36 protein-coding genes, 1 tRNA gene and 1 pseudogene (1 of these 38 only partly in view) are annotated in these 57,671 nt (G+C 32.7%); 26 read left to right on the forward strand and 12 right to left on the reverse strand.

Annotated elements, in window-relative coordinates; genetic code table 11:
• The first annotated feature begins 4 nt into the window (after window positions 1-4).
• From ACWA1B_RS00610 to ACWA1B_RS00660, 11 genes are all read left to right on the forward strand, one after another.
• A tRNA-Ala gene (locus ACWA1B_RS00610) sits at window positions 5-78 on the forward strand.
• Between the two features lie 67 nt (window positions 79-145).
• Window positions 146-394 (forward strand): GIY-YIG nuclease family protein, encoded by a 249-nt coding sequence (locus tag ACWA1B_RS00615; RefSeq protein ID WP_456903838.1) that lies wholly within the window; start codon window positions 146-148, stop codon window positions 392-394.
• A gap of 621 nt (window positions 395-1,015) precedes the next feature.
• Window positions 1,016-1,378, forward strand: a complete 363-nt coding sequence (locus ACWA1B_RS00620; RefSeq protein ID WP_456903839.1) for an OmpH family outer membrane protein — start codon at window positions 1,016-1,018, stop codon at window positions 1,376-1,378.
• The gene (locus tag ACWA1B_RS00625) at window positions 1,362-1,964 is read left to right on the forward strand and encodes a hypothetical protein (RefSeq protein WP_456903841.1); all 603 of its coding nucleotides are present in this window, start codon (window positions 1,362-1,364) and stop codon (window positions 1,962-1,964) included. Before ACWA1B_RS00620 ends, ACWA1B_RS00625 begins: the two co-directional genes overlap by 17 nt.
• Window positions 1,961-7,555 carry a hypothetical protein gene (locus ACWA1B_RS00630; protein WP_456903843.1) on the forward strand — a complete coding sequence of 1,865 codons (5,595 nt, stop codon included), beginning with the start codon at window positions 1,961-1,963 and terminating at the stop codon, window positions 7,553-7,555. Before ACWA1B_RS00625 ends, ACWA1B_RS00630 begins: the two co-directional genes overlap by 4 nt.
• An 11-nt stretch (window positions 7,556-7,566) precedes the next feature.
• On the forward strand, window positions 7,567-12,570 hold the full coding sequence (locus tag ACWA1B_RS00635; protein WP_456903844.1) for a PKD domain-containing protein: 5,004 nt from the start codon (window positions 7,567-7,569) through the stop codon (window positions 12,568-12,570).
• 75 nt (window positions 12,571-12,645) lie between these two features.
• Complete coding sequence (locus tag ACWA1B_RS00640; protein WP_456903846.1) at window positions 12,646-15,204, forward strand: hypothetical protein; 2,559 nt, start codon at window positions 12,646-12,648, stop codon at window positions 15,202-15,204.
• Window positions 15,205-15,272: 68 nt separating this feature from the next.
• Window positions 15,273-19,433 carry a hypothetical protein gene (locus tag ACWA1B_RS00645; protein WP_456903848.1) on the forward strand — a complete coding sequence of 1,387 codons (4,161 nt, stop codon included), beginning with the start codon at window positions 15,273-15,275 and terminating at the stop codon, window positions 19,431-19,433.
• A 4-nt stretch (window positions 19,434-19,437) separates the two neighbouring features.
• Window positions 19,438-20,154 (forward strand): hypothetical protein, encoded by a 717-nt coding sequence (locus ACWA1B_RS00650; RefSeq protein WP_456903850.1) that lies wholly within the window; start codon window positions 19,438-19,440, stop codon window positions 20,152-20,154.
• Window positions 20,155-20,171: 17 nt separating this feature from the next.
• Window positions 20,172-31,136: a thrombospondin type 3 repeat-containing protein gene (locus tag ACWA1B_RS00655; protein WP_456903851.1), complete on the forward strand. Its 10,965-nt coding sequence runs from the start codon at window positions 20,172-20,174 to the stop codon at window positions 31,134-31,136.
• Window positions 31,137-31,323: 187 nt separating this feature from the next.
• A complete protein-coding gene (locus ACWA1B_RS00660; RefSeq protein ID WP_456903853.1) occupies window positions 31,324-31,560 on the forward strand; it encodes a hypothetical protein in 237 nt (78 codons plus the stop codon).
• A gap of 189 nt (window positions 31,561-31,749) precedes the next feature.
• Here the strand turns inward: ACWA1B_RS00660 and ACWA1B_RS00665 are convergent, their stop codons facing one another.
• From ACWA1B_RS00665 to ACWA1B_RS00675, 3 genes and pseudogenes are all read right to left on the reverse strand, one after another.
• The gene (locus ACWA1B_RS00665) at window positions 31,750-32,796 is read right to left on the reverse strand and encodes a tyrosine-type recombinase/integrase (RefSeq protein ID WP_456903855.1); all 1,047 of its coding nucleotides are present in this window, start codon (window positions 32,794-32,796) and stop codon (window positions 31,750-31,752) included.
• Between the two features lie 151 nt (window positions 32,797-32,947).
• Window positions 32,948-34,060 carry a hypothetical protein gene (locus ACWA1B_RS00670; protein WP_456903857.1) on the reverse strand — a complete coding sequence of 371 codons (1,113 nt, stop codon included), beginning with the start codon at window positions 34,058-34,060 and terminating at the stop codon, window positions 32,948-32,950.
• Window positions 34,061-34,062: 2 nt separating this feature from the next.
• Window positions 34,063-35,148: pseudogene (locus ACWA1B_RS00675) on the reverse strand (hypothetical protein); the annotation flags it as partial.
• Between the two features lie 270 nt (window positions 35,149-35,418).
• Here ACWA1B_RS00675 and ACWA1B_RS00680 point away from each other — a divergent pair.
• The 13 genes from ACWA1B_RS00680 to ACWA1B_RS00740 all read left to right on the forward strand — a co-directional run bounded on the left by ACWA1B_RS00680 (window position 35,419) and on the right by ACWA1B_RS00740 (window position 46,814).
• Window positions 35,419-36,201, forward strand: coding sequence for a toxin-antitoxin system YwqK family antitoxin (locus ACWA1B_RS00680; protein WP_456903858.1), 783 nt, complete (start codon window positions 35,419-35,421; stop codon window positions 36,199-36,201).
• A 4-nt stretch (window positions 36,202-36,205) separates the two neighbouring features.
• Complete coding sequence (locus tag ACWA1B_RS00685; protein ID WP_456903860.1) at window positions 36,206-37,417, forward strand: hypothetical protein; 1,212 nt, start codon at window positions 36,206-36,208, stop codon at window positions 37,415-37,417.
• Window positions 37,392-37,736 carry a hypothetical protein gene (locus ACWA1B_RS00690; protein WP_456903862.1) on the forward strand — a complete coding sequence of 115 codons (345 nt, stop codon included), beginning with the start codon at window positions 37,392-37,394 and terminating at the stop codon, window positions 37,734-37,736. The genes ACWA1B_RS00685 and ACWA1B_RS00690 overlap by 26 nt, the downstream gene beginning before the upstream one ends.
• Entirely contained in the window at window positions 37,717-38,217 is a 501-nt protein-coding gene (locus ACWA1B_RS00695; protein WP_456903863.1) for a PulJ/GspJ family protein, read from the forward strand. The genes ACWA1B_RS00690 and ACWA1B_RS00695 overlap by 20 nt, the downstream gene beginning before the upstream one ends.
• Window positions 38,217-39,344 (forward strand): type II secretion system F family protein, encoded by a 1,128-nt coding sequence (locus tag ACWA1B_RS00700; RefSeq protein ID WP_456903865.1) that lies wholly within the window; start codon window positions 38,217-38,219, stop codon window positions 39,342-39,344. The genes ACWA1B_RS00695 and ACWA1B_RS00700 overlap by 1 nt, the downstream gene beginning before the upstream one ends.
• A gap of 71 nt (window positions 39,345-39,415) precedes the next feature.
• On the forward strand, window positions 39,416-39,850 hold the full coding sequence (locus tag ACWA1B_RS00705) for a type IV pilin protein (protein ID WP_456903867.1): 435 nt from the start codon (window positions 39,416-39,418) through the stop codon (window positions 39,848-39,850).
• Window positions 39,851-40,056: 206 nt separating this feature from the next.
• Window positions 40,057-40,332: a hypothetical protein gene (locus tag ACWA1B_RS00710; protein ID WP_456903869.1), complete on the forward strand. Its 276-nt coding sequence runs from the start codon at window positions 40,057-40,059 to the stop codon at window positions 40,330-40,332.
• Between the two features lie 3 nt (window positions 40,333-40,335).
• Window positions 40,336-41,739 carry a GspE/PulE family protein gene (locus ACWA1B_RS00715; protein WP_456903870.1) on the forward strand — a complete coding sequence of 468 codons (1,404 nt, stop codon included), beginning with the start codon at window positions 40,336-40,338 and terminating at the stop codon, window positions 41,737-41,739.
• A 4-nt stretch (window positions 41,740-41,743) separates the two neighbouring features.
• Window positions 41,744-43,648, forward strand: a complete 1,905-nt coding sequence (locus ACWA1B_RS00720) for a type II secretion system protein GspD (RefSeq protein WP_456903871.1) — start codon at window positions 41,744-41,746, stop codon at window positions 43,646-43,648.
• Window positions 43,648-44,835, forward strand: a complete 1,188-nt coding sequence (locus ACWA1B_RS00725; protein WP_456903872.1) for a PilN domain-containing protein — start codon at window positions 43,648-43,650, stop codon at window positions 44,833-44,835. Before ACWA1B_RS00720 ends, ACWA1B_RS00725 begins: the two co-directional genes overlap by 1 nt.
• Window positions 44,828-45,352, forward strand: coding sequence for a hypothetical protein (locus tag ACWA1B_RS00730; RefSeq protein WP_456903874.1), 525 nt, complete (start codon window positions 44,828-44,830; stop codon window positions 45,350-45,352). The genes ACWA1B_RS00725 and ACWA1B_RS00730 overlap by 8 nt, the downstream gene beginning before the upstream one ends.
• Entirely contained in the window at window positions 45,336-46,295 is a 960-nt protein-coding gene (locus ACWA1B_RS00735) for a hypothetical protein (RefSeq protein ID WP_456903876.1), read from the forward strand. The genes ACWA1B_RS00730 and ACWA1B_RS00735 overlap by 17 nt, the downstream gene beginning before the upstream one ends.
• 6 nt (window positions 46,296-46,301) lie before the next feature.
• Window positions 46,302-46,814 carry a hypothetical protein gene (locus ACWA1B_RS00740; RefSeq protein ID WP_456903878.1) on the forward strand — a complete coding sequence of 171 codons (513 nt, stop codon included), beginning with the start codon at window positions 46,302-46,304 and terminating at the stop codon, window positions 46,812-46,814.
• 12 nt (window positions 46,815-46,826) lie between these two features.
• On the opposite strand, the gene ACWA1B_RS00745 is transcribed toward ACWA1B_RS00740, so the two are convergent.
• From ACWA1B_RS00745 to ACWA1B_RS00760, 4 genes are all read right to left on the reverse strand, one after another.
• Window positions 46,827-47,003, reverse strand: coding sequence for a hypothetical protein (locus ACWA1B_RS00745; RefSeq protein WP_456903879.1), 177 nt, complete (start codon window positions 47,001-47,003; stop codon window positions 46,827-46,829).
• 463 nt (window positions 47,004-47,466) lie between these two features.
• On the reverse strand, window positions 47,467-48,423 hold the full coding sequence (locus ACWA1B_RS00750; protein WP_456903881.1) for a lipid A deacylase LpxR family protein: 957 nt from the start codon (window positions 48,421-48,423) through the stop codon (window positions 47,467-47,469).
• Entirely contained in the window at window positions 48,413-49,186 is a 774-nt protein-coding gene (gene mtgA / locus ACWA1B_RS00755) for a monofunctional biosynthetic peptidoglycan transglycosylase (RefSeq protein WP_456903883.1), read from the reverse strand. Before mtgA ends, ACWA1B_RS00750 begins: the two co-directional genes overlap by 11 nt.
• Window positions 49,186-50,298 (reverse strand): NAD(P)/FAD-dependent oxidoreductase, encoded by a 1,113-nt coding sequence (locus tag ACWA1B_RS00760; RefSeq protein WP_456903885.1) that lies wholly within the window; start codon window positions 50,296-50,298, stop codon window positions 49,186-49,188. Before ACWA1B_RS00760 ends, mtgA begins: the two co-directional genes overlap by 1 nt.
• A gap of 260 nt (window positions 50,299-50,558) precedes the next feature.
• On the opposite strand from ACWA1B_RS00760, the gene ACWA1B_RS00765 reads away from it, so the two are divergent.
• Entirely contained in the window at window positions 50,559-52,460 is a 1,902-nt protein-coding gene (locus ACWA1B_RS00765; RefSeq protein ID WP_456903887.1) for a S9 family peptidase, read from the forward strand.
• Between the two features lie 319 nt (window positions 52,461-52,779).
• Window positions 52,780-55,215 carry an ATP-binding response regulator gene (locus ACWA1B_RS00770; RefSeq protein ID WP_456903889.1) on the forward strand — a complete coding sequence of 812 codons (2,436 nt, stop codon included), beginning with the start codon at window positions 52,780-52,782 and terminating at the stop codon, window positions 55,213-55,215.
• Here the strand turns inward: ACWA1B_RS00770 and ACWA1B_RS00775 are convergent.
• The 5 genes from ACWA1B_RS00775 to ACWA1B_RS00795 all read right to left on the reverse strand — a co-directional run.
• On the reverse strand, window positions 55,212-56,564 hold the full coding sequence (locus tag ACWA1B_RS00775; protein ID WP_456903890.1) for a sigma-54-dependent transcriptional regulator: 1,353 nt from the start codon (window positions 56,562-56,564) through the stop codon (window positions 55,212-55,214). The genes ACWA1B_RS00770 and ACWA1B_RS00775 overlap by 4 nt on opposite strands.
• A gap of 148 nt (window positions 56,565-56,712) precedes the next feature.
• Window positions 56,713-57,012 carry a PepSY-like domain-containing protein gene (locus tag ACWA1B_RS00780; protein ID WP_456903892.1) on the reverse strand — a complete coding sequence of 100 codons (300 nt, stop codon included), beginning with the start codon at window positions 57,010-57,012 and terminating at the stop codon, window positions 56,713-56,715.
• Window positions 57,013-57,032: 20 nt separating this feature from the next.
• Window positions 57,033-57,329: a hypothetical protein gene (locus tag ACWA1B_RS00785; RefSeq protein WP_456903894.1), complete on the reverse strand. Its 297-nt coding sequence runs from the start codon at window positions 57,327-57,329 to the stop codon at window positions 57,033-57,035.
• Between the two features lie 20 nt (window positions 57,330-57,349).
• Window positions 57,350-57,631 carry a hypothetical protein gene (locus ACWA1B_RS00790; RefSeq protein ID WP_456903895.1) on the reverse strand — a complete coding sequence of 94 codons (282 nt, stop codon included), beginning with the start codon at window positions 57,629-57,631 and terminating at the stop codon, window positions 57,350-57,352.
• A 28-nt stretch (window positions 57,632-57,659) separates the two neighbouring features.
• Window positions 57,660-57,671 carry the 3' end of a hypothetical protein gene (locus ACWA1B_RS00795; protein ID WP_456903897.1) on the reverse strand. 285 nt of this gene lie beyond the right edge of the window, so 12 of the gene's 297 nt are visible here — the last part of the coding sequence; its start codon lies off the right edge, out of view; it ends in the stop codon at window positions 57,660-57,662.

A 57,671-nucleotide genomic window follows, 5' to 3' on the forward strand; every position in this document is an offset into this window, starting at 1 on the left:
ACAAGGGGGATTAGCTCATTTGGCTAGAGCGCTACGCTGGCAGCGTAGAGGTGATCGGTTCGAATCCGATATTCTCCACTAATAATTTAAAAAATACCCAAACAGATAATTGATTCTGTTTGGGTATTTTCATTTATATCAAATTATGTTTTACACTTATATTTTATATTCTTCTTTGCTCAACAAATATTATATTGGGTCTTGCCAAAATATTGAGCAACGTTTACAAGATCATTTAAATAGCAGAAGCAAATTCACAAAAAAGGCTAAAGATTGGGAAATAAAATATTTTGAAACCTTTCCTACTCGAAGTGAAGCTTGTCAAAGAGAATTACAAATTAAAAAAATGAAAAGCAGAAAATATATCGAAAACCTAATAACAACAAAAGACTAGAGTATCCCGATACATCGGGAAAGTGACCGGTTCGAATCCGGTATTCTCCACAATATGAAAAGTCATATACTGCGCAAATAGTATGTGGCTTTTTTTGTTTTCAAATCAACTTAAAAAAATTTCACTTTTTTGAGTTTATTAGTCAATACCCCTTCTTTTCTCTTCCTACAAATTTAATTTTTCTCTTTTTACATTAAAACGAGAAAAGTTTGCATTCCTCCCAAAAACAAAACAAGATTATTTTTGTAAGACGAAATCTCAAAAATCCCAACTAACTACATACTAGACAAATACAAAAATAATTGTAAGTAAATAATTACAATATAAAATGATTTTTTCTTAAAATTTTAAATTAAATACAACAAATCTCACAATAATTTAAAATTATTTTAAGAATTAACAGAAAAAAAATGGGAATTTTCTTTGTTAAAAAAAATAAAATCCTACTTTTACGTCCGAATTTTAACAAGGCTTTCCATGATAAAAAATAAGAGCAGTTTGTTGCTCATTATCAATTGTTTACTAGTTTTCTCATTAATTTTTTATGTAATTCTGACAAAATTTACATCAAAAACAAAAACTGTTTATGTAGATAACACAGAATTATTTAATGATTTTTTAATGACTAAAGAATTAAAAAACAAAGGAGAGAAAGAATTCATATCTAGAAAAACTGCCCTTGATAATTTATATGTTCAAATTCAATCAAAATCTATAAGCGCATCACAAAAAGAAGTTTTGATTAAACAGTTTATTCAAGAAAAGGAAGAATTGGAACAATTCAATCAAATCTTCGCTGCAAATGAATCAACAAAGATTTGGTCACGAATCCACAGTTATGCAGAAGACTTTTCAAAAGAAAACGACTATGAACTAATTTTAGGCACCGACAGCAAAACAAATGTTTTATATGCCGATGAAAAAATTACCGTAACAAAAGCATTTCTTGCTTACATAAACAAAAGATATGAAGGACTTAGGTAAGTTGTTTTGTATTTTTTGTGCTTTAGTTTTAATATCCTGCAAAAAAGAAGCTAAAGAAGATTCTAGAAATTCAGAAATTAGAGATCGCTATTTCAACCTTGAAAAAATAGGATGGAAATCTCGTGCCTATACTCAAAAAGCAGATGACATTGCATTTACTGCAATTGAAGTTCCAATTCAATACTACTTATTAAAAGATTTAGGAAACGAAAATCTAATTCCAATAGATTCTCTTTATGAAGAAAACAAAAGAGAACGCGTTATTGAATTTACTTTTCAGCAAGATGAAGAAAAGGATTTACTCGACAAAAATTTCACAGGCATCGATTATACAGATGCAGTAAAATATATGTCTTTTGGCCTTCAAAAAGATTTTTATGTTGTCACTTCAAAAAAAGACACAATCGCATGTTCAGGAGTAAATTACGAACGAACATATAAAATAGCTCCTTATCAAAAAGTATTATTGTTTTTTTCGGGAATCGATCCTAATGAAAAAATACAATTAGTCTACACTGATTATCTATTTAGAAAAGGAACGCTAAAATTCCAATTTAAAGACACCTATACCCAAATAGCCTTATGATTCAACCAAAAATTAGTAAGCTTAAAAAAACTGTCGCAATATATTTAGCGATGATGATTCTTTTGGAAACACTTCAACCAATGCAAGCTTATGCATTAACAGGAGGTCCATCACAGCCAGAGTTTGAGTCCTTTACCCCTATTGGAACTTCAGACATGGTCGATCTTTCCAGTGGTGATTTTAACTATAATATTCCGATTATGGATGTTGGAGGCTATCCCATAAACTTAGCTTACAATTCTGGTGTAACTATGGATCAGGAAGCTTCATGGGTAGGATTAGGATGGGATCTAAACGTTGGTCAAATTACGAGACAAATGCGTGGTTTGCCTGATGATTTCAATGGAGATGAAATGACTTATGAAAACAACATGAAGCCTGTTGTTACTGTAGGATCGGCCTTTAATATTTTTCTAGGTGCTTTTGGTGTTAATGAGGTAAAAGCAAATGTTGGAATGAACGTTAAATACAATAATTATGATGGTTTTGGAGCTACTGCAAGCGGTGGTTTGAGCGCTCAAATTGCTAATAATATAAGAGTTGGAATGAATTTGGAATCATCCGCCTCAGAAGGTGTTTCTGTTTCACCAAGTGTATCTTATGAAAATAAAAACGCTGACAATACACTAAAAGATAATATTCCAACCGGTAATCTTGGTGTAAGCTATAATAGCAGAAAAGGTCTTGAAAGTGTAACTTATTCTGCATCTATAAATCTTAAAAAAACTAAAGATAAAAATGGCAACGATAAAACTCGTACTATTGGTGGATTTGGCGCAAGTGGATCTACATCCTTTATTGATGCATCTTATACTCCAACAAAAAGAGTTGGTATGGTCTCTTCTAATTTCATCTTTAATTTAAATATTGAAGGAGAATTTTGGGGCATCGAGCCTGGAATGAAATTTTCTGGTTATAGAACAAGTCAGGGAATAAAGAATTCTGAAAAATATAAAACTGAAAGAGCTTACGGTTTTGAAAACACATACAATGCTTCTACTGCAGACGTTTTAGATTTTAATAGAGAAAAGGAAAGAACATTTAACAAAAACACGACTTCTCTTCCTATCACGAATAACACTTATGACTTATATAACATTCAGGGACAAGGAGTTGCAGGAATGTTTAGGCCGTACAAATCTCAGGTAGGTTATGTTTTCGATAAAGAAACAAACGATGATAGTGTTGGTGCAAACTTAGGTTTAGAACTTGGTGCTGGAGGTCTAACCCATTGGGGGATTGATGCTACTGTAACTATAGGTAAAAGCAATACGTCACTCTGGAGTACATCAAATCCGGCTTTGGGAAGATTTAAGGAGAAGAAAACAAACAACAGACCTGACTATGAAAAAGTATTTTTTAAGAATATTGGAGGTAACCACGTTGACAAAGAATTAGACTTATTCAATACTAAATTAGGAGATTACGACGCAATTAAACTTGGATTAAACGGAGGCAAATTTTCAAGAAGCACTGATGTGAAATATGCTAAAAACAGTGGTGCAATTGGCTATACAGGAGTTATTAAAAGAGAATCATCTAGATTATCTAGAAATCAATCTATCCAAAAACTAACTAAAATTGAAGCAAAAAGATTTGGTTCTAAACTTCAACCAAGTGAATATTCAAGAGACCACCATACAACTGAAATCAGAATTACTAAAGAAGGTGGTGAAAGATATAATTATGGTAGAGCTGCCTACAATACTCTAAAAAGAGAAGTAACTTTTGATGTTAGTGATAAAAACAGGCCAGCTGAAAAATTAGATTATAAAAATGGATTAATTCGTTATGATTCGGGTGATAATTCTGTTAAAAATAGTAAAGACGGAGATCAATACTTTAATAGAGTTACAACACCTCCTTATGCACACTCTTATTTACTCACATCTGTTTTATCTGCAGATTATCAGGATTTAAAAAACGACGGCCCTACAGATGATGATTTAGGGACTTACACAAAATTCGAGTACGATAATAAAACTACAGACCATTTATATAAATGGAGAATCCCTTTTAAAGAAAATGTAGCCAATTATGATGAAGGCTTACGTTCGAGTAAAAAAGATGACAAAGCGAATTATCAATATGGCGAAAAAGAGCTTTTATACATCAAAAAAATTGTAACAAAGACTCACGTAGCCATTTTTCATCTTTCAGAAAGAAATGATGCTTACGGTGTTAAGGATGAAAATGGTGGTATTGGCACCGACTCTAAAATGTATAAGCTAGACAAGATTTCTCTTTACTCGAAGCCAGAATACCTGGCAGAAGGAGACAAAGCTACTCCAATAAAAGAAGCAAATTTTGAATATAATTATAGTCTGTGCCCAGGTATTGACAATAATATCAATGGCGAAGGAAAACTAACGCTTAGCAAAATTTATTTTACCTATAAAAACTCTAATATGGGTAAATATACTCCGTATGTTTTCAATTATGGTTTTAATCCAGATTATGACATGAAGGCTTATGATGTTTGGGGAAATTACAAAAAAGTGAAAGAAGGTGTAAATGAAGCTACATTAGCTCAATTATCGAATGCTGAATTTCCATTTGTGGACCAAAGAGACAGAACTCAGTCTGATGAATATGCCAGTGCTTGGCTTCTTAAATCTATTCGTTTACCATCTGGAGGACAGATGGAATTAAACTACGAAGCAGATGATTACGGTTATGTACAAAACAAGGAGGCAATGCAAATGTTCAAGGTTGTTGGAAGTGGTACAAAAGAGGGACTTACTGCCAGCAATATTTCTAATGGAATTGAGAAAAAGACTCTTGGAAAGTATATCTATGTTGCATTAGACCAAAAAATTGACAACAATTTACCTATTAATGACCCAAAAATTCCTCAATTGTTTTTTGACAAATATTTAAAAAACGTTGGAGATGCTTCTAATCCTTTATATTTCAGATTCTTACTAAACATGGTGGATCCAAATCCGCTGCCGGGTGTAGATAGTACAGATAAATATGATTATGTAACTGGATATCTTAATATCGAGGGAATTAAGAACAAGGTTGTTGACTGTGGTTTTCTCCAAGTAAACGACAAACAGTATGTTGCAATACCTGTTGATTATGTTGGAAAAGGTGATGGCTTTAATGCCAATTCACATGAAGTAAATCCGATCTCAAAAGCAGGCTGGAACTTTGGAAGACAAAACCTAAACAGATTGGTTTATAGTATGTATAACGAAGAGGATACTAATGACCTGAAAAGTATCGTGATGGAAATGATTGGTATGTTACCAGCTCTTTTGGATATCTTCAAAAGTCCTAACGCGAAATTAGAACAAAGCGAAATTGCAAGCAGGTTCGTTACTAACAAATCATGGATCAGGCTTATGCAACCTAGTGGAAAGAAAATCGGAGGCGGTACAAGGGTTAAAGATATCGCGATCAATGACCAATGGGACGTTATGACTGAAAATACCGACAACAAACTATACCAGCAATCTTATGGACAAAAATATACATACGAAACAGAAAACGGCAAATCGTCTGGTGTTGCAACTTATGAACCTTTAGGATGTAAGGAAAACCCTTTTGTAAAACCGTTCTACGATCAAAGCAAAAGAGATTTACCACTTGGCCCCGACAACACCAACTATGTTGAAGAGCCTTTTGGAGAATCATTTTTCCCTGCTCCAAAAGTAACTTATAGCCGTGTAACGGTTTCTAATTTATCTAGAGAGAAATATAATGCCTCAAATGTTGTGACGAACTCGGTGAAAAAACATGCTACAGGATCTGTAGTAACAGAGTTTTATACGACAAAAGATTTTCCAACACTTACGGACCGTACTACTCTAGCTTTAAATTATGATAAATCATCGGCATTAGCCAGTCTTCTTAATTTGAAAGTAAAAGATCATATTACTTTATCACAAGGTTTTTCTGTTCATACGAATGATATGGATGGCAAAATGAAAAATCAACGTGTGTATGGTGAAGGTCAAAAAGATTTTATTTCGGGTGTTGATTATAAATACAATACAATAACAGACACTCAAAGCAGAAATGAGGGCAGATTAAACAATACTGTTCAAACTATCGATTCAAAAGGAAATATTGCTTCTAAGCTAGTTGGTGTTGATTATGATGTAATAAATGACTTTAGAGAAAATAAATCTACGACGCAAATAGCAGGTGTTCATTACAATACGGCAGGAATACCAATATTCTTAGCTATTATTGTAGTTCCGGTTCCATTACCTAGTTACTCTCAATATGAAAGTCAGCTTCGATCTGCTGTAACCACAAAGGTTGTCCATACGACAGCTATACTCTCAGAAACTATTGCTTATGATCTTGGTTCTAAAGTATCGACAAAAAATCTTGCTTATGATGCCGAAACAGGTAACGTTTTATTAACTGAAACTGTCAACGAATACAACGATAAATACTTCAATTTTAATTTCCCTGCTTACTGGAGTTATGCTGGAATGAGTCAAGCTGCAAAAAATATTGGCTTAGAATGGGATATTACAAAAACAGGAAATAATCAATATCAATTTAACGGATCACATCTTGAATCTGATTACTTAATTGATGGTGATGAATTATGGGTAAATGGAGTTGCTCCCGACGGAAAAACGAAAACCATGATGAAAGCGTGGGCAGTACATGTCACTGATAACGATTTCAAACTTATTGACGAAAAAGGTTTACTTATTAAGCCTGAAGTTATCAATACTGGAAAAATAAAAGTAATACGTTCTGGATATAGAAATCTTCAGACGGCCTCTATGGCAAGTGTTACTTCTATGACCAATCCATTATATAATTATGATGCGAATAATAAAATAACGACGATAAAAAACAATATCGGCAATAATCCTTTTATGTCAACTACTGCCAGCAACCGTATTGTTAATGCATCTGCAATTCAATATAACAATATCTGGCCTTCACAGTGTGAGTGTAATTTGCCAAAAATGACGTTTGAAAACGGAAATCTTGTTTTTGAATATGAAAAAGAAAACAATGCTTCTGAAGAAGATGACATTATCAAAAGATCTTTCAACCCTTACTTATACAATATTTTGGGGAATTGGAGAGCAAATAAATCGTATGCTTATTTAACCGGAAGAAATTATACTCTTGATCCAACGCCACGTAAAACAGGATTCTTTAATGACTTTTTCCCATTTTACGTGTATGATCCGACAAAAAATATTTGGGGAATGACTGCTGCAAATTATGACCGTTGGACGTTTGCGTCTCAAGTTACGCAGTACAATCCTGCCGGACAGGAAGTAGAAAATAAGGATGCTTTAAATCGCTATTCTTCGGCTTTGTTTGGATACAATAATCGTTTTCCGGTTGCCGTAGCTTCAAATACCAAATACACAGAAATGGCTTCTGATGGTTTTGAAGATTATGATTTATCAAACTGTGGCACAACATCACATTTTGATTTCCAAGCACAATTAAAAACAAACGAAGTTTCCGTATCTGACAAACAATCACATACCGGAAGAAAAAGTTTGAAAATCGCTCCGACTAAAAAAGCTACTATAAAAAAACAGGTTGTTTCGTGTACTACAGCTGCAGCTGCACCAACAGTAACCGCTAAAAAATAATTAAGATTCAGATGAAATTAAAATATACATTAGTTTTTACTATTATTAGTTTTTTTATTGCTACGGCAGGCTTTGCTCAGACTTATACTGATCAGGAGATTGGATTTGATGCTGCAAGATTCACTGCTGCATTGAAAGAGCATGGAATAAATAACGAGAATATTTCTTCAGAGCTTGCGAGACTACGAGATATGAAATTAATTCAGTACAAGCAGATTAAAAAAGAAGAACAAGCTAGTGAATTGCAAAAGCTAAAAACACAGCAATTTTCAAAATCCAGCTTAAGTAAACTTGCAGCTAACGAAATTACCGAGATTCCAGCTTCAGAGAAAGCCGTATTAAAAGCATTATATGATAATAATGGAGGTGAAAACTGGGTAAATAAATCAGGATGGGACTTTAACACTCCTGTTACTTCATGGGATTTTACTACAAATACAGGTGGTTGGTATGGTATTACGGTAAGTGGCGGGCATGTTGTAGGAATAAGAATGGTTGGGCAAAATTTAACAGGTATATTACCCGATTTAAGTCCATTAACATATTTATATGAGTTGAATCTGGCAAGCAATAATTTAACTCCACAAAATATCCCACATTGGCTTACAAATCTTCCAAACTTGGAACGATTAACTCTTGGTAACTCTAATTTTAATGGTGACTTTCCAAATTTTTTGAGCTCGATGACCAAATTAACACATTTGGAATTATATCAAAATGATTTTAACGAATCTGTAATGCCTTCGTGGTTCACTCAATTACCAAATTTATTTTCACTTGAGGTTTTTGATTGTAAATTTAAAGGCCCTATTCCTGATTTATCAAGTTTAAACAAATTAAGATATCTAAGTATCGGTTTTGCTGACTTTAGTAATGAAACAATTCCTCTTTGGCTAAATAATATGCCTCAATTATTTGATTTAGACATTTCAGTAAGTAATTTAAAGGGTGAGCTTCCTGATCTATCGAACTTAACTAACTTGTATTATTTTGACTTTTCATACAATCAATTAACGGGGCCTATTCCTAATTATTTTAACAATTTTCCCAATCTGAATTATATAAGTTTACATAACAACAAGCTAACAGGGCCACTACCTGAAGTTTCAAATTTAAAAAACCTGAGACAATTATCATTTAGTGATAATCAAATAACTGGAAGTATTCCTGAATTATCAGGTGCAATTAATTTACAATCTATAAATTTCTCAAATAATAAGTTAACTGGGGTTATTCCTGATTTATCAAATTTAAACTTAACTTTTTTGCGTTTAAATTTTAATCAATTAAGCGGTCCGATACCTAATTTAAAGCCAACTCCTAATTTAGGTTATTTAGAGATGGGAAGTAACCAGCTTACCGGCACTTTACCTGACTTGTCACTATTTACCGGATTGTATGGCATTGATTTTAGTTTTAATAAGCTGACTGGTTCAATACCAAGCTATTCTTCTATAACTAATTTAAATACTTTACGCTTAGATAATAATCAATTTAGTGGCCACATTCCGAGTTTAACCTCTAATACAGCATTAACTTTTGTATCTATTAATCATAACAAGTTTCGTTTTGTAGATTTCATTGATCAATTTAATTTTCTTAATGCACGAAGTTTTGGCCATTTTCCCCAAGCAACAATTGATGAACCTCAATCATTTGATAGAAAATCGGGTGAAACCGTTACATTAAAAATGTGTTTAGATGATGTATTTGATCAAGGGGATACTTTTCAATGGTACCACAACGGACAGGAAATCTACGCTGCAACTAGCAGAATATATACAATTACAGATTTAAGACCTCGTGATTCAGGAACATATACATGCGTATCAAATCACAATATTCCTGGTATGAGATTAGCTTTATCACGATACCCTATTACCTTAAATGTGACCTGTGCTGATATACCTAATAATATTAAAATGGATAAAGAAGAAGCTGAAATTGGTGAAAATATTAATTTTTCTTTTGATCCAGCAATTACCGGCTTAATTTATTATTGGAATTTTTATGATTCTAACCATAATTTTGTATCAAATGGTGAAACAATTTCAACTACTACAAAATCATTTAATGCACCTGGAATTTACACACTGGAATTAACCGTAGATCAAGGTGAATGCCGAACTGAATTTATAAAAACTTTCACGATTAAACCTAAGCCATGTGTACCAGCTGTTGGAACTATAAACACATCAACCCAAAACATTTTAGTTAATTCAAATATTTTATTTTCATTTGAACCTTTTTCAACAAGCTCAACCTACAAATGGACATTTTATAATTTAGATAATAGCATTTCTTACACTTCAACATTTCATAGTGCGTACAATATATATAATACACCCGGTACATATAATGTAAACTTATTGATAACCGATCAAAACGGCTGTACAACTAATTTGAACAAGCAGGTTATAGTAAATGAAAGACCACCATGCGTAAATGTTATTGGAACTATATTACCGTCTTCAAATAACTTATTAACTAATAAAAACACAACATTTTCTTTCGAAACAACTTCTCAAATTGCAGGGTATAGATGGTTGTTTTATAAGTCGGACGGTTCTGTAGATTTCTTTAGTCCAATGAGTACTGTTGAAAAAACATATGCAGAACCAGGAAATTACAATATTAGTTTAGTTGTTACGGATACTAACCAATGTACAACTAGCTTTAACAAAACTGTTTCGGTTATATCATCTTGTATACCGATTAATGGAGCAATAAAATCATTATCTTCTGATATAATTGTTGGTCAAAATGTAGAATATTTCTTCGAAACTACTGCAACAAATTTGACATATGAATGGACTTTATACACAGGTTCAAACAGCAGCACAACTTTCACAACTAGTACAGCAAATATGAATTATGATGTGCCTGGAAATTACAACATTAAACTTGTAGTTACAGACTCTAACGGATGCAAAAATACTTTCAACACAACTGTCGTAGTAAATTGCGTTAAAATTCCAGGAGAAATAAAAACAGCTAATCCAGTTGTTACTCAATATGAAAGCACTACATTTTCATTTGAAACTACAGCAACTAATCTTAGATACGATTGGACATTCCATAGCTTAAATAACACACCACTTTTAGTAACATCTGAGAGCAATCCAACGGTAACATATCCTTATAACAATTCTTACAAAGTTACTTTAAGAGTTTATGATGAAAATGATTGTGCTACAGAAATAACAAAATACATATCGGTACAAAAAGCATGTCCTCCTATTATTGCATCAATAACTAGTCCTGCAACAGTTGCTACAAATGAAGTTGTTCGTTTTGGATTTACTACCAATTACTCTAGTATTGGCTATCAATGGACATTTTATAATTTAGACGGTTCTGTACGTTCCACTTCAATGGATCGCGAACCTAGCAAAACGTTTACTTCTCCAGGAGTTTATCGTATTAATCTAGAATTGACAGATTTTTCAAATTATGGTTGCAAAACTTCTATTGATAAAACCGTAACCGTAACGGGAGAATGTTCTATTCCTGGAACAATGGAATCAAATCCAGGTGAGGCAGGTATCATTTACAATCAATGGACTTCTTTTAGATTTGATACTAGTGCTTCGGATTTAAAATATGAATGGACTATTACTAAACCTAACAGCACAACCCCTGAAGTTTATTCAGATAGATACGCCTATAATTACTTTGACCAACCTGGTATCCACAAAATAGCACTTAAAGTTTCAGATAATGAAGGATGTAGCAAAACCATTGAAAAAACATACACTATACAATATGACTGCCGATGGTCAAGTTACTACGGTTACATTTACAATACGGAAAATCGTACATATGCTTTACCAAATACAGCGCTTACTTATCAATTTTATGCTTATAGTGGCAGTCCAAATTTTGATGAAATGGAGTTGCTGTGGGAGTTTGTAAATTCTGATGGTGAAGTCTTAAGTACTGCAAACACTAAAGACTTTAATGTAACACCAACAACAATTGGAAATTATACAATAAAATTTAAAACAAAAGATAAATATGGCTGTACTTCCGAATTCGGAAAAGAACTTTATGTGCAAGAGCCTTGTGAATACAGCGGTGAAAACCTTGATGGATTTATTGGCTATGAAAATGAAAATATTGCCGATTTATTAACCATCCAAATCAATCAAACCAAAGAGTTGTTATTTACTCCTTCTTATGAACCTTATAGACTTTACAGTTACAGATGGAAGGTTTATAATGCTAATGATGAACTAGTAGAATCAGGAAATAATGACAAATTATCATTGACGTTATCAAATCCAGGTTTATATAAAATTAAACTTGAAATTGAAAATGAAAGTGGATGTATTTTACACTTTTCAAAATCAATCAAATGCTTAATTGAAAATTCTTGTACTAATAACAATGCTAAATCTCAAATTGTAAGAAGCTTATATTTTGGTTTATTGAAAAATCTTATTTCAAGATCGCTTTCAAATGAAACCGATGAACATATTAATGCAAGTAATTCTACAAAAGAATATAGTTCTTTAAAGCCTTATATCACTAATCGCGTAGGAGATAAAATCTATAATTATACTACTATACGAAATGAACAAGGCAAATTAACCAGTGTTATGTTTTCATTCTCGCCAGATAGAGATTATGATGTTCAAATATTTATAAAAAAAGGATTGTGGAATTACGATTTAACTGTTGATGGAACTTTAAAAGAATTCGCCAACCGTTTTGAATCTGAGCTTTATCTTGATTTAAGCCAATACACCTCTTCAAGTGACTACCTAATTTCTTGCTATGTACAAGATGCAGAACATGTTGCCACACAAACTGTACAAAAAACGACCAAATTAAGTACGACTACCTCTTCAACATCAAATGACTGTTATAAGGCGACTGAAGTTCGATTTATTGATTTCTGTCCTACAGAAGCCTGTGTACCAACTGATGGAGTCATTCAAACAGGAAATGCTCTCTTATTGCCTCCAGTACCACCTGGTCAAAGCGCTAAAAAAATTGGCTCACGACTATAAATCATTGAAGATAAAAAAACATGGAATTTGTTTTTTAGCAAACAAATTCCATTATAAATAATAGATAACTAGATTATGGTAAACGATCTTAAAATAAAAAAATATTGGGTAATTACATTGCTAATGCTATTTTGTTCGTTGAACTCCTTTGCTCAAGAGTGCGAATATTCATGGTCCCGCAATGGTCAAATTTATGTTGCCAATAATACATACGGAGATAGTGCAGGCGCATTTTTAAATACTCCTACTAATGTTACTTTTGGGCGCTATAATTCTCCTGTTCCTGGTTTAAACTATCAATGGAATTTATATGAGGCAAACGGTACTTTAGTACAAACAGGAAGCAATATTGATTTCCCGATTACGCTTACAAAATTAGAAACATACAAAATTAAATTAGTTGTTTCAGATACAGAAGGATGTACCACATACGAACAAAATGTTACCGCCAGAAATTTGAGTGCTTGTGTTGTACCAGCAACAGATCGTTACGAGGGATACTTAGATATACAAATGCCATGGTATGGAATTGGCGTAAATGTTGAAGCTGAATTAAGACTTAATAACCCATTTGATTATAGTGACTCTAAATTCACATTTAATTGGAAATTATACAATCCTGATGGAACTCTTAACAAAACGAGTACTGAACCAGCCCTTCTAGTTACTTTAACAGAAGTTCAAGAATATAAAATAGAGTTAGAAATTAAGGATCTTGCTGGATGTAGCACTACTTTCACAAAACTGATAACACCTCTTGATACCTGTACTTATACTAGTGGTGAAAGAGAAGGATATATTGCTACTGACAACAATCCTGACAATACCGATCTTAAAGTTAATATAGATGAATCAAATAATTTTACTTTCTATTCATATGGTAATCCTGCAGAAAGCTTTACGTATCAATGGGAAGTATTCAATTCTAAAGGAATATCAATTGCAACATCTGATTTACCTGTTTTTCCTTTAACACTTACTAAAGGTGGATTTTATAGCCTCCATGTAAAAGTTACAGATCCAGTAAACGGTTGTGAAACTGAAAATATTAAAGAAATACAATGTCTTATCACTAATTCATGTACAAATGACAATTTAAAATCTCAAAAAGTACTTGAATTGTATCAAGATTTATTAGTTGATCTTTTAGCACGATCTATTCAAGGAGAAACAGATGCGCAAATTAATGCAAGCGAACCTACAGCTGAATTTATTGCATTAAAACCTTATATAACTAATGGTCCAAAAGACAAAATATACAATTATGCATCAATCGTATATAACTTCAGCGAAGGATCGTATGTTCCTGGAGTTATTGGGGCTCACTTTTCATTCTCTGCAGACAGGGATTATGACGTAATTGTTAAAATCGGATGGGAGATCGGGCGCGACTATGACCCAAAATATATCACAATCTCACAACTAAAAACTTCTATTAGAGAGGCACTTACTACCGATTTAAGCCAATACATAAGTTCAGAAGAATTTATAATGTCTTGTCTAGCAAGTCCAACGAGAAGCGCGTCAAAAACAATGGAGCGAATGTCAACAAATGATTCCGAGCTAAATATCGATTGTGATTATGGTTCACATATCAGACATATCGATTTTTGTCCAGGAACAGGCGCAACTTGCGATCCTTCAATTGTTGGATATATAGCGACTAACGATCACAATTTAACAACAACCGAAGAAACCATCCTTACATTCCATACTGATGTTCCTAATTTGACTTACACTTGGTCAATTTTAACAGAAAAAGGGGAAGTAATCAACATGAGTCAACCAGATATTACAATTCCTTATAAATATACCTTTCCTTACGAAGGCAGCTACATTATTAAAGTAACAGCAAAAGATCAAACAGGATGCAGTTCTACTTTTAGTCTTTATGGAGTTGTTCAAGATACGCATTGTGAAAATATACCTTATAGTTTCCTCTTTGAGACCACTACTGCAAATTTAAATTACATATGGACAGCAGCTGATGACAATGGCAATGTAATTAATACTGCAACAAACCAAACAGGAAAATTTACATTTACACCTGTTTTGCCCGGTTATTATGACATAACACTATCAACTAGCGGAGACGAAAATTGTCAAACCGCATTCTCTAAAAGAATTTTTATTAGTAGTTGTGGTGGTGGCAACGAAGTTTCATGTACTCGAGATAACGCATTGACACCTAAAGTACTTCGCTTGTTTATTGAACTTGTAACAAAACTTGTTAGTACACCAAATGGTACGGATGTAAATGTTTATGCACAAACTGAAATTGCAGCATTTGCACCTTATACATTAGGTTCAGATGCCAAAATTTATAAGTTTATGAATGCTCCCACTTACATATACTTCTCTTTTACTGATGGAGGTCAAATTGATGTCACTTTGCCAAAATCAGCTACAGGTACCATTACTGGTATTGACTTAAGCAGATTTTACAATCCACAAGGAATAACGAAAGTTACAACTAGTTTTAGTGATGGAACTTCCAATACCGCAACTGGAGAAGTTCATAATATTAACTTTTGCCCTGCAGCCGAATGTATCCCAATTACAGGAGTCATCAATATTGTAAAAAGAGGTTCAACACAAGCAAGTAAAAAATTAAACTCTAGTTCAAAAATATAACTCACTTTAGATAAAAACACACTAGTTGTTTTAGCAAACAAGTAGTTATAAAAAAAGATAATTAGATTATGGCAAACAATCTTAAAATAAAAAAATACTGGATAACCATTTTTTGCATGGTGTTCTTTTCTCTTTCCTCTTTTGCACAAGAGCTAAGCGATGCAACTATTGGTTTTGATGTAGCAAGAGCAAAAATTTCTTTGAAAGAGCATGGTGTTAAAGATCGGGATATTGAGCGTGAGATTTCTTTGATGCGTCAAGCTCAAGTGAACAGTTATCTTCAAATGAAAAAAATTGAAGATGAAATAGCTGAAAAATACAAACTGCAAACAAAATCGACAAACATTGCCGCTCGTTCAGTGGCAACCGCAGACGTATCTCAAACAGAAAAAGATGCACTTCTTGCCATTTATAATAATAGTGGTGGAACAAATTGGATAAACAAAACTGGTTGGGATTTTTCAACACCAGTAATTTCTTGGAATAACATTAATAAGACAGGTTGGTACGGTGTCGAAGTTACTAATGGACATATTACAAAATTAGATCTATCATATAATAATCTAGTTAATACAATCCCATCTGAAATTGCACTATTAAGTAATTTACAAATTCTTTATTTAAATAATAATAAGTTAAGTGGAAACATACCTTCGCAAATAGAATTTCTAGTAAATCTGCAAGATATAAGATTAGGCTTTAATCAATTAAATGGGACTTTTCCTTTAGAAATATTAAAATTAAATAATTTAAAGTATTTAAGTTTAACCCGAAACGCATTTACTGGAAATATTCCTTCTGATATAAAATTACTCAATAATCTTATAGCTATTGATTTGAGTTTTAATCAATTTACTGGAAATATCCCAACACAAATAGGAGAATTAGCAAATTTGGAATCTCTACAGTTATATCGCAATGAAATCAGTGGTGAGATACCAAGTACCATTGGCTTATTAACAAACCTTAAATACATCGATTTAGGAACAAACAAATTGACAGGAACCTTACCGGAAGAATTAAGTAATTTAACAAATCTACTTCAGGTAACCTTGGGAAGCAATAAATTAAGTGGTAGTATTTACCCAATTAGAACCCTAACAAATCTCACATATCTTCAATTAGAATATAATGAGTTTACTGGAGTCATTCCAACTGAAATAAGCATGTTCAATAATCTTCAACATTTATTAATGGCTGGTAATAAATTGAACGGAAGCATACCTAATGAAATAATCCAGTTAACTAATCTTGTGTATCTTCGATTATCTCAAAATAATTTAAGTGGAAATATCCCAACGCAAATAGGACAATTAAAAAAACTCACAAATTTGGATTTAAGTGGGAATCAATTAGAGGGCTCTATTCCAAAAACAATAGGTGAATTAACTTTACTGCAAGACTTGAGATTTGGTGCAAATAAGTTAACAGGACCAATTCCTTCAGAAATAAATTTATTGACCAATCTTACAGTATTTCATGTACAATACAATAAATTAACAGGGAGTATACCCAGTATAAGTCAATTAAAAAAACTTGCAGGCATTTATTTTACTTCTAATGAATTAACTGGAAATATTCCTGACATCAGTAGTCTACCACTTTTTTCATATACAGATATAAGTTATAACAAATTTCGTTTTATTGATATCGCAGACCAATATACCAATTATAAAAAATTATCACAATTTTATTCTACACCCCAATCAAAAACGGATACTGCAAAAACTATATCTGGGATATCTGGGAAAAGCATCACATTAACCATGTGCGAAGACAATCGCTACATCCCAAACGTTGATACTTTTCAGTGGTATAAGGATGGGGTTATAATAAATGGTGCTCAAACTAGAGAATACACTATAGAAAACCTTTCGAACGCAGATAAAGGGGTGTATTATTGCATCTCTAAGCATCCTGAAATGAGTAGTAATACCACTTCTTCATTATATCGTTTAATCTTAGAAAGAGAACCAATTACATTAAACATCACGAATTGTACCGCCGTTGAAGGAACAATAACATCAACATCAGATAAATTCCATACCGGCGGAGAAAGTAACTTTTCATTTGAAACAACTACAACTGGCTTGAGTTATGAATGGTCTGTAACTACAACCGAAGGAGATCCCTTAGATTCAGCCACATCAAATACATTAGGAACATACTCGTATTCTTTTGAAAACGCAGGAGATTATGAAATAAAATTAATTGTTACGGATTCAAAAGGATGCCCTACGACATTTACAAAATCTATTAAAGTAACTGAAAAATATTGCGATAAAGAACCAGTCGATTTTGTATTCGAAACAACAGCTACAAACCTAACGTATACTTGGACCGCAACGGATGCAGCTGGAACAATTGTAAATAAAGTAACAGGCTCATCGGGTATATATACATTTACGCCGCAAGTTGCTGGAGAATATATCATCGAATTAGTAGCAAGCAGTGCAACAAGCTGTAAAACGTTATTTGCAAAAAACATTACTATTGATCAATGTACCCCTTATATTTCTTGTACGAAAGACAACCCTCTTTCTCCTGAAATACATCGTCTGTTTATCGATATGATTACGAAACTAGCAAGCACTCCTGCTGGCAGTGACGTAAACACTTATGCACACAAAGAAATTGCCGCTGTAGCGCCATACACAACCGACTTAAGAGCGAAAATTTACAATTTCACAAATACAAATACAGCTATAAGCTTTTCATTTACAGAGAATGGAACTGATGATGTATACCTTCCAAAATCTGCATCAGGGTCTATTACCGCTATTGATTTGAGCAAATATGTTGATGCCTTGACTTCAACTATTACAGCAACAACTTATAGTGATGGTTCTACAAATAATTCAGATGGACATGTACGCAATATTGACTTTTGTCCAAAAGAATTATCATGTGTTTCTCACGTTGCTCTTGTAATTGACGAATCTGGTTCTATCGATCAAAGTGAAGCCAATAAAATCAAAAAACAGTTAAAATTATTCGTATTAGCTCAAGCTAAAACAAATGATGACATTGGATCTAACATTTATGTTTCTATAACAGGTATGTCTGATAGTGATACCAACAAAAGAACTGATTTTATTGAGCCAACGAAAATGACGGCGTCTAATGTCAATATGTTCTATAACTGGATCGATAGATTAGGAAAAAGATATGGCGAAACTGGAATCAGCCAAGCTTCTGACTACTGGAAAAGTGGTTTAGACGGAGCCTTGTCTTACACCATGAAACCAAATATTGTGCTTATGGTTACAGATGGAGCACAAACAGATAATGTAGCTGGCTTAAAAGAAACTTTTGCAAAATTTGACAATAATAATGCAACAGTTACAGAACCTAAATTGCCACACTTATATGTTGTAGGTCTTGAAAATGGATCTTATGTAGATCGTGATTCTTATACTAGCAAATCGGTGCCAAGAAATGAAGATCCAAATTACAATCCGTCAATGGGATCACAAAACAACCTTACGGCAAGAACAACTCCTTGGCTTACAAAATCATTACAGTATTTATTAGGGCTTACGCCGACAGAGTTTCCAAAATCTGACATTAATCAATTTACAGTTGGTACTTACTATGGACATTCTAATTTTGATTTGTTAGCATCAGACGAAACTTATTTTGCAGACAAACTTGTCGATGCAAAAGTAGTCTGTGGTACTGCGGCGATCAAAGATTTCTGCGATGACTGTTTCTCTTTCAAACCAGAACCTGGAAAAGAATACATTTTGAGTGCATGGGTGAAAGAAGAATCATCTGAACAAGTAAAAACATATACAAATCCATCGATCAAAATTTCATTTTACAACAATAAAGAAGCGCTAGATATTCCTGGACAAAGAATTGATTTTATATATGCAAAACCTAGTGGTGATATTATTGACGGCTGGCAGCGAGTTGTTCAAAAATTCAAAATACCTAGCAACACGATTACACTGGGTCTTGAATTAGAAAACATGAGTCCAAGCATTCCGGTTTACTTTGACGATATCAGAATTCACCCGCTTCAAGGAAGTATAAAATCATTTATCTATGATCCACAAACATTTAAATTGATGTCTGAACTGGATGAAAACAATTACAGTACTTTCTATGAATATGATAATGAGGGCGGACTTGTTCGTGTTAAAAAAGAAACTGCAAAAGGTGTCAAAACAATTCAAGAAACACGTTCGGGCAATGTAATAAATACAACAACTGTTAATCCTTAAGAATATGTTTTATAAAAAAATAATATATGTATGGGTTTTATTCAATTGTTGTTTAGCGCATGCGCAGACCGTTAACGAAGTTTTTCAAAAATTAGCAAAACAATACAGTTTAGCAAAACCATTGCAATATCAATCAACATACTCACTGTATAAAGATTTTGATTCAAAAAAAATTGAAGAAACATACAAAGGTGTCTATTACAAAAATGATCGCAATGAAATTTATACCAAAATTGGAGATACTGAGATACTGAATTCAAAAGCAATATATCTTAAGATTAGTAATAGTGAAAAAGCAATGGAAATAACCAATCCGATACCCAATTATGCTGGAGATTTTGAGATGAAGCCCCTTCTGGATCTTTGCAAAATTGAAAAATTCGTTGATTATAAATCCTATTGGGAAATAACATTAGTTGCTAAACCCTACTCGAGTCTTTCGTATTCAAAAATTGTAGTGCAGATAACCAAAAATTACTTTTTGCAAAAACAGATTTTTTATTACAACACAGTAATCAATTTTTCAAAAGACTATCGAAAACCGGATCCGCATTATCCTCGATTAGAAATTATCCATAAAAATTTTAATCGAAATGCCGTCAACGCGTCCATTTTTAGTACTAGCACATACTTTACAACAACAGCCAAGAAACAGATTGTTCCGGCTGAAAAATTAAAAAAGTATGAAATTATTGACCAAAGAGTTATTTCTAATAAATAAAAATAAAATATAGATATATGTATATCAACAAGCATCTAATAGCATTTGTATTTATACTGTTTTCATCATTTGCATTTAGCCAGCAAGAAGAAACGCTTGGTGACAGAAAAAAAGGCAATCAATTAAATGGACAGCCAATATTGCATGTTACCGATTCTAAATTTGCAAATCTGAATCAGCAAAACGTGTTTACTTCGGTTAAGCCTTCAGTATCCATTCATTTTGGATTTGATGATAATCTTACTGATTTAAATGCTTATGGCGCAGTTTACTATTGTGAAGTTGAATTGATTGTGAAACCAATTGATAAATCTGGAAACACGATTATGACTTACAGAGACAATGCAAACGCAATAAAATCATACCCAGATCCTTTCAAGATTATATTGAGGATTAAACATGATTATGTAACCAAAGAAAAAAAATTCAATGATTACGCTGTTTACCAATTGCCTGGCGTTCATAAAGCAGATGTCACAGTTAATTCTATAAAATACTTAGATGCTAATGAAAATGTCATTAACGTAACTAACTCACCTGCGTTTGTCGAATTAAAATTCAACACAGAACGTTATTACAATCTGCAATTGAGCGCTACTCAATATACAACTGTATTTCCTATAACTCATAAACTAATCAAATATAATGGACTAACTGAAACCACGGTTTCTCAAGTTAGTAACGGTGCCGACGAACTAATTATTAGCTGGACAAAAGATCAAGTTGCTCCGGCTGTTGAATATGAATTGGAATGGACATGGATTGACAACTATAATAAAACTGGTGGGAAACTGGGCCCAGAAGAAATTGCGTTAACAGAGCAAGATTTCAAATTAAACAGTACCAGAATTCAAACTAAAGATGTTTCATATAGAATACCACTTGTTTATTCTAAAGGGTATTTGATTTACCGTGTACGACCTGTCGGACGATTTCTTGATAATACTTCAAAAAACTTTTACGGGCTTTGGTCAAGCGGTCTAACGGATACTTTTTCAAAAGTAAATGATTGGCCTCATGTGATTGAAATTGATCAGTCTCACGAATCAGGAAAGAAAAACTGGCAATATCAAGCGTCATTTGCTGAAGATGGAAAGAAAAAAGAGGTTGTAAGTTACTTTGATGGTAGTTTGCGTAACCGTCAAACCGTCACCAAAACAAATACTCCAGGAAAAGAACTTTCTGGATCAGAATCTGTCGATACGCAAGGAAAAGCTGTAGTTGGTGAAGTAATTTATGACAATCAGGGAAGAGCTGCAATTGAAGTTCTACCGGCACCAGTTAACTCATCAGGAATTCATTTTTACAATGATTTAAATAAAAACGCTAATAATTCTATTTATTCTCACAATGATTTTGACTGGGATAATCCAACAGTAACAGACTGTACTCCTATCCCTGCTCCTGTAATGTCAAATTCTAATGGTGCCGGCAAATATTATTCTGAAAACAATCTTGTTTACAGCAATTACAAAGATTTAGTTCCAAATGCTGGAGGTTATCCTTTTTCTCAAATTGAATATACTCCAGATAATACTGGAAGAATCAAAAGAAAAGGAGGCGTTGGTAAAGAGCATCAAATTGGTACTGGACATGAGATGCAGTATTTTTACGGACAACCAAAACAAGAAGAATTAAATCGATTATTTGGTTACAAAGTAGGAGATTTTTCGCGCTACAAAAAAAATATTGTTATTGATCCCAACAAGCAAGCAAGTGTCAGCTATTTAGATCCACAAGGACGAACAATTGCAACAGCTCTTGTTGGAGATAACAACGGAAATTTGATTTCTTTAGATGATGAGTCAAATGACGATCTCCATTTAGTTACAAAAACAAATCTGCTATCAAATAATGACAAATATGCTTCTGGCAATAATGGAGTTGTAGAAGATGGAATTCGTCTAAACACTCCAGTATCTGTTGTAAAAGAAGGGGAAGTCAAAATTGAATACACTTTAAACAAAACCATCGGATCTTATACCGATTCTTGTTTAATTGGAAAACAATACCCTTTTGTTTATGACTGGTCTATTGGTTTAAAAAATGACTGTGCAGATGAATTACTTACTGGCTCTGACCCATTAACCTCAAAAATTGGAGAATTCAGTCTTACTAACTATACTCCTATTGCATTAAATATTCAAAAAAGAGAATACAAAGCACTGCAAGCTGGTAATTTTTTAAAGGTTGGAACTTATCCTTTAAGCAAAGATCTTAGAGTTGATTATGATGCATTAAATAAATATGCTGATGATTATATTGCTCAACTAAAATTGGACAAAAAATGCTTGCCAGACTACGCAGGTTTACAGCCAGATATAACTGAAGAAGATTGTAATGTTACTTGCAAAAGCTGTGAAGAGTCTTTAGTTTGTGAAAATCTGACAGCCGCAGAGTGCGAAGCTTTTAAACTAAAACTTTCAGCAGATCCAGCTTCTCTCGGAAACACAAACGAAAGAGAATCCTATATTACTGAAGCAGAAAAGCAATATGTCATAAAAAACCTAAATGCATTTTTTACTGTTTCAACTTTTATCAATAATGGATCACAATATACTGCGGCAAATATTGACCAAAAAGATATATTGCCAAAAGTAACAGCCTATAAATACGAGTTTCGAAGCTTATTGTCAGGATGTCGTGAATTGTGTACTCAACCTATCAATGTCTGCAACCTTAACCTTGAATTATTATTGGGCGACATGAGTCCGCATGGACAATACGGTTCTGTAGTAGGACTAGAATCTGAGGACGAAGAAATAGAGAACCCAGCATCAAGCAAAATAACAGATCAATTAAGTATTTTCAACGAAAACAACCAATTACTATACGGAGGATATACAACAGCTTTAGAAACAGATCCTGACACAAATGAACAGGTTGAAGTTAAAGTTTCAAACTATAACTGGAGAAAACCTTATGGCGGATCTTATAAAGAAGAAGACGGAAGCGTATCTAAAATTAGAGTCGTACTTACCGGCGAAAACTTGTATAAACCAAGTTTGGCCGAAGATGCTGTTGTTACAGAAGCTGATCACGATCCAGATAGCGATGATCCAAATGTCTTTTTAGTTGAACCAAAATATTTACGTTATGTCGCAGATTTCATTCCTTTATGGAAATCGAGCTGGGCAAATGCATTATTGCCTTACCATCCGGAATATCAATATTATGTTTATAATTCGGCAATTTGCGAAAAGTTTAATGCCGTTGGCGATAATTCAGACGGATTTGATGAAAAATTAAGAAACATTGATTACGCTGATTCTGAAACAGGAGCAATTAAAGACAACACTATTTTTACACCAGACGGATTAATTTTTCAACTAATAAATAATATTTACACAGTAAACAATAATGCTGATCCATACTATGTATCGAAAAACAATTTAGAATCAGATATTGATTATGATTTACGAAGAAGTATTGTAATTGAAGCTTTATTAGAAAATTATGATGGTATCATGATGTCTAATGGGAAGCGTTTAACTATGTTAAAAACTGCCTATTACTTTGCTGTATATTCAAACGGAATTACACCTGAGTCTGTGTACGAAGATTTTGCAAACTTATCTCAAGCTGACTTATTAGCTAAAATAAATGCGCTTCAAGACCCATTAATTAAACAACAAATATGGTCGAACTTTAAAACATATTATATAGCACTTAAACAAAAAACCAGAACTGTATTTTCTCATATTTATGCCGCAAAAAGAAACAATTATAATGATTGCATAGGAAATGTAGAGAATTCAGACACTTTTGTTACTTTATTTAAAAACTATAATTATCTAAAAGTTAGTAGAAGAACAAATTTTGAAAGATTAACAGAGCTAATAGACCAAATCCCTGAGAACCCTGCTCTTCCAAGTGGAAGCGAAGGAATCGAATGGGCATGCTCAGAAGAAACATCTTCACTATTTGCAGTCAAAGAAAAACGATTCATACCTGCGGATTATGGATATGATTCTGCCCTTCCAGATGCTCAAGCTATTTCTGATTTAAGTGCAACTACAGAAAAAGCCATGTATATGGAAACTGGAAAATGTCCAATGGCTTTTGAGATGGAATATTTCTTAAAAGGACTTGTAGATCCAAAAATTCAAAGCGAAGGTTTGCTTGTTAATGGCTTGAAAACTACAAGCATGCCATTTTTGACTAAAAATTTATTTAATGCTCAAGTTAACCCGACATTCAATTTACAAACAGCATCAGAAACTCCAAAGATAAAATCTTATGAAGATGCTTCTGGAGCTTTAAATATTACTTTTACTCACTTAGGAAATGAAATTGCAACTCCTATCGAATTAAGATTCGTTACCAATTCATCATACTATCAAGATGCATGCGGTAATAATGTAAATATGCCAAAATGGGAAGATATCTTAGACTTCAAAAGTTTTTACTATATCCCTGAATCTTATGATATGGCAACTAAAACATACAAATTCCAAATTATTGGACTTGTAAAAAGAAATGGAGTATCTTCAACTTGTAACTCTCCTGAAGAAATTATCATAGAAGGTACTACCAAAGCAAATGTGGGAGAATGTTCTTATTTAACAGATGCTCCATGTGATAAAAAAGACAAATTTGATGATTCATTTAGAAAATTAGTATTTAATCTCCAGTCTGCAGGAACAATTAGAAGTGCAAGTTTAGACATTACTTCTAACCCAGTTTTTACAGATGGATACTTGTACACTTATTTTGGTATTAAACCAAACGATGTGGTAAAATGGAAAAATACTGCTGAGGGAGTTTCAATTTCTGTAAATGATGAAAACCGTGTGATTTTAAATCTTGGAGGATATAACTTAGGTTCAGAACGCATCACCAACATTTCAATCGGAAACGTATTTGGTAGTTACAATCAAGTAAGAATAGCTACAAAAAGACCGATATTCTTATTTTCTTCAAGACAAATTACAGCTAAAATAACATCTGGAAATACAAACAGACCATTATATCTTGTTTGTTGTTCTCCTTGTGGCGAGTGGGATTACAATGGTGATGGACTAGGCGACGCCTGCGGAGGCGGTGGAAACTGTGGTACAATTGATACTGATGGCGATGGAATTTATGACGGTTGTGATAACTGTCCTAATACACCAAATCCAAATCAGGAACCTTGTAACAGCTACACTCCCATTACATCTTGTACAGTTGCAGGAACTGACGAACTTACTTATGAAAATAATATTAAAAATATTTTAAATGACTTTTTAATTACTCGAAATCATGAAGTTAATGCGAGTGGTGATTTCTATAAAGCCGGAAGTGTTTCAAGTTACAGCCCTATCAACAATTTTGTACGAGATTCTAAATTAGTTTCTCATTTCCAAAAACAAAGAACTAGATATACTGAAAACAATTTCCGTCCAGTAATAATAGACAAATATTCTATTGTTGCAGAAAATACTCTTGTGAGCATTAATTTTGATGAAAACTCAGGTTCAGTTTACAATCGAAATTTCATTAATTTCTATGATATTAATATTAAAAATGCGAAACGCATTAATTATATTGATGTTACGAGCGATTTAACTTTCAAAATTAACTTTGTTGACAGTCAAGGCCGAACTGTAACACAAAATGGAGGAAAAATTTCTCATTATACTTTTACAAAAATAACAAGTTCAGAAGCTAAGGCTCCTGCAGTGGCATTTTGTCCTTTTATGTCGGAAACATATCCGCCAAAAACAGCAGGCAAAAAAGCACTAAACAATCCTGACGACTTATATGTTCCTGTTTCATCTGATGGAAAAATACAAGAAAACAATATTGTATCCTTAACATCTAAAACAGCAAAAAAGAGCGCTGTATTATCAATTCAAGAAGCTGGTTCAACTTTTAGCTGTTCAGATTTATGTATTCCAAGTGCTGTCGCTCCGGTCGTTTGTGGTTCGCAATGGTTAAATTTCAGAAATATGATCAGTGTTCAGGTTCCGGATTATGTTGTTCCTGAAAACATGGATACAAATGCAACTTATTTCTGTGAAGCAAACTTTGGATACATTAGCACCGAGTATCTTTTGTATTTGGCAAAACTAGAAATAACTAGTGTCAAAAACCCACTTTTTATAACCATAAGTGAATTTGGTTCAACCAAATTAAGATATGGAAATACGGTAACAATGTCAGTTATCAACGATTATTACAATTACATTCAATCACAAATTACAAGACCAACTGAAGAATTATTGTTGTGGATTCAATTTGCTAATAAGTATGTTACAGATAGCAAAATTTGTCCACCAGCAATTATTCCACCAACATTTAGCTTGGAAATCCCAGTGGTTCCCGGAACTAAAACGCCATGTGAATTGTATGCAAATACTGTAAAAGCGGCAAACCAACAAGCAATTGAAAATACTTTCTACGCAGATAAAAAAGAAGAATTTAGAGAAAAATATCTTAAGGCAGCGCTAGAAGGAATAACTGAAACACTTACTCAATCTTCGTTAGATAAAGAATATCAATACACATTGTATTACTATGATCAGGCAGGTAACTTAATTCAAACAGTTCCTCCGCAGGGAGTAAACAGGCTTGCGCCAAATTCTGATGCTCCAATAAAAGATGTCAGAGAAAATAATCCTGAAAAAGTTGACACGGGTCTTGTAAATGGCGTTGCAGTTGCTCCTGATCATAAGATGCAGACGCAATATCGCTATAATTCATTAAATCAGCTGGTTTGGCAAAAAACTCCAGACGGAGGTGAAACAAAATTTGCTTATGATGCTTTAGGAAGAATTGTTGCTTCACAAAATGCAAATCAAGCCAAAACAAAACCGCTTTACAGCTATACACGTTATGATGGTCTTGGCCGAATTACTGAAGCAGGACAATTTGAGGCAAAAGCTGGTGTTTCATTAAATATTAATGAAAACGGAAGATTAGTTTTTACAAACAATGGCGAACTTGTACCAGTAGATGCTGTTGCTGATCAGTTTCCTTACAGCCAAGGATCAACTTTTGATCAAGTAACAAAAACATTATATGACATTCCTGTTCAAAATACAGCAGATTGGTTTACATCATATGGTTCTGATAATAATCATAAAAGAGTTACAGCCGTATTGTATTATAATCATTTAACATCTGAAGTCAATGAAATTAAAGCATATGACAAATACAACAATGCAATATTATATGACTATGATGTACACGGAAATGTAAAAGAATTAATTTATCACACAAACAACAATCAACAATTAACTGATTTAAAGCAAGATCGTAAAAAAGTAATCTACGATTATGATTTAATCAGTGGTAACGTAAACAAAGTAACGTATCAGCCAAATAGTGTGGCAGATCAATTTATACATCGTTATGAATATGATGCAGACAATAGAATAAAACAAGTTTATACTAGTAAAGACAATGTTATTTGGGAAAAAGAAGCTAACTATCTTTACTATGAACACGGACCTTTGGCTCGTATTGAAGTTGGAGACAAAAATGTACAAGGGTTAGATTATATCTATACACTTCAAGGATGGTTGAAAGCTGTTAATTCAGAAAAAATTGGATCTGACACTGACGCTGGAAAAGATGGATTAATTGTCGCTAAGGATGCATTTGGTTTTGCATTGAATTATTATACAGGAGACTATAAATCAAGATTCAATGTTAATGATGCAAGTACTGTTGACAATCCGCTATTTAGTTTTAGCAAAGGATCATCAAGTCTTAGCGGAAATTCAAACCTATATAATGGAAACATCAAGGAAATGGTCACTTCATTGTTAGACAACAGTCAGCAGGCAAATCCAATTCCTACTCAATTTAATTACTATAAGTACGATCAGCTTAACCGAATCAAGAGTATGAACTCTAAAGCAATTTCGTATACTGGAGGTATTGCAAATGCTCCTGTAGACGGATATAAGAGTGACTACAGCTATGACAGAAACGGAAACTTGATGTCCCTTAACAGTTGGGCACCATTAGCAAATGGAGCATTGAATTCAACAAAAATGGACCAGTTGACTTATAATTATTTGACTGGAACAAACAAACTGACTCACGTTGATGATGCAGTTCCAAATGGTGCTTTTACAAATGATACAAACAATCCAAATGACACATCATTAGATATTGACGATCAAGATCCAAATAACTATGCTTACGACGAAATTGGCCAGTTGATAAAAGATGCTAAAGAAAATTTAGATTTAATCAAATGGAGAGTTGACGGCAAGGTTGAATCTGTTACTAAATATCAGGGCAAACCAGAGCAGGTTGTAATTAGTTTTGAATATGACGGTTTAGGAAATCGCGTTGCCAAAACTGTAGCGACAGCTTCGACAGCAACAACAACTTATTACCATCGTGATGCTCAAGGAAATGTTTTGAGTACATACGAAATGGTAAAAGAAGGCGCGACTACAAAATACTATCTTGTAGAACAAGATATCTATGGAAGCAGCCGTCTAGGAGTTGAAAGAGGCAAAAAAGAAATAACCAATGATGTTGCTTCGGCACTGAAAAATTCAAAAACTATTTTAGCAAGTGATAAAAATGCAATTGTTGCAAAAGTTGCAGATGCGATATCAAAAACTTGGGGATTAGGATTTACTTCAGATTCTGGTGCTGCATCATGGCCAATAAACACCAAAAATGCTATCAACTTATTTGACAACAAGTCAGCAAAAACAGAATCAGTAACTGTAAGTACGCATTTCAAAATTGACCCAACGACGTCAGAAAATAGTACTTTGGCGGTATTGCATGGTTCATCTGTAGAAGGAAACTTCCCTGATGACAATTCAGTAGCTTTTAGAAGTTCGATTGTATTAGGGGTCAAAAAAGAAGGAAATGGATATACACCAACATTCTCTTTAATTAAATACCGCAGAAATTACAATAAGTACACTAAAGTAATCAAATTTAAAAAACGTACTCGTTACTCTTTCCGTAATATTGCGTCCATTACAGATTACTTCGTAAGACCAACTGACAGACCGGGTCTGCCAATAATTTCAATTCCTGAAAAAGAATGGGATTATAAAGCAAATATCGTGTTAAACCAGTCAACGTCAAATTACGATATAACAATTACCTTAAATGGAAACGTTTATAAAGCAATTGCGGCTCAACCAAATTTAACATTAAACGGAATTGAGGATAAAGGTTTTGAAAGTGGTGAACAAAGACTAAAAATTACTGTTCCACAAAATACACTTGGAAAAACCGTTATTGAATACCGAGATGGAGAAAAAGTTACCTACAATGCACTTAAATCTGAGGTTTGTGACTTTACTTATAGCATAAATAATGGTGAAGAGCCAGAGGATATAAAGGTTAATAAATTTGCACTTGATGAAGGAGTTGGCCTAACTTCAGAATCAGATACTAAGATCAAAATGACATTATCTGGAATTAATTTCGCACAAACGTATTGTGGTAATCCAGATGAAGATTCAGATGGTGATGGTATCATAAATACAAAAGACAACTGTCCGTTTACATTCAACCCGCTTCAAGAGGATATTGATGGTGATGGTGTTGGAGACATTTGCGATAACTGTAAAACTACAGCAAACAAAGACCAACTTGATACAGATGGTGATGGCCGTGGTGATGTATGTGATAATTGTATAAAAACACCTAACTTTGAGCAAATTGACACTGACGGAGACGGCATAGGTGATGTTTGTGACAACTGTAGAACAATTGCCAATGCAGATCAAAAAGATACAAACGCAAACGGAATTGGAGATGTATGCGAAGGTATTGATCAAGGTGAAGGAAACGAAGCTGTGGCAGAAAGTCCATTGACTTCATACCGTTTTGTAGGAGACAAAAACTATGAATTGTCGAACCATTTAGGAAATGTACTTTCTGTAATTACAGACCGTCCGTTATTTGTTCAAAATGGCTCAACATACAGTTTCAATCCAGACGTTCTTAGCTATTCAGATTACTATCCTTTCGGAATGCTGGTGCCAAACAGACATCAGGATACAAAAGAGTATCGTTACGGGTTCCAGGGGCAGGAAAAAGATGATGAGCAGAAGGGTGAAGGGAATTCTCTAAACTATACTTTCAGGATGCATGATCCGAGGGTGGGTCGATTCTTTGCTAGAGATCCACTTGAGCCAAAGTATCCTTTTTACTCACCTTATCAATTTAGTGGAAATCGCGTGATTGATATGATTGAATTGGAAGGTCTAGAGCCTACAAATACAAAAGTTAATCCTGATTCACAACCAAAGGGAGATAATTGGGAACGTACAGATTCAGAAGGGAACTATACAGGAGTAGCTTATCCAATTACTGAATTGGAAGGAGTCACTGTCACTGCAGCTAAAAATGTAAACGTTGCAACAAAAACATTACAAGCGGTTGCAGGTGGAGTTAACGATGTTCTTGGAGCAATGACAGGTGCGAGTAGTATTTCTAAGGAAGCTAGTCAAGCATATAACGCTGAATATGCACCTTCTACTAAAGATAAAGATGTTGCTATAATGGTTGGTATTGTATTAGCTCCAATAGTAATCGCAGAATTTGGAGGGGCATATTTAGTAGAGGAAGGAGCTTTTGCTTTTCATGAGACATGGCGATCTAGTGCTGTTGGAGGTGTAAGTAGTTTAATGTCTCAATATGTTTCGAAAGGTTTTAGATTTGATAAAATAGATTATTTCGATGTTGCAATGAGTGCTGTCTTTAAAGGAAGTGGAAAAGGATCTTCTTTAATTAAATCTTTTGTTGATGTGAGTCCGGAGAAAGGATTTGCTATTAACTCACCTGTTGATGCTTTTTTAAATTATCAATCATCAAAATTTGCATCGACATTAACAAATTCAACAATTGGTTCATTTAAACCCTTTTTAGCAAAAACCGCGATGGGAGCCATCATCGAAATTAATGTATCATCATACTTTAAAATTATTACATCAGTTGTAAAACAAGAAATTAAAAATGAAATTAAAACCCATACTGAAGGAGAAAATGAAGTGATAAAGAAATAAAATAGATATGAAATATGTTTAAATATTGTAAACTCGACAAAAGAAATCAATCACCAATTGTTACTTAATTCTTCTAATAATAATGAAATGGAATTACTCTAGAAATACTATTCTACTAATGATAATATTTACTTTTATTTTATGTTGGATCATAATTAATAAGAATGTTGAAGACTCAAAATCAACTATGAAAGGAATTGGAAAGATTTATGGTATCGACATAGGAGAATATTATGAATATAAATATTTTTATAATGGCAAAATATATCATGGATTAGAACCAATTGAATTCAATTTGTTTATAGGTAAAAATAAAATAGGCAAATGTTTTGAAGTATTAATTAATCCTGAAAATCCTGCTAAAAGTAAATTGAATTTAGAAAAAGAAATGGATTGTTCTTTAGAAGACCAAAGCTTTTACTAAAGAAAAAGATATTAAATTATTAGTTACTGTTAAGTAATTAAGTGAGTTGCTTGTTTTTCGTTAAAAAAGTATTGTTGTGAATAAAAAGATTATCGTTGCGGTGTGAATGTTCATTGCTCACACCTGCAGCGGTAAGCTTCGTGATATAACAAGAAAGTTTTTACTGGATTGATTTTAGTATTAGTTTTTCTAGTAACTCTCCAATTTACTATGTACCTTTTCAATCTCTTTGTCCATATAAGCCTGAGCATAGTGTACATATCGGTTAAAAGAGGAACTACCATTGCTATGTCCACTTATTTTACGAACCAAATGCTCTGGCATTCCTAAAATAAGTAAAGTAGTAATAGCAGTTCTACGCATCATGTGTGAACTCATTTTATCGCAGAAGCGGTTCTTAGATGTATCTGTTTTCTTGGTTATTTTTTGACTTTTGCCTTGCTTTTCTCGCGAAACTTCAATGGGCATTGTAAATCCGGCTTGTTGACCAATTTGTTTTAGGGTTTTATTGAAATTGAAAAGACTAATACTTCCAAAAATTGGTGTTCTATCATTTACAGCCTTATAATGTTGAAAGATCGTAACGGCATAAGCAGAAAGTTTTATAAAACTGAAGGTTTTTGTTTTTTGAGATTTGAGTTTTAAATACCAATCTCCTTCCACTTGTTCAAAATTCTTGTTTGTCAGCAAGAAGATATCAGAATAACGTAATCCTGTCGAGCAACCAAAAACGAAAATATCTTTAATCCGTTTATAACTTGGAATAAGTGTTTGTTCGAATTCTTTATCATGAATTAAAAATTTTAATTGTTCTGGTGACAAAACAAATATTTCTATTTCTTCTTTCCGGACATAAAATAATCTTTGAAAATCTCCTGTTATAATATCTTTATCGTCTTTAAGGTAATTAAAAAAAACGCGAATTACTTTGATATTGGCCCCAACATAGTTATCATGACATCCTTTTTTATATAGGAATTCTGTGAACTTTAGATAAAATTTTTTCCAATAACTTTTTTCTGATGCTAACTCACGTTTATCTAATTTGGAGGCATCACATATCCGTAATTCAAATTTAGTTTCGCTTGAAAATTGTATAAGATTATTTAAAACATAATAATAGTTCTGAATTGATCCTGGTTTTATCTTCTCTCCATTTTTTTTAAGCCGTTTTCCCGTTTCAGTTTCTTTAATAAATTGTTTGAATAACGGTATAATCGGAGTTGTTTTTTTCATGGATTTTCATTTTGTAAATGCAATATAATAAAAGAGTGCAAAGTCAGAGACATTTGCACAACTTTTTTAATGTATGTGATTTTTGAAGATGGGTTATGAATATTTCAGATTAGTATTATCATCACCTATAAAAACTTAGATAATTTAGGACTTAATAAAACACATATTGATTATTTACTAATAACAAATTATCTCCTGTCTTGTCGTCAATATAATTCTCAAAAAAAATAGACGAGTTCAGTTTTAGTTCTTTATATTCGAAAGTGTTTAAATTGTAGAATTTAATAGTTTGGTCTGTGCTGAAAATTATAGTTTTGTCTAAAACATTTATATATACATCATGATCTTTATCAAAATTGAAAGATTTTTTTTCGATTAATTTATTCAAATCTGTGTTTAAAATTGATATTTTGCAAGCAATTTGTTTTTCTGAAGCCGTTTTTTCTATTACATATAAAGTATTATCAATTACAAAAATTTTAAAACTATCAGATTCTAAATCAAATTGCGTTAACTCTTTCCCATCACTTTTATTTAGTTTTATTATTTTATTATCAAAATATACAATATAAAAATTATTGAAATTAATGATACGCAATTGAGAATAAATATTTTTTTGAGGTATTTTCTTTGTCCATGTGACAAAGTTCTCATTATAGCATTCAAGTAATAATTCATCCTCATAGCTTCTTGAAAGTAAAATGGAAGTACGTTCTAAGGGTAGTGAGATATTTGAAGAGAAGGGGTTGATTGAAGTCTCTTCCATTTTATTAACTAAAGTGTGTTGATTTAAATTATAAATAAAATATCCTTCACTTCCTCCATAAAAATATAGATATCCATTAAATGACTTTACCATATTAAAGCTAAATGGATTTTTTAGTGAAATATTTTTCTTATGTTTTGTTAACAAATTATAGTTTATCATATTCTTATTAAACAAACTATTGCTATTTGTTATTATATTATCTGCAAAACTAAATCTTGTATAGATATAATCATTAAATGTATCTTCAATTACTGGAGTAATTGTGCTTTCTTGTATAATCGAAAAGTAAGCTTTGCTATCTTTAGTATATGTCAAACATAAATTATTATCATTTGCAAAAAAATCGATCAATTGATAATCTTTTAGACTCTTTGATATGTCAACTTTTTTTCTTGATATCTTACTTAAAGCCTTTAGTACTTCAGAATTATTTTTATAGTTCTGAAGTACTAAAAAGGCTAAAATGGGCAATATTAATATAAAATTTTTTCTCATAATTAGTACCTCATACTACTATTATAATACTCCATTATTTCTTTGTGTGCTCGTTCAATTTCTTGTTTCTGTTGTGAATTATTATAATATAGGGCTCCAGAAAAACTTTGTTTAGCATGAGAAGAAGTATACAACATTAACATAGGTATGTGAAATCTTCCACTTGCTCCAAAATTAGTTTTACTATCAGTTACGTCAACGTTAAAAACAGAAAAATCTGGAAAAAAATGTTTAGTAACCACCGCTTTTCCTACCCATTCTTTCCTTGAAAGCATATTCATAACAGATAATGAAACTGTACCAGACCATTTAGAGTAAACTTTTGGAGCTACTTTTGTGACTTGTTCTTCTGTAATAAAATTACTATCCCAATCGTACCAATTCTTTACAACTTCACCTTTATAAAGTATTTTACTGAACTTTCCTATTGCATAGTTAGCTATTCCTAAATTTAAATCTTTTAGAAGGTCACCAATAGGAACTGGTGAAAGATTACCTGAAGTAACTCCTTCTTGAAATGTGTCAGCTAATTCATCACAAAGATAAGAAGCTCCAATTGCCCACCTAGAATCAAAACCTTTACTATCAACGTTATGTTGTATCCAATTGTAATAATCTCTGACTATGGCGAAGGAATATACGTCACCTTTTTTGTTAATGTCTGCGTGTTTAAAATAATTTTGCGCTGACAAATTATTCTTCGTAATATAAGACATTGCATTCGACCAAGTTGACGTTTTATTAGATCTGTCACTAGTTAACCACGCACCATCAGAACCATCCATGGTTTTCAAAGCATCTTTACCTTTAGCTGCTGAATAAGTATTATAACTTTCATACTCTTCTAAGCCTTCTAATTCCCTTGAATTAATAACTTTATTTCCACTAAAGCTATATGGCGTATAATGAGGATATTTCTTCGTCAACGGATCAATTGCAAAGAATCGACCCACCCTCGGATCATGCATCCTGAAAGTATAGTTTAGAGAATTCCCATCACCGCCTCTAATTTCATCATCTTTCTCCTGCCCTTGGAACCCGTAACGATACTCTTTGGCATCCTGATGTCTGTTCGGCACCAGCATTCCGAAAGGATAGTAATCTAAACCACACTAAAGCCAATAAAAATAAGAACTCGAGACACAATACAATACCCTAAAAATTGCATAAAAAGGCAATTTTCAGCTTTTCAAAGATAGAAAATTCAGTAAAATTTTAGCCAGTTTTATAAAGTCAGTTTAATTATACAAATGCATGTTTTCATAACATATAATTATCCTTAAAAAACCTACAAGATTTATTTGTAAAAGAATTTTAAAAGTTTATCTTGCCCCCGTTTTAATAAAAAAAATACCACATTGAAAACAAAAGTACTATCAGGCTTTTTGCTGATTTTTCTTAGCTTATTTTTAGCTTCTTTTTCAGATCCTTATGCAATCAAACGCATTTCTGATGCTAACTTCAGATATGAATTCTATACTACCGACAAAAAAATAAAGGTTAAAGACAACAAAATTTATTACTGGTTTAAAGGCGGCACCATCCACAATGCGCAATCGGGTGTTGGCGGCGCTTTACTTGATGATAAATTTGTAAAAATGTATCACAGCAATCAATTGGCAGAACAAGGTCAGTTTAAAGCGGGCCTAAAAGTTGGGCTTTGGAAAACCTGGCATCCAAACGGATTGGTTGAATCTACCATAAAATGGAAAAAAGGTGTACAATGTGGTGAATATTTGCGCTACGACGCAACCGGAAATCTTGCTGAAACTGGAAAATACAGCAACGGCCTAAAAACAGGAAAATGGATTGACTTTGAAAAAAAGGACACGCTCGTTTATAAAAAAGGTGTACTGGTTATCAAAAAAGAAAAACTGTCTAAATCTCAAGAATACAAACTAAAAGAAGAACAAGAAAAACTTGAACAATCTCAAAAACAAGCAAAAGAACTAGAAGCTACTCAAGATTCGAATACGCTTGCTTCATACAAGAAAGAAACGAAAGCAAAAGAAAAAGCCGAAAGAGAACGCCTAGCAAAAGAAAAGAAAGCAGCCAAAGAGAAAAAAGCAGCCGAAAAAGATGCTAAGAAAGATTCAAAAGTCAAAGCTTTCTTTAAAAATCTATTCTCAAAAAAGAAATAAACTAATGATCAAAGCTCATAGTTTATTATATGCAATTTACATTTGCCTGATTGTATCAATTATTTGCGGTGCCTTGTTGTACTTTGCAAATCTGTACAATCAGTTAAATATTTATTACAACCTTCAGGAAGAATTGTACATTCAAAACCAGTCGGTAGTAAACTTTGCTTTGGGAAATAAACTTGAACCGCGGGAAATTCAAAAAGATGAAAATTCAGGCATCGAAGGAAATTACAAAACTAAGTCTTACGGTTTATTGACCCTTTTGCTTGCAGCATCTTCAGCTGGAAACGACACGATACAATCGGCGCATTTTGTTGGAAATTATGCTTCAGACAAAACGGCAATATTTTTAACTAACATTTCTAAATCGCTTTCATACTCGGGAACTGTAATTTTAACTGGAGATAGCGAACTTCCGTCTGATTTTATCGAAACGTCTTATATCAACAATAGTCCGAACAAGCTGACCAAAAACGGAAAAATTACCGTTTCGGACATCAGACTGCCTGAAATAAATCCGAATTTCAAAAAAATATTCGAAAATACCGTAGGTGCAAAAACAACATTGAAAGATATTGAGAAACAAAAAGACTCTCTTTATTACAATTCTTTTTTTAATGAAACCAAAGATATCTTAATCGGTTCATCGATTTCAAACATAATCTTTAAAGGCAATTTTATTCTTCGGTCTAAAGATTCTATACGCGTCAAAAAAAATGCAGTTTTAGAAGATGTCATTCTTATAGCGCCAAAAATTACATTCGAAGCCGGCTTTAAAGGAAATCTTCAGGCATTTGCTACAAAAGGAATTGAAGTCGAAGAAAAAGTAATTTTAAATTATCCTTCTGCGATTTGTGTTTATAACGAAACCGAAGAGGAAAGCAAAATTAAAATTCAAAAAGAAAGTGCGATAAATGGCGTGATAGTTTTTTTTGGAAGCTCACAAGATACATTGGATAAAAACATTGTAGAGATAGCCGAAGAAGGATTAATTGTGGGAGACATATACTGCACCGGAAAATTATCGCTAAAAGGCAAAGTTTACGGATCTGTTTACACGAATCGTTTTTTTATAAAAACAGATGCCTCAACTTACGACAACACCATCAGCAATGTCGAAATCAATTCGAGCAAAAGGCCAGATTATTTTATTTCGATTCCATTATTTTCTAATCAAAAAACAGCCTATGGTATCCTTAAAAAAGTATTGTAGCCTGAAAGCAAACTCCATATTAGAGTCGGTAATTGCCTTGACAATTATATCGATCTGTTTGTATTTTGCTGTTTTGATTTTTGCTTCGGTTTTTACACCACGTACTTCGGCCAAATTTTACAGCACACAAAATAAAGTCAACGAATTGTTTTTTCTATCACAATTAAAAACCGATTCGCTTCAATATGAAAGCAACGATGAAAACCTTCTTATAGAAGAAGAAATTGTAAATGAAAATCTTAAAAAAATTTCGGTTCAATATAAAGACAGCACACAGTTTAAATTTGAAAAAAGTTTTTATGTCGAAGGCAATCCGTAATCAAAAAAATAGTGTGGCCGCCTTTTCAATTGTAGAAACACTTGTAGGAATGGCAATTACGGCAATTATTATGGGAATATTGTTTGCAATATTTTCTATTGTAACCGAAAGAATGATTGATTTTAAAAATCAGAATCAGCTTGTAAATGATCTTAACAGATTTACTTACAGTATTAACAAAGACATATTTGAAAAAGAAAAAATGATCAAAACCGATAATACAATAGTTTTTAAAGGATATGCAGGAGAGCAGGTATTGTACCGTTTTGAAAATGATTTTACAACACGAACCAACGAAACATTTGTAGATACTTTTCAAATAAAATTAAAGCAGATTGTTATCGACACCGTTAGAAACAAATCACAACGCTTATTATTTCAAAAGCTTAAACTGAACATAGAAACCAATGAAAATCAAACTGTACTGAACTTTTACAAAAGGGTTTATGCAAATGAATTACTTCAAAAAATGCCAAAATAATGAGTTTTGATTTAAGTACATATAATACGCCACAAGCAAAAAAAACTGATTTTAAGCTCCCGTCAGATGGTGCTTCATTTCAGTTTTCAAAAAAACTTTCTGACAAGAAAAAGGAAATATTCTATAGAGAATTAGGAATGCTTTTAAAATCAGGTGTTGATTTTAAAAAAGCATTGGAAATTCTTAGCAATCAATCTTCGAATAATTTTGAAAAAGAAATTATACTCGAGATAAAAGAAAAAGTAATTTCTGGAAGAAGTATTTATGAATCAATAAAGGAAACAAATCAATTTTCGGCATACGAATATTACAGCATTCAGATTGGTGAAGAAACTAGAAAATTGGAGGAAGTTCTAGGCGAGCTACAAAAATATTTTAACCGAAAAATACAAATGAAAAGACAGATCGTTTCTGTTTTGACGTATCCTGCAATTGTAATGATTGTGACCGTTTTGGTGCTTTACTTTATGCTCAACAAAGTTGTTCCAATGTTTAGCTCTGTATTTAAACAGTTTGGCAGCGAACTCCCAAAAAGCACTCAAATTATTATAAAAATATCAAATCATTCCGGTGCAATATTCACGCTCTTTTTTGGAACACTTATTGGCTTTGTGATTCTTCATACATTATTGAAAGAAAAACAATTTTACAAAGCTTTCACCTCAAAAGCAGTATTGCGAATTCCTTATTTTGGAAACCTCATCAGAAAAATTTATATCTCTCGTTTTTGCCAGGCAATGAATTTATTGACGACGTCAAAAACGACTTTAATAAACTCTCTATCGCTAACAGCAAAAATGATAGGCTTCTATCCTATCGAAATAGCAATTCAGGATATAAAAGATGACATTACCAGAGGAGCATCATTGCATGAAAGTTTAAAAAAGCATGAAGTTTTTGAAAACAAAATGGTTTCAATGGTTGAAGTTGCTGAGCAAGTAAACCAACTGGAAACTATGTTTGAAAGACTTACAGAACAATATAATGAAGAAATTAGTCATCAAACAAAAATGATAGGAGTGATTCTCGAGCCGATGATCATTATTGTGATTGGTATTATTGTAGGAGTAATTATGGTCTCGATGTACGCACCAATGTTTGATTTAAGTAAAATTATAAATAAATAGTAATAGTTTGATTACAATTTGTATTTTTGCGACCCTCACATTAACATATTTTAATACATAAATGCATACAAATGTCGAAAATGATTAGAAAATTATTAAAAAATAGTAAAAAAGCTACAATTAAAGCATATTCTTTAACAGAGATTTTAATTGTATTATGTATTATCGGAATATTGCTTTTAATGGTTTTGCCAAATCAAACTTCTGTTATTGGCCAAGCAAAAGCAATTGAGGCTCAAGCTATGCTTAATCAAGTTTACGGTTTAGAGAAAAGTCATTTTTATAGACATTCAAAATACTCAAATAGTCTTGAAGAATTAGGATTTGAACAAGAACAAACAGTTGACGAAGGCGGACAAGCTGTTTATAAAATCGAAATAGTAGAAGCTTCAAATGATTCTTTTGTTGCCAGAGCAACCGCGACATCAGATCTTGATGGAGATGGTAATTTCAACACTTGGGAAATCGACAGTAAAAAAATGCTAACAGAAGTAACGAAAGAATAAATTTGAAAATAGCTTTACTTTGTTTGTCATTTAGCTTGTTGTTTGTGTTTTTTCAGGATTGGAAATACAGACATATTCATGTATTGCTCCCAATTGTAATTTTTGTGTCGTCATTTTATCTAATTCAGCTAAAATTTCAACCTCTAAAAAACATAATTTTCAACAGCGTTTTTTTTCTTATAACCTTAACTGTACTTGTTGTCTATATGAGTATTAAAAACAAGCAGTTTTTAAATCCATTCAAAAATTATTTTGGTTTGGGTGATTTGCTTTTTTACTTGGCGGTTACTCCCCTATTTATACTACCAAAATTCATTTTGTTTTTCATCTTATCTATGATTTTTGCCCTTTTGCTACAATTTACCTTCAAAAAGATCATGCGCGAAAATACGGTTCCGTTGGCCGGGTTTGCCGCACTTTTTTTATTTATCGTTATAGCAAAAGATTACTTATCTATTTATCAAAAATTTACGCTGATATAAATTATGCAAGATATTATTGTTCTTTCCGAAAATCAGCATATTGTATCAAGTGATCTTGCGAATCAATATCGAATACTTCCTAAATCAGTTTCAGATAGTACTTTAGAATTGTACATTGATGATTCCTTAAACAATAGCGACACAAAAGAAGAATTAGAACTATTTCTAGGCAAGAACATTATTCTAAATCCAGCTGAATCTTATCAAATAGAAAAAGCACTTTCAATTTATTATCGAAAAGAAAGAATTGCCTCTTCAAACAAATCATTGAATTTTGACAAAGGAGATTTCCTAGAAAATTTGTTGAGCGAAGCAAAATCACTTAAATGCAGTGACATTCATTTTGAAGTCTATGAAAAATCAGCCCGCATTAGATTTAGAATCGATGGACAATTAATTGAACGATACAAGGTTGAATATGAAAATTATCTGGAACTTGTCAACAAGATAAAAATCAGATCTAAACTTAACATTACTGAAAAACGTTTACCTCAAGATGGCCGAATCACTAATGATTCTTTTGACATCAGAGTTTCCATTTTACCAACTCTTTTTGGAGAAAAAATCGTAATGCGTTTGCTCGGACAGGATGCTTCTAACATCGATTTAAATACGTTGGGACTTCAAAAAGAAGAACTGGAACATTATCTAGAAGCTGTAAAAAAACCGAACGGAATTATTTTAATAAGCGGACCCACAGGTTCTGGAAAAACAACAACGCTCTATGCAACCTTGCGATTATTGAATGACAGCCGACGAAACATTGTAACGGTCGAAGATCCCATTGAATACACATTAAAAGGTATCAATCAAGTACAGCTTAAAGAAGATATTGGCTTGACTTTCGCATCAGCATTAAAATCCTTTTTGCGTCAGGATCCAGATGTTATAATGCTTGGAGAAATTAGAGACCCCGAAACTGCTTTAATGGCAATCAGAGCATCATTAACGGGACATCTAGTATTGTCAACAATTCATACCAATTCAGCAATCGGGACAATTTCGCGATTAATTGACATGGGAGTTCCATCTTATCTAATAGCAGAAACGCTGAATCTTTCTGTAGCACAAAGATTAGTTCGAAAACTATGCAATCATTGCAAAAAAGAGGTTGCATTAGCAAAGAAAGACTTTCCAATGAACTTTGAATTTCCTTATGAAATAACATCGTACTACAAAGCTATTGGGTGCAATCAATGTTTTCATACCGGATACAAAGGAAGAACAGCAATTTACGAAGTTTTGCCAATCGATTCAAAAACAGCCGAAGCTGTAAAAAACAATACGCTCACATCGTTATTCAATAACAACGAAAATTATAAATCATTATCAGAAAAAGCTTTTGATATTCTGGCTGAAGGAGAAACAGCTTTAGAAGAAATATATTCTATTTTAATTAACTTATAAATAAATGTTTAAAAAATTAGGTTTCGTACTAATCGTTTTATTTTTTACTAATAGTACAATTGCACAACAAAATACAGCTGAATTGAGCAAACAACTTGATGCTCTTTCTTTACAAAAAAAAGGATTAAATGAGACGATTAAAATAGATGTTTCTGGATTAACATTACGTGATTTTATTTCTTCAATAGCCGAAGAACATCAACTTAATATTGATGTTGATTCCGACTTAAATCAACCTATTTCAAACAACTTTTTTGATGTAACAGTAAAAGATGTTTTTATTCATTTGGTTCAAAAATATGACTTGGAAGTCACTTTCATGAACAATATCATTGTTTTCAAAAAAAGGAAAACCGTTGCTGTAGTAGAAAAGAAAGCTCCAAAAGTTATAGATGTGAGCTATAATGCACAAAATGATTTTTTGTCTGTCAAATTAGAGAATGACACTTTATCAGCTGTTGCAAAAGCAATAATTGACAAGTCTGGAAAAAATTTAATTCTTGCTGCTGAAGTAAAAAACACTCGAGTTTCATCTTATATTTTAAACAGGCCGTTTGATCAAGTTATCGAAATGATGTCAAAATCAAACGACTTAATTGCGACAAAAGATGAAAACGGTTTTTATTATATCGAAAAAAACAAAGATGCATTACTTTCTGGCAATAGCGTTGCTCAAAAGACAAGACCGCAAAAAACGAGTTCTGGGCAACCGGGTTACTATGAAGTTAGTGTAAACAAAAATGGTCTTTTATCAGTAAAAGCCTATATCGCTGATGCTTCTGATTTATTGACCGAAGCGGCAGAAAAACTGCACGTAAATTACTTTTTGTACAACAAACCAGAAAATGAAAAGACGACACTCGTTGCAGACAATATTACCTTTGACGAATTACTTTTTCATATTTTTAAGGGAAAAAAATATACTTACAAAAAACAAGACAATTTATATTTAATTGGCGAAGAAATTTCAGAGGGACTTCGTGCCACAGAGATTATTCAACTAGAAAATAGATCTATTGAATTAGTACTTCCATCTCTTCCCAAAGTTTTCGCTGAGAAACTAGAAATCAAAGAATTTGTAGAATTAAATGGACTAGTGGCTTCAGGCGCAAAATCAATACTTGATGAATTAAAACTTTACATCAAGCAAATTGACAAAATTGTCCCGATGGTTCAAATTGAGGTCATTATTGCTCAATACAATAAATCTCATGATGTACAAACCGGAATGAAAGCTGGACTTGACAAAATCAACAAACAAGTTACGTCTGGAACTGTATATCCTACAACCGATGTTACTGTTAACTCTACATCTGTAAACAGCTTAATCGAAGCGTTCAATGGTTTTGGAATTTTTAAGCTTGGAAAAGTAACTGAAGCTTTTTACCTAAATCTTAAATTATTAGAGAACAATTCAATTGTTAAGGTCGAATCAACTCCAAAAATTGCAACAATCAGTGGACACGAGGCAAAATTGTCTATTGGGGAAACTAGTTATTATTTTGAACAAAGTAATCGTTTAATAAATAGTAATATTGGAAATGATATCTTGAATTCTGGAACATGGAAATCTACAGACGCCAACTTAAGTTTATCTATAAAACCGTTTGTTTCTACAGATGAAAATGTTACACTTACAATTGTTGTAGAAAAAAGTTCTTTCTTAGGAAGAGCTGGAGACACAGCACCTCCAGGCAAAGCGACGCAAAAGTTTGAATCGCTTGTTCGCGTTAAAAATGGCGAAATGATTTTATTAGGCGGTCTCGATGAGTTGAAAAAAGAAGATTCAGGTTCAGGTACTCCATTATTGTCAAGAATTCCAATCATCAAATGGTTTTTCAGCAGTCGTAAAAAAGGAAAAAACAATTCTAAATTGCACATTTTTATTAAACCAACAGTGGTATATTAATGATTACATTTTTATCTAAAATAATAAAACTAAACAATTTGCATATAATTGGAATCGTTAGAAATGATAACGAAGACAGTTATAATGTACTTACTGTTAAGAAAAAAAGAAACAAAATTGAAATCGTCAGTTCAATTTCTTTCGACAATTTCGAACAACTTTCACAAAAGATTGATCTTAAAATCCCTGTTGTTCTTGCTATTGATGGAAAAGGAGTTTTAAATAAAGAAATAGATTTCAATAATGAAAATGATGTAAGCTGGTATAAAAATGTTGACTTTAATTCTATTTATCATACTAGTCTGTTAGGTTACAAAAGCAGTTTCATTAGTTTTTGCAGAAAAAATATCGCCGATGATATAACTGAAAAATTTATAAAAAGAGGCTTTCAAGTAGCTGATTTGTATGTTGGTTCATTCCTATCTGCCTTATTATACAACGCTATAAAAAAAGACAGCATTATATCGAATGATATAATTTTAGAATTTGAGAAGGGAAAATTAGCTAGCTTCACAAAACAACAAGAGGCAAAAAAAACAGAAACTTATACGATTGGAAAAGAAAACATAACAAGTGATTTTCTTCCTTTGTATGGCATTATAATTCATTTTTTCATACAATCTAAAGAAGTTTCTAAAACAAAAAACGACACTTTAAATACAGATGAAATCATCTATAAAAAAGCTTTTAATGTTTTGGGAATTACAATGCTTGTCGGTTTCTTGACAACCTTGTTGATCAGCTTTTTTTTAATTCAATATTACGGCGCAAAAAATGCCCAGTTAAATCTTCAAAATGTTTATTCAAATCAATCTTATCAACTAATACTAGATTTAGAAAAACAAAAAGAAAACAAAGAAAATCTGCTGAAAGAAACCGGTTTTTTATCTACCAAATTTCTTTCATTTTATAGTTATGAAATCATAAAAGGAATTCCGTCTGACATTTCTTTAACCAACTTGAATGTAATTCCGCTTAGTAAAGAAATCAAGGCGACCCAAAAAATTAGTTTTGAGGCACAAACCATAATTGTCAAAGGTGAAACATTTAACGAATCTTCCTTTAACAGTTGGATGATAAAGTTAAAACAAATGGATTGGCTCAAAAATTTTGAAATCATAAGTTTTAAAAAAGACAAGAAAAACAAATCACAGTTTGAAATAAAAATAACGATCAAAGATGTTTGAAAAATATTCCTATAAAAAGAAATTTACAGCCTTACTTGTTGTTTTTGTAATGTTGTCAATAACTGCCTACAAAAGATCTTTTCATACACTGTTTCAAGTTCTAAACGAATATAAAACTTTGTCTGAAAAAACAAATGATATTAATAAGAAAGCCAAAAATACAGGTAAGCTATCACAAGAAATCAAGTACTTAGATCGTGTAATTGGAAAAGAAGGAATTACCAAAGAAATGATACAGCAAGGAATAATCAGTTTTGCATCTACTAAAGATCCTAAAATTTCAATTAATGATTTACAGCCATCTCACATATTTCTTACTGAAAACTACCAAGTCATTAGTAATCAGCTTGACATAACAGGAAACTGTAATCAATTATTAGCATTAGGCTATACTTTTGAAAAAAAGTTTGATTATTCCAGAATTGTCAGCATGAATTATTACACAACTAAAAAGAACAACAATTCGCAAGTCTTGCATTTAAAAATGATTTTTCAAAATTATGAAAACAATAAATAAACTTCTCCTTCTTCTTCTTTTAACATTTATAGCAATATCATGTGAAGATATTTTTGAAGAAGATATATCAAATGATAATATAGAAACAATCTCACCAAAAAATAATACGGTGATTGAGAGTAATGTTGTAAATTTTCAATGGAATGAACTTGATGGCGCTAAAAAATATCGTGTTCAAGTCTTAAATTTAGATGAAACGGTCGTAATAGATTCATTGGTTACTAAAAACAACTTTATCTGCCCACTTTCTCCTGGAAATTACAAATGGAAAGTTCGAGGTGAAAACTTTGCTTACGAATCTAAATATTCAACTGCCTTAGATTTTTCAATAATAACAACTAATGATTTAACAAATCAGCAAGTAATTTTATCAACGCCAGACAATAATATCTATAAAAACGATGCAAACATAACTTTAAAATGGCAAAAATTGGGCGCGGCCACAGGTTATAATGTCGAAGTATTAAATGTAACAACTGGAGAATCTGTTTATTCTTCAGAAAACAAACCCGAAACTACTGTACAACTAAGTACTTCAAATTTGGCAAAAGATGCAGCTTATCAATGGAAAGTTAGAGGTGTAAATATCACTAGTCAGACATTAGTATTCTCGTCAAGAAATTTTAATATCGACACTGTTGTTCCCGGAACACCACAAAATAGTCTTCCTGCCACAAATGCAATAATTTCAAGTAATCAGTCAACAGCTTTTAGTTGGATTTCTCCAACTGATACCGGAACAATCCAATCACCACTTTTGTACACAATTGAATTTTCTAATACCAATACATTTACGACAATACTAACTTCGGTAAACAATGCTTCTACAACGTATCAATATACCTTTACTACAGCCGGTGATTATTACTGGAGAATAAAAACAACTGACGCGGCAGGAAATATAAGTGCATACAGTACTCCATTCAAACTGACTGTAATCTAGAAAACAATGGCAAAAAAAAGAATTAATATAGTTTTAATAATTATAGTTATCGCACTATGGGGGTCTGTTTTATATAGAACCCTCTATCGTTATTTCTCTAGCCAAGAAATAACTAATAATAGCACCAACATTTCTGGAAATATAAAATTCAATCAGATACACAAAGACACCTTTGCCTTAGAAAAAATCTCAAGAGATCCCTTTTTAAACAAGCAAAATCAAGAAAACATCATTCGTTCTCAAAAAGAATACATACCTAAGAATGTAGTTACTTCTCAAAAACCAATTGTAATTGCCAAACCAAAAATAAAGCAATTAATTGTTTGGCCAGCAATATCCTATCACGGATACATTAAAGATTCTAAAGGCGAACTTGCAATTATGAAAATTGACAATAAAATGTATCGTTTAAGAAAAGATGCACTAGTTAACGGCATTTCACTAAAAAAAATATCTCGTGATTCTTTAGAATTAAATTTTAATAGTGAAAGAAAAATAATTACTCGTTTCAAAGTATAAAAACATTTGTGACTACTTCTCATTTGCCGAATCATCAGCATCAACTCTATCTTTTTCTGCTTTTTTGAAATCGTTATTCAGCAAATTTTCCAATTTTTTTTTCTCTCTCTGATTTTTTCTGATGGTCAGCACAACCAAAACCAAAACCAAGATTGCCACAATTACTATTATATTCCAATTGATATCCATGACGCGAATTTTATCCTAAATATAAAGCTTTTTTTGATTTTTGTATATTATCAAAAAGTTAAGCCTGTTATTTAAAAATTTGTAAGAACCCTTTTATTATTTACAAAAAGCAATTTGAAGGCTGTAATTTGAAGGCTTTTTTGCTTTAAAATTAACTATTAAGCAATTTAAACACTGTTTTAGAATATCATTTTAAATAAAAAACAAAAATTTAACCTTAAATTGAGAATTAATCAATATGTTGTTTGTATTTTTGCAAAAAATTTGAGTACAATATTAGTTTAAAGAAGACCAAAGCGTGTTCAAATCTTTAAGAAAAAAATAAGTATCTGTTTTTTGAATTAAGTATCATTTTTAAATATTTCTGAATTAGTACCCCGAAATTATTAAGATATAAAATTCATATTATAGATAAATACCAAAAAGAGCTATAACTTTTGTTATGGCTCTTTTTATTAAAAACCTACTTTAATAAAAACCCAAACCTAATCGACCCATAAAAATACCCAGAATTTGTATCAATTCCTGGATCTTTCAACTCTCTGCCTCGGTAAAGAAATGAATACGAAATATTGAATTTATTATGGCGGTATTTCAAACCAAACTCCGCATTGAAACGAAGCGGTTCTAAATCGAAAGTTACAGGACTTGTATTACTAAACATGCTTCCCTGAATTGTAGCATCATAAAACTGATAATTCACACTTGGCATGGCATAAAAATAAAATTCGCGGATTTCATATTGCGGTTCTGAACTTACTGAAGCGTCGTGCAAATTGGAATCGTAAATTGGAAGCAGTTTCTTAAACCCAATTCGGGTAAGAAATCCTGTTGAAACTCCTGTAAAAATAGTGCCCAAATTAGCTTCTGATTGAAAATGAAGATCTATAAAATCGTTGTGTTCGCTTGGAAATAATTTCTTCGAATACATTACATGCGCCTGAACAGCAAGAGCATTATGCAACTGATTTTCCCAACCGTACACTTTTTTGTAGCCAATAAGATGATGAAAGCTTTCCTGAGTTTCGCGTCCAAAAGCATTTGGTCCCATATAACCCAATTGAAAATCCGTTTTTAAAACCGATTCGCTCTGGTAGAAAAAACTGCGTCCTGCTTCGGCAAAAAGATAACCCGTAAAAGGGCGGTCATTTATATCTACCGCCGTTTGATTGATATATCTTGGATTGTAAATATATTGTCCGAGGCGAAACTCGGTTATTTTTTTATTGATTTTTTCGTTTTCGTTTTTGGATAAATAACGAAAAAAAAGCTCTAAACCATTGGTATAATACATATCATTTTTAGACGATGTATATAAATCATTATCGGAGATAAAACCGAATTCTTTTGTATTTCCCTGTCCGAAAACCAAAGTTGTTGCGAGCAGAAAAACCGCTAGAAAAACGTTTTTATTTACCATCGTAATTTATTTTTCCAACGTAGCGCATTTCGCGAACAATTCTTTCTTTTCGTCTATTGATATAACTTGAAGAACCCGTAGCTTTAAATTTTCTTGGATTTGGAAGAATTGCAGCAATTCCTGCAGCCTGCATCGGTGTCAAGCTCAAAGCGTCACGACGGTACCAATGTTCAGTCGCGGCATAAGCGCCATAAACTCCGTCGCCCATTTCTATACTGTTCAAATAAACTTCCATGATTCTTTCTTTGCCCCAGATGATCTCAATCAAAACAGTAAAATAAGCTTCTAAACCTTTTCGCAGGTAACTTTTTCCTTGCCATAAAAAAACGTTTTTGGCAGTCTGTTGCGAAATGGTACTTCCGCCTCGAATTCGGCGACCGCGTTCGTTGCTTTTATATGCTTTTTGAAGTGCTTTAAAATCGAAACCGTTATGCGATAAAAATGTTCCGTCTTCACTTGCAATTACCGCTTTTTGAAGATTATTCGAAATTTTTTCAATTGGTTCCCAGTCATGATCGAAATAAACTTCCTTACCCGCCATTTTATTTTCGATGGCGCGAATAATCATCAAAGGCGTGAATGGCACCGGAACATATTTAAAAAAGATAACAGAACCTATCGACAATCCAAAAAACCACAACATTGCTTTGATAAAAAACCATTTGACTTTTTCGCCAAAGGTTTTATTTGTTTTCTTTTTTGCTGCTGGTTTTTGTTTACTTGTTGCCGGCTTTTTTGGTGCTGGTTTTTTGGTTGCTGCCATTATATTAAATCTGCTAATTCTGTTCCTATTAAACTTCCTATTGCCACGCCCATTCCGCCCAAACGTACTCCGCAGAATACATTTTCAGAAAGTGCTGAGACCACAGGATTCTTACTGTTCCCGATTCCCATAATCCCACTCCAACGATGCGCAATCTGAAAATCCTGATTTGGTAAAATTACATTTTTCAGCAAATCTTCCAATTTATTTTGAATAATTTTCGTGTTACCAAATTCAATTGTGGTTTCTCCTTCAAAATCAAGATTTCGGCCTCCGCCAAGTAAAATCCGATCGCTGATATTTCTAAAATAATAATATCCTTTATCTAAATGAAACGTTCCTTTTATATCTAAATTGTGAATGGGTTCTGTAATTAAAACTTGCGCTCTGGCCGGTTTTACGGCCCCATTTGTCAACGATCCAGCAAAACCATTTGTTGCAAAAAACAGTTTTTGGGTTTTAAAACTAAAATCGTTTAATGCAATTTCGACCTGATTTCCTAAATCAGAATAACCCGTCACGGTTTGCTGATTCAAAATCAAAATATCTGCTGCAACAGCTTGTCTTAGCAATTCCTGCATCATATTTCCGGTATCAATTTGCGCTTCAAAAGGATTAAAAATTAAATATTCCTGAATATTTTCAAATCCAAAACGATCGACTTCTTTCGAAAAAACATCAGCTTTGAAAAGCGGTTTTAAAACTTCATTTATAAACGGAATTTTAGAAATACATTCATTAAATCCGAGCTCGTCGTCTTTCAAAAACAATTCATATCCGCCATGAGGTTTAAAATCAATTGCTGAATCACCCAGTCTTTTTCGGAGCATTTGCAAACCTTTCCAGCGTTTTTCAATAAGCGCCACAACATCATCCTCAGAATGCGTTTTTAAATCATCTAAAATTTCCGAAAGACTTCCAAAACAAGCAAAACCAGCATTTTTCGTGCTCGCGCCCTGAGGCAGCATTCCTCTTTCTAAAACTAAAATTTTAGCGGCAGGAAATCTTTCGCGCAAGCGCAATGCGGCATGTAAGCCAACTATTCCGCTTCCTACTATTGTATAATCAATATTTGTAAACCAATTTTTTAGTTCCCAATAGCTCAATTCCATATTCAGACTTTTTTATAAAAATAATGATTTTTTTGAACCATATAAGTAATATAAGTTCATTTAAAAAATTAGTCTCACATTATACATCGATGTCAGGCCGAGCGAAGTCGAAGCCTACACACTGTGCGCCCTTCGACTTCGGTCAGGATGACATCCTTACTTTAAAAGCAATAAACTTTAACAGAAAATTGGAATTCTCATTTTCACAGAATGGAATTTAAATGTTGTATTTTTAGCGCACAAAAATTACAAGTTTTATTATGAAAAAAGTTTTATTCACAACCTTAATAATGATGAGTTTAAATGCTATCGGACAGAATGTGATGTCTCCAGAATTGTTATGGAAATTAGGACGAGTTACTGCACTTGGACTTTCAAAAGATGAAAAAAATGTTGTTTTTAAAGTTTCTACACCTTCTGTAGCAGAAAACAAATCAACTTCAAAATTGTATATTATTCCAGTTAATGGAGGTAATGCTACTGAAATCAAAGACACAAAAGATGTTTTAAAAGACAAAAATGTTTCGCCTGACGGAAAATTTTTGGTTTACAATGAAGAAGTAAAAATTGATAAGGTTTTAGGAAAAGATTTTTATCCAAATCTTGACAAATCTGATGCTCAAATTTATGATGGTTTGGATTACCGCCACTGGGATACTTGGAACGAGGGCAAATTCAACCATGTTTTTTATAAAGAGAATAAAGATGGCGCTGCCGGAATCGATATTTTAAAAGGCGAAACTTTTGATTCTCCTCAAAAACCTTTTGGTGGCGACGAAGATTATATTTGGTCTCCTGATGGAAAAAGCATTTTGTATGTATGCAAGAAAAAAGCAGGAACCGCTTATGCTGTTTCCACAAATACAAACATTTATGAGTACAATTTAGAAACTCAAAAAACAATCAACAGAACCGAAGACAATCTTGGTTATGACACAGCTCCGCAATTTTCTCCGACAGGAAATTTAACTTGGTTGCAAATGAAACGTGATGGTTATGAAGCCGATAAAAACGACATTATTGTTGAATTCAAAGGAATCAAAACCAATTTAACGGCAAATTGGGACGGAACTGTAGATCAATTTATGTGGAGCAAAGACGGGAAAAATGTGTTTTTTGTAGCACCAGTCGATGGCACAAAACAGCTTTTTACAGTTAATTTTCCTGGATTGACCAAAATGGCAATTAACGTTCGCCAAATTACAAACGGAGATTTTGACGTAAGCGATTTAGTAGGTTTTGCCGGAGATGATATCATTGTTACAAGAACAGATATGAATCATGCAGCCGAAATTTTTTCTTATAATTTGAAGAAAAACACTTGGAAACAAATTTCAAATGTAAACACAGATATTTATAAGACATTAACGCTGAGCAAAACCGAAAGACGTTATGTTACAACTACTGACGGCAAAAAAATGTTGGTTTGGGTAATTTTACCTCCAAATTTTGATGCTTCAAAAAAATATCCAACTTTATTATTTTGCCAAGGCGGACCACAAAGTGCATTGACACAATCGTATTCTTTCCGTTGGAATTTTTCTTTAATGGCTGCTAAAGGTTATGTTGTTGTAGCTCCAAATCGTCGTGGAATGCCAGGGCATGGTGTTGCTTGGAACGAACAAATTAGTAAAGATTGGGGCGGACAAGTTATGGACGATTATCTTTCTGCAATTGACGATGTTGCTAAAGAAAATTATGTTGACAAAAGCCGTTTAGGATGCGTTGGTGCAAGTTACGGAGGATATTCGGTGTTTTATTTAGCGGGAATCCACAACAACCGTTTCAAAACTTTTATCGCTCATGATGGGGTTTTCAACACTGTTTCAATGTTAGGAACTACTGAAGAAGTTTTCTTTAACAATTGGGATTTTGGCGGAGCATATTGGGAAAAAGACAACGCTGTGGCGCAAAAATCATATACAACTTTCAATCCTGCAACTCTGGTACAAAACTGGAATCGCCCAATCTTGATTTTTCAGGGAGGAAAAGATTTCCGAGTGCCAATCGGGCAAGGACAAGAAGCTTTTCAGGCGGCTCAATTAAGAGGATTAAAAAGTCGTTTTGTTTATTTTCCAGATGAAAACCACTGGGTTCTACATCCGCAAAATGCACAAGTTTGGCAAGGCGAATTTTTTAAATGGCTGAACGAAACACTATAATATCATATGTTCCTGCGGTTGAAACCCCAAGCTATGTTTTTTCATATAATTTCTCAAAAACATTAAATATAGCCCTTGGTTTCAACCACGGGAACGCTTAAGTTGATATAAAAACACCCGTTAAAACCATTTTTTTTGATGTTAATAGCTCAAGACGATATAATAGCCACAGATTTTATATAATCTGTGGCTATTTTCTTTTCTGAACCTTTGAATTATATAACACTTTCAGTCTGATTTCTCTTTTTAAAACAGATTTTTTTGAATAAATTGCAGTGAATTCGATTTTAAAACTACTATATCCCCACTTTAAAAATCTATGGAAAGCAAAAAAAGTTACACGGCCATCAAAGTGCTTTTCAGCTATGTTGCATTACTGGCATTGGTTGTTACCGTGGGATGGTTTTTGTATTCTGAAAATGTAGTCTATAATAAATTAGAAGATAAAATTGCATTTGAAAAAACAAAAATCTTAAGAGTCAGCAAACTTTTCTCGAATGTTTACAAAACAGAAAGTTTAGCCCGAAAAACTATCCAAACCAACTCAGATAAAGATTTTAAAAGTTATTTGATTGAAAGCGATTCGCTACGCGCACGAATTGATACTTTAAAACAAATTGTCACTACAGAATATCAAAAAGTACTTTTAGACAGCGTGACTTATTTGTTGGCTGAAAAAACCAAAAATATTCAGCAACTAAAAACCATAAAAAACAAGGCAGATGATGAAGTTTCGGTAAATTCGGCTATTAATGAAATTACCAAAATGGAGTTCAAACTCCGTAAACTGGAACTTAAGGATTTTAATAAAAACCCAAATCAGCTTGGGGCTTATCAAAAAAATGTACTTCAAAAATATGTTGATTATCTTAATCAGAATATTCCGGATGACAGCACAAATACGCTGAGCAAAAAAGCTTCGGACTCGATTTTAGCAAATTCAAAAAAACTTTTAAGCTCCGTAAAATTAAGAGCCGAAAAGAAAAAAGAATCTTTGAATTTTGAAGAAAACAAATTGCTGAAAAACGAAATCGCAATTTCTGACCAACTGCGAAAAGTACTTCGAATTATCGAACGGGAAATCATCATCAACTCCATTAAAAACAATTCTTTAAAAGAAAAATCACTTAAAAAAGTAAATGAAATCGTAACTGCTTCGGCTATTATCGGTTTGATTCTGACGATTTTCTTTTCTATTTTAATTGTAAGCGATTATTCAAAATCGCAATTGTATAAAAAACAGCTCGAAATCGCGAATTTCAAAACAAAGAATCTTCTAAAAAGCCGTGAACAATTGATCTCGACTGTAAGTCATGATTTAAAAACGCCGTTGAGTACCATTGTGGGTTATTCTGAACTTTTAAGCAATTCTGATGTAAATACAAAACAGTCTTATTTCATTAACAATATCAAAAATTCCTCTGAATATATCACGCAGTTAGTTCAGGATTTGCTTGATTTTTCTCAAATCGAAGCAGGAAAAATTACGATTGAAAAAGTCCCTTTTTCACTACCGCAGATTATTGATGAAGTAGCCAAAAGTATTCAAACCGTTTATAAAGAAAAGAACATTGATTTAATCATTACTATTGATGAAAAATTAAATTCAAAAATTGTTGGCGATCCATTTCGACTGAAACAAATTTTGAGCAATATTATCGGAAATGCTTATAAATTTACAGAAGAAGGCTATATCAGAATTAATGCTTTTTTGACTGAAAACAATGATTTTTTTACGATCACAATTGAAGATACTGGAATTGGAATTGAAAAAGGAAATCAGAAATTAGTTTTTGAAGAATTTGCACAAGCGAATGAAAACATCGAAAAAAAATATGGCGGAACAGGTTTAGGCTTATCAATTTGCCAAAAAATAATTTCGATTTTAGGGGGGACATTGCAGCTCGAAAGTATTTTTGGGCAAGGCAGTACTTTTAAAATTCAGCTTCCTTTATTATTTGACACTAGTTCAAATACAATCGACGAAATTAAAAAACCTCTTTTACTGCCCACCAAACCACAGACTTTTGTCGTTATAGATGATGACATTAATCTGCTGAATTTGACCAGTGGTGTTCTGAAACAGGAAAAACATCAGGTTTTGTCTTTTAGCAATGCCAGTAAAGCTTTGGAAGTCATTCAGAAAACGAATTTTGATTTTGTTATTACCGACATTCAAATGCCAGAAATAGATGGTTTCATGTTTTTGCAAAAGCTTAAAAACAGTACGTTTTATAAAAATCAGCCAGTAATTGCTTTGACCGGAAGGGCAGATCTTGATGCTTCAGTTTATTCAGATGCCGGATTCATAACAGTTGTGAAAAAACCGTATTCGCCAAAAATATTGCTGGAAACTATCCGAATCATTTTGGGAAATGAAACACTTCCTCAAGTTGAAACACAAAAAACTGAAGAAAAAACATCAACTAAATTATATTCATTAGAAACTCTTAAAGATTTTCTGGGTCATGACAGCAATGCTTTAAATGATGTTCTAAAATCGTTTATAGAAAGCACGAATGAAAATTTAGTTTATCTGGAAAATGCCATTGCCGATAAAAATGCTGCAGAAATAAATGCAATTGCACACCGAATTGCGCCGATGTTCAAACAAATTGAGGCAAATGAGATTGCTGGAATTTTAGTCGTTTTAGAAAAAAATGATTTTGAAATTGGTAAAGCAAAGAACATTTATACCGATTTAAAAACTAAAATAATTTCCCTTTTTAAAATCTTAGAAGACGAAATTGCTTAATCGATATTATATTGTTTCAATTTATTATAAAGTGTCTTTCTGGTAATTTTAAGTAGTTTTGCCGCTTCTGATTTATTGTTTTGTGTTTTTGAAAGTGCATGAATGATGGTTTCTTTTTCATTTTCAGATAAAGAAAAACCAGCCACCGATTCAAATGAATTCTGCTTTTGGATCTGAAAAAATTCAGCGGGAAGCACTTCACTTTCAATATAATTTCCACGAGTCAAAAGTGTGGCACGTTTTACACAATTTTGCAGCTCTCGTAAATTTCCAGGCCAATTGTAGCTTTGAAAAATAGTCACCACTTCTGGCGAAAACCCAATAATATCTTTATTTAGTTGTTGATTGGCTTTTTCAAGGAAATAATCCGCAAAAACCATTAAATCTTCTCCTCTTTCTTTTAAGGAAGGCGAAAGAATCGAAAATTCATTAATTCTATGGTATAAATCTTCTCTAAAATCGCCGTTTTTTACTGCTTCGCGCAAATCTTCATTTGTAGCAGTTATGATTCGGATATCGACGTTTATTTCTTTATTGCTTCCAACAGGTTTTATTTTACGTTCCTGAAGTGCTCTCAATAATTGAATTTGATTCTCGTAAGAAAGATTTCCAATTTCGTCCAGAAAAAGCGTTCCGCCATTTGCAGCTTCAAAATAACCCATCTTATCGCTGATTGCTCCGGTAAAAGATCCTTTTAAATGTCCAAAGAATTCACTTGCCGCTAATTCCTTCGGAATTGCGCCACAATCGACTGCAATAAAATTATTATTTTTGCGAGTACTTTGCTGATGAATGCTTTTGGCAATAATTTCTTTTCCAGTTCCGCTTTCGCCGATAATCAAAACAGACATATCTGTCGGACTTACCAATTGAATATGATCTAATAATTTTCGTGAAGCAACAGAAATTCCTCTTACGAATTCATTTTCTGAAGAAACTTGTTTTTTAGCTGGTTTCTTCTCTTTAGAAACAACTTCTTCAGTTTCATTATTATTTTGCAAAGCGTTTGTAATGACCAATAAAACCTCATCAGGATTAAAAGGTTTTGAAATATAATCAGCCGCACCATTTTTTATAGCCTTTACAGCTGTATTCACATCAGAGTAACCTGTCATCATAATAACAGGAATGTTCGGATGAGAATTTTTGAATTCGGTCATTAGTCCGATACCATCAGAATCAGGCAGGCGAAGATCAGTCAAAATCAAATCGAATGATTCATTTTTGATTGCTGATCTGGCATCTGCAGCAGAGAAAGCTATTGTTACCTCGTATGCTTTTTTTATTAGAAATTTCTCTAGTAATTTACAAAACGAAATATCATCTTCTATCAATAATATCTTTGACATCTGTTTTTAAGGACTTTTTTTGCTAAAATAATACTATTAAAGTTGTATTCTCACAAAATTATGCAAAAAAAAAGAGACTGCTATAAGCAATCTCTTTTTCACCAAAAACATAAATCTAATTCACCTAATTATATTTATAATATATCTATTATATTTTCAGCCAATTGCCATTGACATCTGAATAAACAGTAGCCTTCTGATCCTTAACTGATATTTCTAATTTGTATTCTTTTTTCTCATTTACATAAGCTTTTTCCAATTTTGCATTTGGATAAGCAGTCTGCAGAGCAGTTTTTACCGCCGCCGGCACAGCGTCTACAGTTACTTCTGTATATTCTGTTTGAACTAAAACGGATGTTTTTTCTTTATTTGAAAGTGTTTCCGCAGTTACCGGAATAGACAAACTTGCTAAAACAACAACAGTTGTCACGATGGCTAACTTTTTCATAATGCTCTTTTTTTTAAGAATTATTTTTTAATAATATTTCCAGAAGCATCTGTAAAAAAAGTATACTTTTTCTCTCCGCTCGCTATGACAAGTTTATATTCGTTCTTAGCGTTTTTGTATGCTTTTTCAAGTTTTGTACCTGGAAAAGATTTTTCGATAGTCGATTTCACTGCTGCCGGAACAGCATCTGCAGCAACCTCAGTGTATTCATCCTGAATACTTACTGATTGAACCATTTCAGTTTTTGCAACAATAGTTGCAGCGTTGATTGACAAACTTCCAAAAACGACAGCTGCCGATAAGATTAACTTTTTCATAATGGGGATAGTTTAAATAGTTACTTTTTAAGAATATTTCCTTTTGCGTCGGTGTAAACTGTTGATTTTACATCTCTAACAATAATGTCAATTTTGTATTCTTTTTTATCGTTTACATACGCTTTATCCAGTTTTACACCAGGATAAGCATTGTCTAAAGCAGTTTTGATGGCTGCCGGAACAGCATCTACTTCTTTGTATTCATCCTGAAATTTCACTGTTGCTACATTGGCAACAACTGGTGTGGCTTGTATTGACAGCCCTCCTAAAAGGATTGCTGCCGATAAGATTAACTTTTTCATAATGTTATATTTTTAGTTGTTGAACTTCTTATTTTTTGAT

The sequence above is a fragment of the Flavobacterium xizangense genome (assembly GCF_054075145.1).

Excerpts from the sequence above, each read along its gene's own strand:
- ACWA1B_RS00615 (WP_456903838.1), top strand. The coding sequence starts at position 146 with ATGTTTTACACTTATATTTTATATTCTTCTTTGCTCAACAAATATTAT.
- ACWA1B_RS00620 (WP_456903839.1), top strand. The coding sequence starts at position 1,016 with ATGACTAAAGAATTAAAAAACAAAGGAGAGAAAGAATTCATATCTAGA.
- ACWA1B_RS00625 (WP_456903841.1), top strand. The coding sequence starts at position 1,362 with ATGAAGGACTTAGGTAAGTTGTTTTGTATTTTTTGTGCTTTAGTTTTA.
- ACWA1B_RS00630 (WP_456903843.1), top strand. The coding sequence starts at position 1,961 with ATGATTCAACCAAAAATTAGTAAGCTTAAAAAAACTGTCGCAATATAT.
- ACWA1B_RS00635 (WP_456903844.1), top strand. The coding sequence starts at position 7,567 with ATGAAATTAAAATATACATTAGTTTTTACTATTATTAGTTTTTTTATT.
- ACWA1B_RS00640 (WP_456903846.1), top strand. The coding sequence starts at position 12,646 with ATGGTAAACGATCTTAAAATAAAAAAATATTGGGTAATTACATTGCTA.
- ACWA1B_RS00645 (WP_456903848.1), top strand. The coding sequence starts at position 15,273 with ATGGCAAACAATCTTAAAATAAAAAAATACTGGATAACCATTTTTTGC.
- ACWA1B_RS00650 (WP_456903850.1), top strand. The coding sequence starts at position 19,438 with ATGTTTTATAAAAAAATAATATATGTATGGGTTTTATTCAATTGTTGT.
- ACWA1B_RS00655 (WP_456903851.1), top strand. The coding sequence starts at position 20,172 with ATGTATATCAACAAGCATCTAATAGCATTTGTATTTATACTGTTTTCA.
- ACWA1B_RS00660 (WP_456903853.1), top strand. The coding sequence starts at position 31,324 with ATGAAAGGAATTGGAAAGATTTATGGTATCGACATAGGAGAATATTAT.
- ACWA1B_RS00665 (WP_456903855.1), bottom strand. The coding sequence starts at position 32,796 with ATGAAAAAAACAACTCCGATTATACCGTTATTCAAACAATTTATTAAA.
- ACWA1B_RS00670 (WP_456903857.1), bottom strand. The coding sequence starts at position 34,060 with ATGAGAAAAAATTTTATATTAATATTGCCCATTTTAGCCTTTTTAGTA.
- ACWA1B_RS00685 (WP_456903860.1), top strand. The coding sequence starts at position 36,206 with ATGATCAAAGCTCATAGTTTATTATATGCAATTTACATTTGCCTGATT.
- ACWA1B_RS00690 (WP_456903862.1), top strand. The coding sequence starts at position 37,392 with ATGGTATCCTTAAAAAAGTATTGTAGCCTGAAAGCAAACTCCATATTA.
- ACWA1B_RS00695 (WP_456903863.1), top strand. The coding sequence starts at position 37,717 with ATGTCGAAGGCAATCCGTAATCAAAAAAATAGTGTGGCCGCCTTTTCA.
- ACWA1B_RS00700 (WP_456903865.1), top strand. The coding sequence starts at position 38,217 with ATGAGTTTTGATTTAAGTACATATAATACGCCACAAGCAAAAAAAACT.
- ACWA1B_RS00705 (WP_456903867.1), top strand. The coding sequence starts at position 39,416 with ATGTCGAAAATGATTAGAAAATTATTAAAAAATAGTAAAAAAGCTACA.
- ACWA1B_RS00710 (WP_456903869.1), top strand. The coding sequence starts at position 40,057 with ATGAGTATTAAAAACAAGCAGTTTTTAAATCCATTCAAAAATTATTTT.
- ACWA1B_RS00715 (WP_456903870.1), top strand. The coding sequence starts at position 40,336 with ATGCAAGATATTATTGTTCTTTCCGAAAATCAGCATATTGTATCAAGT.
- ACWA1B_RS00720 (WP_456903871.1), top strand. The coding sequence starts at position 41,744 with ATGTTTAAAAAATTAGGTTTCGTACTAATCGTTTTATTTTTTACTAAT.
- ACWA1B_RS00725 (WP_456903872.1), top strand. The coding sequence starts at position 43,648 with ATGATTACATTTTTATCTAAAATAATAAAACTAAACAATTTGCATATA.
- ACWA1B_RS00730 (WP_456903874.1), top strand. The coding sequence starts at position 44,828 with ATGTTTGAAAAATATTCCTATAAAAAGAAATTTACAGCCTTACTTGTT.
- ACWA1B_RS00735 (WP_456903876.1), top strand. The coding sequence starts at position 45,336 with ATGAAAACAATAAATAAACTTCTCCTTCTTCTTCTTTTAACATTTATA.
- ACWA1B_RS00740 (WP_456903878.1), top strand. The coding sequence starts at position 46,302 with ATGGCAAAAAAAAGAATTAATATAGTTTTAATAATTATAGTTATCGCA.
- ACWA1B_RS00745 (WP_456903879.1), bottom strand. The coding sequence starts at position 47,003 with ATGGATATCAATTGGAATATAATAGTAATTGTGGCAATCTTGGTTTTG.
- ACWA1B_RS00750 (WP_456903881.1), bottom strand. The coding sequence starts at position 48,423 with ATGGTAAATAAAAACGTTTTTCTAGCGGTTTTTCTGCTCGCAACAACT.
- mtgA (WP_456903883.1), bottom strand. The coding sequence starts at position 49,186 with ATGGCAGCAACCAAAAAACCAGCACCAAAAAAGCCGGCAACAAGTAAA.
- ACWA1B_RS00760 (WP_456903885.1), bottom strand. The coding sequence starts at position 50,298 with ATGGAATTGAGCTATTGGGAACTAAAAAATTGGTTTACAAATATTGAT.
- ACWA1B_RS00765 (WP_456903887.1), top strand. The coding sequence starts at position 50,559 with ATGAAAAAAGTTTTATTCACAACCTTAATAATGATGAGTTTAAATGCT.
- ACWA1B_RS00770 (WP_456903889.1), top strand. The coding sequence starts at position 52,780 with ATGGAAAGCAAAAAAAGTTACACGGCCATCAAAGTGCTTTTCAGCTAT.
- ACWA1B_RS00775 (WP_456903890.1), bottom strand. The coding sequence starts at position 56,564 with ATGTCAAAGATATTATTGATAGAAGATGATATTTCGTTTTGTAAATTA.
- ACWA1B_RS00780 (WP_456903892.1), bottom strand. The coding sequence starts at position 57,012 with ATGAAAAAGTTAGCCATCGTGACAACTGTTGTTGTTTTAGCAAGTTTG.
- ACWA1B_RS00785 (WP_456903894.1), bottom strand. The coding sequence starts at position 57,329 with ATGAAAAAGTTAATCTTATCGGCAGCTGTCGTTTTTGGAAGTTTGTCA.
- ACWA1B_RS00790 (WP_456903895.1), bottom strand. The coding sequence starts at position 57,631 with ATGAAAAAGTTAATCTTATCGGCAGCAATCCTTTTAGGAGGGCTGTCA.